This window comes from Pseudorhizobium banfieldiae, assembly GCF_000967425.1.
GTDB classification, from domain to species: domain Bacteria; phylum Pseudomonadota; class Alphaproteobacteria; order Rhizobiales; family Rhizobiaceae; genus Neorhizobium; species Neorhizobium banfieldiae.
The window spans coordinates 3750459-3808129 of sequence record NZ_FO082820.1 but is presented as its reverse complement, the minus strand read 5'-3'; the positions used below and the strand labels follow the sequence as shown (position 1 = coordinate 3808129).

Here is a 57671-nt window from a genome sequence, read left to right as displayed (position 1 = left end):
ACTCGTCATCGGTGCACTCGGTGCAACCCTGCTTTCGGTTCTCTGGCTGGTGCGCCAGAAGGGGAATATGGAGGCGGAAAGCCAGGAGATGCGCAATGCGCTTTCCGACGCGCAGCAGCGCATTTCGAAATACGAAGCCCTGATCGCCGAAAAGAACCGCAGGATCATCATCTGGGACGGCTCGATCGCGCGTCCCGAGGTCCTTGGACAACTGCCGGCCGATACTGGCGCACCGCAAAACGACCGCGAGTTTCTCGCGTTCGGGCGCTGGCTGCGACCCAAATCAGCAGCGGAACTGGAACGAGCTGTCGAATCACTTCGCGGCGACGCCTGCACCTTCGACATGGTGGCGGAAACGATCCGGGACGAAATCCTCGAGGTTCAGGGTCGGGTCTCCGGTGGCAAGGCCTTCGTGCGCTTCACCGCGCTCAATAACCTGCGGGCCGAACTTGCCGAACTGAAGATCGAGCGGGAGCGGCTTCGCGGCTCCATCACCCTCTTCCAATCCCTGCTCGATGCTCTCGAACAGCCGGTATGGCGCCGCGACAGCGACGGCAAGCTCGCCTGGGTCAACCACGCCTATAGCGAAGCCGTCGAAGCCGCGAGCCCGGATCAAGCGGTCGGCGAGGCTCGGGAGTTTCTCGGGACCATCACCCGCGAGAGCATTCGTGCGAACGCCACACCGGCATCGCCCTTCCACGATCGCGTTTCCACCGTCGTTCACGGCAACAGGACGATCTACGAGATCGTCGACGTCGTCGCCACCGGTGGGTCCGCGGGCATGGCGCTCGACGTCTCCGAGGCCGAATCGGTCCGGGAGGAGCTGAAGAGAACGCTTCGCAGCCATGCCGAAACCCTCGACAATCTCGGGACGCCGGTGGCGATCTTCGATCGCGACCGCCGCCTGCAATTCTACAACCAGGCCTTCGTAACGCTCTGGGGGCTCGATCTCGGCTTCCTTGATTCTCGCCCGGACAACAGCGAGCTCCTCGACCGCCTGCGTAGCAGCAACAAGCTTCCGGAACCGCTCAACTGGCGAAGCTGGAAGGAGTCTGCGCTTTCCATCTACCAGGCGCTCGATGCCAAGGATGAGCTCTGGCACCTGCCGAACGGAGAGACATTGCGCGTGGCCGCCACCGCTCATCCGCAGGGCGGCGCCACCTGGGTCTTCGAAAACCTCACCGAACAGGTCAACCTGGAAACGCGCTACAACACGCTTCTGCAGGTCCAGGGGGAGACGATCGATCACCTTTCGGAAGGTGTGGCGGTGTTCGGCCCCGACGGCAGCATCCAGCTTTCCAACCCGGCATTCCGCGCGCTCTGGGGAATCACGGCAGAGCAGGCAAAACCGGGCACGCATATCAGGGCCATCGAGGAAGCCTGCAGCCCCTCCTACGACAAGCCCGACGGCTGGCGCCGTTTTGGCCAGATGCTGACCAGCGGTGACGATGCGCGCCCCTCGCTGCAGGGGACGTTCGAACTCTATTCCGGCCTGATCCTCGACTATGCGGTCACGCCGCTGCCCAATGCCCAGACAATGTTCACCTTCGTCGACATGACCGCAAGCGCCCGCGCCGAGCGTGCGTTGATGGAGAAGAACGAGGCGCTGCGGAAGGCGGACGAGATCAAGAACGATTTCGTCCAGCACGTTTCCTACGAGCTTCGCTCGCCACTCACCAACATCATCGGCTTCACTGATCTGCTGAAGACCCCGGGCGTCGGGGCCCTGAACGAACGCCAGGCGGAGTATGTCGAGCACATCTCGACCTCTTCCTCGCTGCTGCTCACCATCGTCAACGACATCCTCGACCTCGCCACGGTCGACGCCGGCATCATGGAGCTCAACTACACGGAGGTTGGTCTTGACGACCTTTTGGACGACGTGGCGATGCAGATTGCCGACCGTCTGCACGAGAATGCCGTGACGCTGGAGATCACAGCTCCAAGAGGCCTGGGGAGCATCATTGCGGACCAGCAGCGACTGAAGCAGATCCTTCTGAAGCTGCTCACAAATGCCACAAATTTTGCGCCCGAGGGCAGTACCATAACCCTGACCTGCCGGCGGGACGACCAGGACGTCTACTTCTCCGTCTCGGATGATGGTCCCGGTATCCCGACGGAAATGTTGAGCAGCGTCTTCAACCGCTTCTCCTCCAGTCCGCAAGGCGGCAAGCGCAGCGGCGCGGGCCTCGGCCTCTCCATCGTCGAGAGCTTCGTCACCCTCCATCACGGCGATGTGCGTATCGACAGCCGCCCCGGTGGCGGAACAACCGTTACCTGCCGCATCCCGACCGGATCGGCCATGCGTACCATCGCCGCCGCAGAATGAGCGGTAACCCGGCGATCGTCGTCACCCTTGCGGACGAAGCGGCGACAATCCGGCTCGGCGAAGACCTCGCGCTTGCGCTACGGCAAGGGGACTGCCTAGCGCTATCGGGGGATCTCGGAGCCGGCAAGTCGACATTCGCACGCGCCCTGTTGCGTGCCATGGCGGATGAGGACGCCCTCGAGGTTCCCTCGCCCACCTTCACACTGGTGCAGAACTACGAACTGCGCATTCCCGTTGCCCATCTCGACCTCTATCGGCTTGGAGATCCATCCGAGCTGGATGAACTCGGCCTGGACGAAACTCTCGCCACGGGCATCGCGTTGGTCGAATGGCCGGAGATGGCTTGGGATTTTCTCCCTCCGCATCGGCTGACGATGCGGCTGGAGCACAATGGTGCCGGCCGAACCGCTAGCATTTCAGGGCCCGCTCCGGCGCTGGAGCGCATCCGGCGATCGCTGTCCATTCGTGCAATGCTGACCCAGTGGGGGTACCCCGAAGCGAGGCGGCGGTACCTAACCGGCGATGCCTCGGTGCGTGCCTACGAAACTGTTGCGCCAAGTGAGGGCGGTTCGCTCATCCTGATGAACTGGCCTCGCCAGCCCGACGGGCCGCCGGTGCACGACGGGAAGCCCTATCCGAAAGTTGTCCACCTTGCAGAAGACGCGTACCCGTTCGTCGCCATTTCCCGGTACCTCCGCGAGCTCAGCCTCGCTGCGCCGGAGGTCCTGCGGGTCGACTACGACCAGGGAATCCTGCTTATCGAGGACCTCGGGCAGGAAGGCGTCCTTGACGAAAAGGGCCGGCCGATCCCGGATCGCTACCGGGAAAGCGTCGTCTGCCTCGCCTATCTGCACGGCCACCCGCCGCGCCAGGATCTTCCCGTGGATGGCCGCGTCCATCATGTCCCCGACTTCGACCCGATGGCGATGAAGATCGAGGCCCGCCTCCTGCTCGACTGGCACCTTCCCTGGAAGCGCGGCACCGACCCCACCGAGGAGGAAAGGCAGGCCTATCTGGCCGTCTGGGACGATCTGATTGCCGAACTCGCGCCCGCCGAGAGAAACCTGCTGCTGCGCGACTTCCATTCCCCAAACATCATCTGGCGCGCCCACGAATCCGGCGTCCGCCGGGTCGGGATCATCGATTTCCAGGATGCCATGATCGGCCCGACCGCCTATGATCTCGCCTCGATCGTCCAGGATGCGCGGGTCGATGTTTCGCCTGCACTGGCAGAACAGATGATGCGTGACTACTTCGCCTTGCGACGGTCACTCGGCTCGTTCAATGAAGCGGCCTTCCTCAAGGCGTTCGCGATCATGTCGGCGCAACGCAATTGCAAGCTTGCCGGGCTCTGGGTGCGACTGATGAAGCGCGACGGCAAGCCCGGTTACATGCAACATATGCCGCGCACCCTCGCCCACCTCGCGCAAGCCCTAAAGCACGAAGCGCTCGCTCCGCTTCGCCACTGGTGCCTGGAGACCGGAATAGAGCTACCCGAATCATGAGCCCTGCTTTAGAAAGCAGGACATGAAGATCGCCCAGGCCATGGTCCTCGCAGCGGGTCTTGGAACCCGCCTCCGCCCAATCACCGATACCATGCCGAAACCCCTGGTGCCGGTCGCAGGCAAGGCGATGATCGATTACGCGCTGGATGCGCTTGCCGATGCAGGGGTCCGTCGGGCAGTCGTCAACGTCCATCATTTCGCCGACCAGATGGAGGCGCATCTGAAGGTCTATCCGCGGCTGGAGGTGACGATTTCCGACGAACGCGCTGGGTTGATGAATTCGGGCGGCGGGCTCGCCAAAGGCGTCCGCCTGTTGGATCGGGCCCCGCTCTTCGTGATGAATGCGGACCTGTTCTGGGTAGGGGAAAAATCGGGTCAGCCCACGAACCTGGAGCGTCTTGCCACCTTCTTCGACCCTGCCGTGATGGATATGGCACTCCTTTGCGTACCTCTGGAGCGGACCACGGGCCATAACGGAAAGAAGGATTTTGAGCTAGACGAATACGGACGCCTGACGCGCTATCGCGACGGAGCCCAGCCGCTCGTCTATGCCGGAGCCATTGCGATGCACTCTTCCCTTCTGGACGATGCGCCAGACGACGCCTTCAACCTCAATCTCTATTTCGACAAAGCCATTGCCGCGGGCCGGCTCTACGGCCTCGTGCTCGAGGGTCACTGGCTGACGGTCGGGACACCCGACGCACTCGTCGAGGCGGAAGAGGTTCTCTCCCGTCTCCACGCTGAGGCGTGACCATGGAGGGCCGCCGTCACAAGCGGGTTTTCACCATCCCCCCGGGCACGCCGTTCCTGAGGACAGTCGCCGCCGCACTTTGTGACGGTAGATTGCACGAGGGCTTCCATCACGACCCACGGGATCCGCTGTCGCTCGCCAATGTCACCATTTTCGTCCCGACGCGACGCGCGGCACGCGTGCTACGCTCAGAATTTGTGGACCTTCTGGGTGGAGGTTCCGCCATTCTTCCCGTCGTCCGTCCGCTTGGCGAGACGGAGGACGACAGTGGCTATTTCGATCTCGCTGCGCCTGAAGAGATGGACCTGGCAACGCCGATCGGCGGGGTGGCTCGGCTTCTGGAACTCGGTCGGCTGATCCTCGCCTGGCGCAACAGGCTACCGCAGGTGGTCATCGACATCCATTCGGACTCGCCGCTGATTGCGCCGGCGAGTCCGGCGGATGCCATCTGGCTTGCGCGATCGCTGGCCGAACTGATCGATTCCGTCGAAACGGAAGAACGGGACTGGGCGGAACTGGATAATCTCCGGCCTGCCGACCTTGCGATCTGGTGGCAGCTCACCGCGGAGTTTCTTCGCATCGCCAGCGAGTTCTGGCCCGGGCGGCTTGAGGAACTGCGCCGCTCCTCACCCGCCCGCCACCAGGCAGCCCTCCTACGCGGCGAAGCACGGCGGATTGGCGAGCGCCAGCACAAGGGACCGGTGATTGTCGCCGGATCGACGGGCTCAATCCCGGCCGCCGCGGATCTCATTGCCGCAATCGCAGGTCTCCCGGAAGGGGCGGTCGTCCTGCCCGGGCTGGATTGCGCCATGCCCTCCGACCATTGGCAGGCGATCAGTAGCGAAGCCCCGTCGGGACGGATAGAGCCCTCAAGCCGCAGTCATCCGCAATTCGCACTGTCCCGCCTGCTCCTCAAGCTCGGCGTCGATCGTGACGAGGTGACCGTGCTGGAGCCACCATCGGCCGACCTCCATTTTCGCGACCGGACCATTTCGCAAGCGCTTGCTCCGTCGGCTGCAACGGATGAATGGAGCACCTGGCGCAGCGAGACGAGCCCTCAGGATCTTGAGGATGCCTTCAAGGGCGTTGCCCTCATCGAGGCAGCGAACGAGCGGGAAGAGGCCGTGGCGATCGCCATCGCACTGCGTCTCGCACTTGAACAGCCGGGACAGGGGGGGCGCGAGTCACAAGCGGCGCTGATTACGCCCGACCGCGCACTTGCGCGGCGGGTGACGGCGGAGCTTGCGCGCTTCGGAATTACGGCCGACGACACGGCAGGTACGCCCCTTTCCGCGACGCCGCAGGGAACCCTGCTCCAGCTTCTCCTGGAGGCAACGCTGCGACCCGGCGATCCGGTGGCGATAACCTCGCTCCTGAAGCATCCGCTGATGCGCCTCGGGATGGAGCGCGAAACGCTTCGTGAGGCGGCCGAAGCGCTTGAGCTCATCGCCTTGAGGGGCGGTCGGGCGGACCTGGACATCTCGGCGCTTGCACCCCTGCTCGAGGAGCAGCGGGAAGCACAGCGCGAGGATCGCCATCCGCCGGCATGGTGTTCCACCCTCCCCGAGATGGCCTTCGCCGCAGCCCTCAACCTGGCACAGCGACTGGGTGAAGCCGTTGAACCGCTTGCCGGCGCACTGTTTGCGCGTAGGGCTGATGGGCGCGGGTTGACCTCCAAACTGACTCTTTCCGATTGGGCAACCCGCACCGGACGGGCGCTGGAAGCCATCTGCGCCGATGAAGGAGGCGACCTCTCCTCCCTCTGGTCGGGGGAAGCGGGAGAGCGGCTCACCTCCCTTCTCGGCGAGGTGATCGACACCGACGGGCAGATGGAGGCGGACGGGCCGCAATGGATCGATATCATGCAGGCTCTGACGACCGGCGAGGCCGTCAAGCCGCGTTCGCTGAGCCATCCGCGGGTGTTCATCTTCGGCACGCTGGAAGCCCGCCTGCAGACCGTGGACACGATGATCCTCGGGGGAATGAACGAAGGCTCGTGGCCGGGGCAGACCGTCAACAACCCCTTCCTCTCGCGGACAATGAAAACGGAAATGGGACTGGAGCCGCCGGAGCGGCGGATCGGGCAACTGGCGCATGACTTCGTCATGGCCAGCGGAACGCGGCAGCTGATCTATACGCGCTCGCTTCGACAGGGTTCCACGCCAACCGTTGCATCACGGTGGCTGCAGCGACTGCTGGCGCTCGGAGGGGAGGATCTCGCGCGGCAGCTCCGAACGCGTGGCGATCAGTACCGGCGTTGGGCGAGCGAGATCGATGCCGGCGAGAACCAGGCGCCGGCGAAACGTCCCGCGCCGAAACCGCCGGCAGACCTGCAGCCAAGGCGCTATTCCTTCAGCGAAGTCGGACGGTTACGACGAGACCCTTATGCGATCTATGCCCGCCGAATCCTGAGGCTCGATCCGGTCGCACCCTTCAACGCCGATCCCGGCGCAGCCGACCGCGGCACGCTCTATCACGCCATCATCGACCGCTATACAAGGGAAAAGCACGTCGCCGGCACACCGGTCTCGCTGGAGGCGATGCGTCGGATCACTGATGAACTCTTCGACGCCGAACGCCTGCCGCCGCATATCGACCGAGTCTGGCGGCCTCGTTTCGTGGAAGTCGGCCGTGCCTTCCTTGAATGGGAGGCACGCCGGGCGCCCGACATCCGGACGACCGCCACCGAATGCGGCGCCGGCTGGGACATTCCAGGGGTGGACGTCCGGCTGACGGGCATTGCCGACCGGATCGACATCAAGGGGTCTAACCTTGCCAGTATCATCGACTACAAGACGGGATCGAGCCCGACCTGCTCGCAAGCGCGTTCGCTTCTCGACCCGCAACTGGCTCTGGAGGCGGCGGCTCTCCGGGCCGGTGCCTTCAAATCCGTCGGCGCGGTCGACGTCGACGAGCTTCTTTACGTCCGACTGAAGCCGGGCGACCGTTTCAAGCCGGAATGCGTCAACAATGAAGCCAAGAAGGGCGGCAAGTCGGCCATGGACCTTGCCGACGAGTCGATCGAGCAGTTGACGAAGTTCGTGACGCATCTGCGGAGCGGCAGGACGGGATTCGCCTCTCGCCTCGTACCCTTCATGCAGAGCGACTATGGCGGCGATTACGACCATCTCGCTCGTGTCGCCGAATGGTCGACCGCCGATGCCGAGGAGGTCGAGGCCGATGAATGACGTCCTGCCCCAGGGGGACGATCCGCGCGACTGGCTGGACTGGACGGCGACACGACAGTCGCTCGCCTCCGATCCTGCGAGTTCCGCCTGGGTCTCGGCGAATGCCGGATCCGGAAAGACGCATGTGCTGACGCAGCGGGTGATCCGGCTGCTGCTTTCGGGATGCCGCCCGTCCTCCATCCTCTGCCTCACCTATACCAAGGCTGCGGCCTCGGAGATGTCGAACCGCGTCTTCCAGCGGCTGGCCGAATGGGCCGTCCTCGATGACCGCGACCTGAAGCAGCGGATCGCCTCGATCGAGGGTGCGGAGCCGGATGCGTTGAAACTTGCGGAGGCCCGGCGGCTGTTTGCAAGGGCACTTGAGACACCGGGCGGCTTGAAGATCCAGACGATCCATGCCTTCTGCGAGGCGCTCCTCCACCAGTTTCCGCTTGAGGCGAATGTGGCAGGGCATTTCTCCGTCCTGGATGATCGTGCTGCCTCTGCCCTCCTTGCCGAGGCGCGTCGTTCACTGCTGACCGCCACGTCGGCGGAAGACGACCCAGTGCTGGCAGAGGCATTTGCCCATGTGCTTGACCTCGGTGATGAGTTCGGGCTGGAGAACCTACTCGGCGAGATTGTCGCACACCGCACGGCGATCCGGCAGTTTCTCGCCCATGCAGACCGGCAAGGAGGTGTCGATCGCCTCCTGCGGCGCGCCTTCGGCCTGCCAGAAGCCGCAACGGAAGCCTCCGTCGCCGAAAGCTACTGGCCGCTTCCCGGCCTTTCGGGAGGGACATTGGCCACATATCTGCAGCTTGCGGACGAGAAGGGAGGCTCCAAGGTGCAGGAGGTCGCCTACGGTCTGCGCCTCTGCCAAACGGAGAGCGATGTGCATCGGCGCGTCCAGATTCTTGAGGGTCTGTTTCTCACCAGCGTCGGCAAGCCGAAGGCAGACGGTTCGCTGGTGGCGAAGAAGATGCTCGACGCAGCGCCCGCGCTCGCCAGCGCCGTCAATCTCGCCCGCAACTACGTTCTCACCTGCCGCGATCGGCTGCGCGTCATGCGCATGGCAAGGGCAACGGCTGCCGCGCTCGTGCTCGCCGAACGGCTGAATGACGACTACGAGGATCTGAAGAAGCAGCGCAGCCTGCTCGACTTTGAAGACCTTATAGCGCGAACGGCAGATCTTCTGACCCGGGACGGGGTCGGGGCCTGGGTGCACTACAAGCTCGACCAGGGGATCGACCACATCCTCGTGGATGAGGCACAGGACACCAGTCCGGTACAGTGGGAGGTCATCAAATCGCTGGCGGAGGATTTCTATTCCGGCAGCAGTGCCCGGACGACGAGACGGACGATCTTTGCCGTCGGGGACGAGAAACAGTCCATCTATTCCTTCCAGGGCGCAAAGCCGGAACGATTCGCGGCGGAGCGTACCCGCACACGTGCGGATGTGGAGGCGAGCGGGCAGATATTCCACCCAGTGCGGCTGCCGCTGTCCTTCCGCTCCACCGCCGACGTCCTGTCGGCGGTGGATCAGGTCTTCTCGCTTCCCGAAAACGCACGTGGACTGACGTTCGAGGACGAGACTATCGTCCACCGCTCGAACAGGATTGGGCATCCGGGTGCCGTCGACCTGTGGGACGTGGTGGTGCCGGAGGTGGCCGATGCCGGCGAGGACTGGACGGCACCATTCGATGCGACGCCCGACAAGGCGCCATCGGCGATCCTGGCGTCGCGCATCGCCAATTCGATCGGAGAGATGATTGGACGCGAGACCATCATCGAGAAGGGCATCGAGCGACCGATCGAGCCGGGAGACGTGCTCGTGCTGGTGCGCAAGCGCGACGCCTTCGTGAACGCCCTCACCCGGGCCCTCAAGCGGCGCGGCAATATTCCTGTCGCCGGTGCCGACCGACTTCGCCTCACCAGTCACATTGCGGTCCAAGACCTCCTGTCGCTCGGACGTTTCCTGGTGCTGCCCCAGGACGACCTGTCGCTGTCAGCCCTGCTCAAGAGCCCGCTGTTCAACCTGTCGGAAGAAGAAGTTTTCGAAGTGGCAGCACTGCGGCCGGAGGGAAGCGGCGTCTGGCAGCATCTGTGCCGGCTTGCAGACGAGCAGCCGCTGCGGTTCGCAACGGTGAAAGAGAAACTGAAGCAGCTCCTGTCGATGTCACGGCAGATGAGCCCCCACGATCTCTATGCCCGGGTTCTCGGTCAAATGGGGGGGCGTCGCCAGTTCTTGGGGAGACTGGGCACAGAAGCGGGCGATATCCTGGACGAGTTCCTGACTTTCGCCCTCGATCACGAAGGCAAGGGTCTGCCAGGCCTCCAGTCCTTCGTTTCGACGCTGGAGATCGAATCACCGGAGATCAAGCGCGAACAGGACAGCGGCCGTAACGAGGTGCGGATCATGACCGTGCATGCCTCCAAGGGTCTGGAGGCGCCGATCGTCTTCCTAGTGGACAGCGGGTCGAAGGCCTTCATTTCCTCGCATGTGCCGAAACTGCGCCTTCTGCCGCAGGATGGGCTGGAAGTTCCGGCATGGGTGCCGACGAAGGCGCTCGCAAATTCCTTGACGAGTGCCGATGACGAACGGCTGAGGCAGGCGACCGAGGAGGAGTATCGGCGGCTACTCTACGTCGGCATGACGAGAGCTGCAGACCGGCTGATCGTATGCGGATATCGCGGCAAGAATGCCAATCCCGACACCTGGAACAGCATGATCGCAAACGCCCTCTGCGGCCACCCGCAGCATTGCAGCGCCGCTCGCTTTTCCGGTCCGGAGGGGGAATGGGGCGGCTTCCGCTGGCGCCTTCCGGCAGGGGTCTATACCGCCAAGCGTGCGGATGATGCGAAGGAACGCCCGGATCAGGATCAGCCTCTGCCGGCGGCACTCGGCCGCGCCCTTCCGCCACAGGTCTCGCTTCCACGCCCACTCAGCCCGTCCGGCGCCGGCACCATGGTCGAAGACGAGGCGGACGATCTTCTGACGGCATCGCCGCTCTTCGGGGAAAGGACCGCAGATGGCCTGTCTCTCCAGAAAGGTCGGCTAGTGCACCGCATGCTCCAGGTTCTTCCGGATTTCTCGGCCGGCGGGCGGGCCGAGGCGGCAGGGCGCTATGCGGAGCGGGCGGCACGTTTCTGGCCGTCGGCGGAGCGCGAGACCTTGGTTCACTGCGTGCTTTCGGTCCTCGAGCATCCTGATCTCCAGCCTGTGTTTTCCGGCCACAGCCAGGCGGAGGTATCGATCATGGGGACGCTCCGCCTGGGCGGGCAGGACTATGCCATCTCGGGCCGCATCGACCGGATGGCGGTGGATGACGAGGAGGTTACGGTCCTCGACTACAAGACGAACCGGAAGCCGCCGGATCGCGAAGAGGATGTGCCCCTCGTCCATCGGGCACAGCTCGCCCTCTACCGCGAGATCCTGCGGCCGCTCTATCCAAGGCACCGTTTTCGCTGCGTCCTCGCATATACGGAGACGGGCGGCGTGGTGTCGCTGTCGCCGGAGATCCTCGACCGTTCGCTTGCCGAGCTTCGGCCAAAGTGAGATAGCAGTATTGAAAAGAGGCGGCCGCAGCCTCACATTGTGCGCAACACATTCTTCACAAGGAGAGCCCTATGGCGACCGTGAAAGTCGACAACAGCAATTTCCAGGCCGAGGTTCTAGACTCGACCCAACCCGTGGTGGTGGACTTTTGGGCAGAATGGTGCGGCCCGTGCAAGATGATCGGTCCGAGCCTTGAGGAAATCTCCAACGAGATGGCCGGCAAGGTGAAAGTCGCCAAGCTCAACATCGACGAGAACCCGGAGCTTGCCGCGAAATTCGGCGTCCGCTCCATCCCGACTCTCGCCATGTTCAAGGGTGGCGAAGTGGCTGACATCAAGGTCGGCGCCGCCCCAAAGACTGCTCTCTCCGCCTGGATCTCCGGCGCCGCTTGAGGCAGGAAAATCGGTTCAAAATGAAGAAAGCCCGGCCGTCGCGCCGGGCTTTCTTCATTTTGGCGGAGTGCCGTTGTCGGCAAGGACATTGCCGACCAGATAGAGCGAGCCACCGATCAGGATTCGTGGCGGTACTGCCTCCGGCAGCTGGCGGCGCACGATTTCTGCCAATGCCTCGGCTACCGATCCGGCAGGTTCTGCCACCAATCCCGCATCAAAGGCAGATTCAGCGAGCGCCACCGGATCGAGGCCGGCATCGGAGCCGCGGATCGGAACGGTGAAGACGTGCTCGGCAATATCGGCGAAGGCACGGAAATAGCCGACGGGATCCTTGGTGTTGATCATGCCGGTGACGAGATAGAGCGGGCGCGCCCGCCGCTCTTCGAGTCCTGCCATCGCCTCGGCGATGACCTCGCCGGCACCGGGGTTATGGCCACCATCAACCCAGATTTCCGCATCCTTCGGCGCCAGTTCCAGGAGGCGGCCTTCTGTGAGCCTTTGCAGGCGGCCCGGCCACTCGACAGTCGCCATGGCCTTCTCGATCATCGCATCCGTCAGTGCAAAACCAGCTGCCTTTACCGCGCGAATGGCGGCTGCTGCATTGGCGATCTGATGGCGCCCCGGCAACCGCGGCAGCGGCAGGTCGGCGAGACCAAACTCATCCTGGTAGATCAGGCGACCGAACTCTTCATGGGCTGAGAAGTCCTGCCCGTAGACAGCCATGGGACAGGAAAGCCGTTCGGCGCTCTCGACCAGCACGTCCAGCGCCGGGCTGTATTCCTGTTTGCCGATCACGACCGGACAGCCGCGCTTCATGATGCCGGCCTTCTCCGCAGCGATGAGTTCGACCCGATCTCCCAGATAGGGTTGATGATCGAGAGAGATGGGCATGATCACCGAAACCGCCGGTCTCTCGACGACGTTGGTGGCGTCGAAGCGACCGCCGAGACCAACTTCGAGAATGACGGCATCGGCCGGTTGCTCGGAGAAGAGCAGGAAGGTCACCGCGGTCAGAATCTCAAAAACGGTGATGGTCTGGCCGGCATTGGCGGCCGCCACCCGCCGCAGGGCTTCGGCGAACATGTCGTCTTCGACGATTCGCGACCGGCCGCCCTTGACGCCGATTCGATAGCGCTCATGCCAGTTGACGAGGTGCGGAGAGGTGTGGACATGGACGGCAAGACCGACCGCCTCCAGCAGCGCGGAGCAGAAGGCCGTTGCTGAACCCTTGCCGTTCGTTCCAGCGATATGGATCACCGGCGGCAGCTTGCGGTGCGGGCTATCCAGCGCCTCCAGAAGCCGCCTGATCCTGTCCAGCGACAGGTCGAAACCCTTCGGGTGAAGGGCCATCAGCTTCTCGATCTCCTGCTCGGCCGCGCTGACGGCGGGAATATTCATTGCACTCATCCCGCCGATCCAGCGTCTCTATGGACTCAGGCGCTCGCTGCCACGGGGGCAAGCGCCAGGACTTCAGCCGAATCATCGTTGGCTGCGGGCGTCTTCATCAGGATCTTCAGAAGCGTGGCAAGCGTATCCGGCAGATCATGGCGGTTGACGACCATGTCTACCATGCCGTGCTCCAGCAGGTATTCGGCCGTCTGGAAGCCCTCCGGCAGCTTTTCGCGGAGCGTCTGCTCGATGACGCGCTTGCCGGCAAAGCCGATTTCGGCACCCGGCTCGGCAATATGGATGTCGCCGAGCATGGCGTAGGATGCAGTGACGCCACCGGTGGTGGGGTTGGTCAGCACGACTATGTAAGGCAGGCCGGCTTCCTTCAGCATGTCGACCGCGACTGTGGTCCGCGGCAGCTGCATCAGCGACAGGATGCCTTCCTGCATGCGGGCGCCGCCGGAGGCCGGGAAGATCACCAGCGGGCATTTTTCAGCGACTGCACGCTCGCACGCCTTCACAATCGCCTCGCCCGCTGCCATGCCTAGCGAACCGCCGATGAAGTTGAACTCGTGAACCACCGCGACAAGCTTCACGCCGCGCACCTGGCCGAGGCCGGCGAGGATTGTGTCCTCCTGCTCGGTCTTCAGGCGGCTGTCCTTCAGACGGTCGATGTACTTCTTTGAGTCGCGGAACTTCAGCGGATCCTGGGCAACCTTGGGCTGGGGAAGCGATTCGAAGACGCCGCCATCGAAGAGGTCCGTCAGGCGCGCCTTGGCCGGCATCTTCATGTGATAGCCGGAAGCGGGGATAACCCACTTGTTCTCTTCCAGGTCCTTGTGAAAGACCATCTCACCCGTTTCCGGGCACTTGATCCAGAGGTTGTCCGGAACCTCACGGCGGCCAAGCATGGAATTGATCCGCGGCCGGACGTAGTTGGTGATCCAGTTCACGTGGCTTACTCCTGATAAACTGCGCCCTATGTGGGAAACTATTCGGCGGCGACAAGTCGCGCTGACCGCACGCCGGTTGCAAGGCCGCGAACAAAGGTGGTTACCGATTCCACCGTGTCGGCACTCGCCCGGCCATCCTTGTCGAGCGACGTGGCGACCTGGTTGACGATCGCCGTACCGACCACGACGCCATCCGCCGAGGCACCGATCAGCCGCGCATGCTCGGCTGTCTTGACGCCGAATCCGACGCAGACCGGCAGGTCGGTGGACTTCTTGATACGCTGGACGGCACCCGCAATCTTCGACGGATCAGGCAGAGCAGAGCCGGTAATCCCGGTCATCGAGACATAGTAGACGAAGCCGGAGGTGTTGGTCAGCACCTTCGGAAGGCGCCGGTCGTCGGTGGTCGGTGTCGTCAGGCGAATGAAGTTGATGTCCTTCTTGCGCGCCGGGATGCAGAGCTCATCGTCCATTTCCGCCGGAAGGTCCACGACGATAAGACCGTCGATCCCCGCCTCCAGCGCGTCTTCCAGGAAGCGGTCGACGCCGTAGATGTAGATGGGGTTGTAGTAGCCCATGATGACGATCGGCGTCGTATTGTCGTTTTTGCGGAAATCGCGGGCCATCTGCAGCGTTTTCTTCAGAGAATGGCCATTCTTGAGCGCCCGCTGGCCGGCCAGCTGGATCGCCGGGCCATCGGCCATCGGATCGGAGAATGGCGCGCCGAGTTCGATCACGTCGGCCCCGGCCGCCGGCAGCGCCTTCATGATCGCCAGCGACGTATCATAGTCCGGATCTCCGCCCATGAAATAGGTGACGAGCGCCGGGCGGCCCTCGGCCTTCAGGTCAGCGAATTTCTTGTCCATGCGTGCGGTCATGTCAGAGGCCCATTCCGAGAATCTTGCCGACGGTGAAGATGTCCTTGTCGCCCCTGCCGCAGAGGTTCATTACGATGATCTGGTCCTTGTCCATCTTCGGCGCGCGCTTGATGACTTCCGCGAGCGCATGGCTCGGCTCCAGTGCCGGGATAATGCCTTCGGTGCGGGTCAGCATCTGGAAGGCGGCAAGCGCCTCGTCATCCATGATCGGCACGTATTCAACGCGACCCATGTCCTTCAGCCAGGAATGCTCGGGTCCAATGCCCGGATAATCGAGGCCGGCAGAGATGGAGTGGCCTTCCTTGATCTGCCCATCGCCATCCTGCAGCAGATAGGTGCGGTTGCCGTGCAGGACGCCAGGCGAGCCGGCGGTCAGCGAGGCACAGTGCTCCTCGCCATCCAGACCCTTGCCGCCTGCTTCGACACCGACGATCTTGACGGACTCATCATCGAGAAACGGATGGAAGAGACCAATGGCGTTGGAGCCACCACCAACGGCCGCCACCAGCATGTCCGGCAGGCGGCCTTCCGCCGCCATCATTTGTTCGCGGGTTTCCTTGCCGATCACCGACTGGAATTCGCGAACCAGTTCCGGATACGGATGCGGGCCCGCAGCCGTGCCGATCAGGTAATAGGTGTCGTCGACATTGGTGACCCAGTCGCGCAGGGCCTCGTTCATCGCATCCTTCAGCGTGCCGTGGCCGGCCGTCACCGGCCTGACTTCGGCGCCCAGAAGCTTCATGCGAAACACGTTCGGTGCCTGACGCTCGACGTCGGTGGCACCCATGTAGACCACGCAGGGCAGGCCGAATCTGGCGGCGACGGTGGCCGAGGCGACCCCGTGCTGGCCGGCGCCGGTTTCCGCGATGATGCGGGTCTTGCCCATGCGGCGCGCGAGCAGGATCTGGCCGAGGCAGTTGTTGATCTTGTGAGACCCGGTGTGGTTCAATTCGTCGCGCTTGAAGTAGATCTTGGCGCCGCCGAGTTCGGCCGTCAGGCGCTCAGCAAAATAGAGCGGGCTCGGACGACCCGTATAGTGTGTGTTGAGATGCTGGAGCTCTGCCTGGAATTCCGGATCGGTCTTCGCCTTTTCCCATTCGGCTTGCAGGTCGAGGATCAGAGGCATGAGGGTCTCGGCGACGAACCGGCCGCCAAAGATGCCGAAGCGGCCATCCTCATCGGGCCCGGAGCGGAAGGAATTGGGTTTCGGCGTCTGATTCACTCTCTACTCCCTCAGGCTCCGACGGAGCGGGCCTCTGCGATAGCGTCAAAGAAGGCGTCGATCATGACGATGTCCTTGATGCCCGGCGCGCTTTCGACGCCGGAGGACACATCAATTCCGCGGGCCCGGGTGGAGGCGAGCGCAAGACCGACATTGTCTTTGTTCAGGCCCCCGGAAAGCATGTAATCGACGCTTGCGTCAAGCGAGGCCATGATGTTCCAGTCGAATGACACGCCGTTGCCACCGGGCAGTTCTGACCCGGCGGGGGCCTTTGCATCGAACAGGAACCGGTCGGCGACACCGACATAGGGGTCGATGCGCTCGAGGTCGGAGGCTTCGCGAACAGAGAAGGCCTTCATTACAGGTATCCCGTACAGCGCCTTGACCTGAAGGATGCGCTCCGGCGTCTCATGGCCGTGCATTTGGAGGACGTCCGGTTTCAGCAGGTGGACGATGTCGTCCAGCTCCTCGTTGCTTGCATCCACCGTAACCGCGACGATCTTTACCCGGCCGCGCACCGGCTCGGCCAGTTCGGCAGCGATCTCCGGATCGACATGGCGGGGGCTCTTGGGGAAGAAGATAAAACCGATATGGGTCGCACCGCGTGCGAGCGCCCGGTCGACGGCCTCTGACGTCTTCAACCCGCAAATCTTGATGTCCGGCTTCATGCCCTGCGAGTTCGCATGAAATCATGGCGGAGTCGAGATAAAAGCGCTTCTCCGTTGTTCGTCGATGTTCGACGCTCGCGGATCAGCCGAACTCGATCGCGTGGAGTTGCGAGCCGTGGCGCTTCAGCCAGGCCTTGGCCTCGTCCGTGCGCGGGCAGAGACGACGGCAAAGCGCCCAGAACTCCGGCCCATGGTTCATCTGGTCCAGATGGGCGACCTCGTGGGCCGCGAGGTAATCGATGACGAAAGGTGGCGCCATGACGATGCGCCAGGAGAAGCTCAGATTGCCGTCCCATGAACAGGAGCCCCAGCGGGATCGGGTGTCCTTCATGGTGATCGACCTGACCGGCTTCCGCACGCCCTGCGCATGCAGCCGGACCGCTGCTTCGAGATCGCGACGAGCTTCCCTTTTCAGGAAGGTTGCGATGCGCCGGCCGGTATGTTCCTCCATGCCACTGATACGCAGAACCGCCCTCCCCTCACGAAGGACAGCCTCCGTCAGGCCGCGCAGGCTGCCCGTGTGTTCGATATGATGGCGCACGCCGCGCAGCATGATGCCGGAGCCCGGACGAAGATACGGCTCGGACTGCGGAAAGCGAGCGAGCCGGGTGAGGAGCCAGCCCTGATGACGATCAAGGAAATCGTCGATCTCGGACCGACGCAGGCCGACGGGAACTGTCAGGCTGAGCCCACGCGCGCCCGGCTCGATCCGAAGGGTGATACGGGTCGAGCGCGGATGTTCCCGGATTGTGAGCGGCATGGCGCGGCTGCCGACCTCAAGCGTTCGCGTCTCCGGAGCCAAGGGCTTGCGGCGCGGACGGACCGGTTTCTTGAGGAGCGCGAACATAGGTTTTATCTAGCCGATTCGCGGAGACGCAGAGACAGAAAAACCGGCGCCTGACGGCGCCGGTTCGATGTTTCACGTGAATCCTCAGAGATCTACGACGTCGCCCTGGCCGGTGGAGCGGTTCTTGCGCTCGCGCATGAAGCGGTCGAACTCCTCCTGATCCTTGGCACGGCGCAATTCGCGCATATAGCTGTCGAACTCCTCCCGCATCTCGTCGAGCTTGCGGCGCTCTTCCTCGATGCGATCAAGTTCGGCCTTGCGCCAATCGTCGAAGGCAACATTTCCCGTGGAGAAATGCGTGTTGTAGCGCGACTTGGCCCGGCGACAGCCGGCAAACATGCCATCTGCCCTGCGGTTGGCATCGCGCTTGAAGCTCTGGAGCCGTTCGCCGAAGAGGATATAGGCGAGCATGGCAAGGCCGAGCGGCCAGAAGACCACGAAGCCCAGCACCATCAACGCGATGGTAGCCGGCGTCCAATCCGGACGGATCAATGCTGACTGGTTCATCGATGTCATACCCTTCGTTTCCGCGGGCAGCCACATGCCAGCCCGTCGGAATCGATTTGGGGAGTCGGCCTGGCCGCTTCAAGAAGAACCCCGCCGGTTTTCAAGAACCACCTGAATTAGCGGCCGGAATTCATCCTGCCTTGCCACCCTTGATGACGCGCTTCACCGGGTTGGGGCGCTCACCACCACGGGCGTGGCGTGCAGTGAACTCCAGAATACGCGGAGCAATCTCGCGGCGGAAGCGCGAGCCGTTGAAGACGCCGTAGTGGCCGACGTCGGGCTGCATGTAGTGCATCCGCATATGGTCCGGGATGTTCGGCGAGATCGTATGGGCGGCCTGGGTCTGGCCGAGGCCGGAGATGTCGTCGTTTTCCCCTTCCACCGTCAACAGCGCGACATTGCGGATCGCCGTCGTGTCGACGAGGCGGTCGCGATGCATCATCTTGCCTTCAGGCAGGGCGTGCTTGATGAAAACCGTGTCTACCGTCTGCAGATAGAATTCCTCGGTGAGGTCCATGACCGCCAGGTACTCGTCGTAGAAATCGCGGTGTCTCTCTGCCGAGTCACCATCGTTCTTGATCAGATGCTCGTAGAATTCCTTGTGCGCCGTAATATGGCGGTCGAGGTTCATGTACATGAAGCCCGAAAGCTGGAGGAAGCCCGGATAGACCGGGCGCATGAACCCCGCATGCGGCCACGGGACGTTCATGATGACATTGTCGCGGAACCATTCGAGCGGCTTCTCCTGGGCCAGTTGGTTCACCGCCGTCGGGTTCTTGCGCGTATCGATCGGTCCGCCCATGAGAATCATGGAGGCTGGCGCCAGCGGATCCTTGGCCGACTCCATCAGAGCAACCGCAGCCAAGACGGGGACAGATGGCTGGCACACACCGATCACGTGGGTGTTCGGGCCGATGTGATGGACCATCTCGATCAGGTAATCGATGTAGTCATCAAGGTCGAAGCGACCGTCCGTCACCGGCACCACACGCGCATCGATCCAGTCCGTGATGTAGATCTCGGCATTGGGGAGCAGCGTCTCAACCGTGCCGCGCAGCAGCGTCGCGTAGTGGCCCGACATCGGAGCCACGAGAAGGATCTTCTGGTCAGGTGCACGACCGGCCGGAAGGTCCCGGCGGAAATGGATCAGATTGCAGAACGGCTTAGACCAGACAATGTCCTCGGTGACGCGAACAGTAGTCCCATCAATGACAGTGGTCGGCAGACCAAACTCAGGCTTGCCGTAGCGGCGCGTCACCCGCTCGAAAAGCTCGAGGCCGGCCGCCATGCTCCGCCCCATGGCCGTGTAGGAGAGCGGATTGAGCGGGTTGGTGTGGAACAGCCTCATGGCGTCGGCGGCGGCACGGAAAGGTGCGACCGCCGCGTGGTTCATCTCGTAAAACTGGTAGATCATCGATGCGCCGCCTTTCGTGGCTACCGGCACCGGCGGTCGGAGCCGACCGGCTGCTTCGGGAGCAATGGGAGAGGCTACCATGTTTGGATTGCAGTGCAACATCAGGCGGGACCAATCATTAACCAATAAAAATGCCAGGCGCGGAGGCCTGGCATCAAGAATGGCATGAAGCGCCTTAAGGTTCCGTCCGTTCGGCTGGTTAACGATCCGCCACGAAGATCTGGCGCTGCGTACCCAGCCCCTCAATCCCAAGTTCGACGACGTCGCCTGCCTTCAGGTAACGCGGCGGCTTCATGCCCATGCCGACGCCCGGCGGCGTGCCGGTGGAGATGACGTCACCGGGATGCAGCGACATGAACTGGCTGAGATAGGAGACGACGAAGGCCACGCCATAGACCATGGTCTTCGACGAGCCGTTCTGCATAGTCTCGCCGTTCACCTTCAGCCACATGCCGAGGTTCTGCGGGTCAGCGATCTCGTCCCTCGTGACCAGCCATGGGCCGATCGGACCAAAGGTGTCGCAGGACTTGCCCTTGGTCCACTGACCAGCGCGCTCCGTCTGGAAGCCGCGCTCCGATACATCGTGCGAGACGCAGTAGCCGGCCACATACTCCATGGCCTCGGCTTCGCTGACATATTTGGCGGTCTTGCCGATGACGACGCCGAGCTCGACCTCCCAATCCGTCTTCTCCGAGCCGCGGGGAATGATGACATCATCATTGGGGCCGCAGATGGCTGAGGTGGCCTTCATGAAGATGACGGGCTCCGGCGGGACGGCGGCGCCCGTCTCGGCAGCATGGTCAGAGAAATTCAGGCCGATGCAGATGAACTTGCCGGTGCCGGCAACGCAGGCGCCAATGCGGTCAACCTGCAGCTCGGGCAGGTTCTGCAGGTCGAGAGCAGCGATCCTGGCAAGACCCTCCGGCGAGATGGCCGCGCCACCGATGTCGGCGACATGCTGCGACAGGTCCCTGACCTTGCCGCTCGCATCGAGGATTGCCGGCTTTTCCTGGCCCGGCTGACCAACACGCATGAGTTTCACGGATATGCCTCCACTTGTCTGACAACTGCCTTATGGAGGATGGCAGGCTCATTGTCATCCCCCTTGCACGCAGTCTGCGTTGTGTTGTCCGCCGCTCACCCTATGTTTCTGAGACCGTCATTTGCAGCGGAGCCGGCGCCCATGACCCAAAGCAACAACCGACAGTCGGAACATCCGGTGGATGCCTTCTTTCTCGACCGCTGGTCACCACGCGCCTTCACCGGCGAAGCGATGAGCCGGGAGGACCTGCTGACCATTCTGGATGCAGGTCACTGGGCGCCCTCTTCCGGCAACAATCAACCCTGGCGCTTCATCTATGCCTTGCGGGAGACAGCCAGCTGGCCTGTACTCCTGGATATCCTGTCACCGGGAAACCAGCGCTGGGCGCAGAACGCTTCGGCATTGGTCATCTTCGTCTCGCGCACCTACCGGATTTCCAAGGATGGCGAGCGAAAGCCGGCATACACCCATGCGTTCGATACCGGTTCCGCGTGGTTCTCGATCGCGTGCCAATCAATGAAGCTCGGCTACCACGCCCATGGGATGGAAGGCATGGACCGCGAGAAGGCAGTGCGGGTTCTGGGCATACCCGATGGCTATCGGGTGGAGGCTGCCTGCGCGATCGGGCGGCTCGCTGCGAAGGAGACGCTTCCAGACGACCTGCGTGAGCGGGAGGTCCAGAGCGAGCGCAAGCCGCTCTCGGAAGTGGCGTTCGAAGGACGCTTCGTCGGGGAAGACTAGTTTCACGTGAATCAGCGCAAGCGGCGATTCACGTGAAACAGCATCTTCTCAGATATCGAGGTTTGCAACGCTCAGCGCGTTGTCTTGAATGAACTCGCGGCGTGGCTCCACCTCGTCACCCATCAGGCGCGAGAAAAGCCCGTCGGCATCGGTTGCGTCGCTGACCTTGACCTGCAGCAGGGAGCGGACATTCGGGTCCAGCGTGGTTTCCCAGAGCTGCTCGGCGTTCATTTCGCCCAGCCCCTTGTAGCGTTGCATCGAGATGCCCTTGCGACCGGCGGCGAAGATCGCTTCGAGCAGCGCCAGCGCGCCCGACATCTCGGTCTCTTCCTCCTTGCGACGGAGGACCGGGGGCGTCGCGTAGATCTCGTTGAGGCGGGGTGTCATCTGGTCGATGTGACGGGCATCCGCCGAGCCGATCAGCGCCACATCCAGCACCGCAACTTCCTTGACGCCACGCACCATGCGTTCGAAACGAAGGCCACCCTCATCCGTGACATGGCCGCTCCAGCCACGCTCGGTCTCGTCGGCGATGACATCCAGGCGACGTGCAACCTCATCCGCGGTTTGTTGTGCGCGTTCAGGATTGTCCGTCAGATCGGGGTTCAGCGCGCCGGCGATGGCGGCCTGCTCGACCACCGCGCGATTGTAGCGCGAATGCAACCCGTCGAGGAGGTTGCGCAGTCGCATGGCGTCATGGATCACTTCCCGCAGGTCCTGGCCGGTGCGGACCTCACCAGACGCGAGCCTGAGGCTCGTATCCTCAAGGCCGCTACTGATCAGGTATTCCTCGAATGCCTTCTGGTCCTTGAGATACTGTACCGACTTGCCGCGGGTCACTTTGTAGAGCGGCGGCTGGGCAATATAGACGTGGCCACGCTCGATCAGGTCCGGCATCTGACGGAAGAAGAAGGTGAGTAGCAGCGTACGGATATGGGCGCCGTCTACGTCGGCGTCGGTCATGATGATGATCTTGTGGTAGCGCAGCTTCTCGGCGTTGAACTCGTCCTTGCCGATCGAGGTACCCAGCGCGGTGATCAGCGTGCCGATCTCCTGGCTGGAGAGCATCTTGTCGAAGCGAGCGCGCTCGACATTGAGGATCTTGCCGCGGAGCGGGAGGATCGCCTGGGTTTCACGCGAGCGGCCCTGCTTGGCGGAGCCACCGGCGGAGTCGCCCTCGACGAGGAAAAGTTCAGATTTGGCAGGATCCTTTTCCGAGCAGTCGGCAAGCTTGCCGGGAAGCGAGGCGATGTCGAGCGCGCCCTTGCGACGCGTCAGTTCGCGAGCCTTGCGCGCAGCCTCGCGGGCGACGGCCGCCTCCACCACCTTGCCCACAAGGACCTTGGCTTCCGTCGGATGCTCTTCGAACCAGGTGCCGAGTGCTTCGTTTACGAGGCTCTCAACCACCGGCCGGACTTCGGACGAGACAAGTTTGTCCTTGGTCTGGGACGAGAACTTGGGATCGGGAACCTTGACGGATACGACCGCCGTCAGGCCCTCGCGGCAATCTTCGCCGGTCAGCGAAACCTTTTCCTTCTTGGTGATGCCGGATGTGTCGGCATAGGAGGTAACCTGCCTCGTCAGGGCTCCGCGGAAGCCGGCCATGTGCGTGCCGCCATCACGCTGGGGAATGTTGTTGGTGAAGCAGAGGACATTTTCGTGGTAGCTGTCATTCCACCAGAGAGCCACCTCCACACTGATACCGTCCTTCTCGCCGCGGATGGCCACCGGTTTGTCGACGAGAGGTTTCTTCGAGCGATCCAGGTAACGAACAAAGGCTTCGAGACCACCGTCATAGACAAGCTCCTCTTCGCGAACATCGGGCTTCCGCCGATCCGTTAGCCGGATTCTGACGCCGGAGTTCAGGAAGGCAAGCTCCCTAAGCCGATGTTCGAGCGTATTGTAGTCATACTCGGTCATTGTGAAGGTTTCGGGGCTGGCGAGGAAGGTCACCTCCGTGCCGGACCGACCCTCATAATCTCCCACGACCTTCAGCGGCGCGTCCGCCACGCCATGTGTGAAGGAGATTTCGTGCACCTTGCCGCTCCGACGAATGCGAAGCTTGAGCCAGACGGACAGCGCGTTGACCACCGAGACGCCTACGCCGTGGAGACCGCCGGAGACCTTGTAGGAGTTCTGGTCGAACTTTCCGCCGGCATGCAACTGCGTCATGATGACTTCAGCGGCGGAGACCCCCTCACCCGTATGGATGTCGGTTGGAATGCCGCGTCCATTGTCGGTGACCGTAACGGAACCGTCGGCATTGAGCGTGACGGTTACCAGATCGGCGTGCCCCGCCAGTGCCTCGTCGATCGCATTGTCCACTACCTCATAGACCATGTGATGGAGCCCGGAACCGTCGTCCGTGTCGCCGATATACATGCCAGGCCGCTTGCGTACTGCATCCAGCCCCTTCAGGACCTTGATGGAGTCTGCGCCATATTCTGCACTCGCGCCGGTTTCGTTCACGGGTGTGTCGGTCATCAAAGATCTTTCCAATTGTCCTTAAGCGGGCAGGACGCTGCGAATCACCCGCGCATCCACCCCCAGATATAGGAAGTTTGGGACGGATTCTAAAGCTCATGCCATGCCGGAAAAGCCTGAAATCAGGGGATTCCGCAACAATCAACCCTTGGGCGGAGACTGGTCCAGCAGTTTGTCCATGGCCTCTATCACATCCGACGGCAGTGCGCGAATCTCGCGTGCCAGGCGATTGGCAAAAGCGGTGTAGCGCGGCGGAAGGCCTGCGGTATCCAGCACAGCCTTCGGATGCGAGGCTTCTGCCGTCATGAAGAGTTCGTCGGCTTCGTCCCAGATGATGTTGAAGTAGCCGGCAATCCGCTGCAGAAGATCGAAACTAGGCTTGCCCTTCCGGCCATGCTCGAGCGCCGAGAGATAGGCAGGCGAGACCCCGATCGCAGCGGCAAGGTCCCTTTGGGTCACGCCCCTGCGCCGGCGCAGTTCGCGAAGGGCCTGTGCGAAGGGTGTCATGGATGGCGTCTCGGGCGGCTGAGCCGGACGTAGAGCGCGCCCTCTCCACCATGGTGACGGGCCGCCCACTCGTAGGAGGAGATGAGGAAGCGAAACTCGGGCTTGGAAAACCAGAGGGGCACCGCACGTCGTAGCGCCCCTTCGCTGCCGAGGGAACTGCCCTTGCCGGTGATCACCAGCACATGACGCATGCCGCGATCATGGGCGCGATAGAGGAAATCGAGGAGGAGATCATGCGCCTCGTCCTGAAACAGCCCATGGAGATCGATCCGGGCTTCGATAGGCAACCGCCCTTTCGCCAGCTTCCGATGGACAGGCTTTTCCAGTGGTTGATGGCTCGGCGGCGGCCGTCGAGCGTCCGCCGGCCGATGGTCGATTGCCGGGGCATCCGCGGGAGATTTCGTCGGCAGCGGCTGCGCCAGCGCTGCCTCCTCCGCCGCCAGCATGGCGGCGATTTCCTCCGCGAACTCACGAGCATCCGCCTGTCCACCGGGCAAGGCGCGCGTTGACTTCGCCACCTTCCCCCAAAGTATCCGCTCTTCCGGACTGAGCCTTCGACCGCTACTCATCCAGCCATCCTCGCCGATGCGGAGCGCGGGACGAGAATATAGAAGTCCGCCTCGTTTCGCACGGTTCCAGCCAGTTCTCCTGCAGCGGCGCCGGAACCTGTGAAGATGTCACCTCGCGCCGGTCCGACAATGGCGCTGCCGGTATCGAGCGCCAGCATGGTCCGGGCGAAGGCCTGGCCACCGTCGAGATGGGTCAGTGACGGCGCGTGGATGAAGAATGGGTATCCGAAGGTGTGAATGAGCCGGTCGACGGCAAGCGAGCGACCAGGAAGGAGGGGCACCTTCGCAGCTGCGATCGGACCGAGCCGGTCATCCGAAACATCCGCCTCCCTGAAGAAGATGTAGGAGCGGTTGTGCCAGAGGACCTCGTCCGTCAGATCCGGATTTGCTTCCAGCCACGCGCGGATGGTCTGCATAGAGACCGTTGCCGCATCGATTTCACCACGCTCGATCAGCAGCTTGCCGATGGCACTGAAGGGATGGCCTGCCTTCGCCGCATAGGTTATCCGCTTGATGCTGCCATCCCGGAACTTCAAGCGTGCAGCACCCTGAACATGGGCGAAGAAGACATCGACCTTGGAGCGGCCCCACGCGATTTCCAATCCCTGTCCGCTCAGGCAGCCTTGGTCGATTGCACGCCTGTCGGGATACTCCGCAATCCCTGCGGGAGCGGACCGACCGAACCGGTACGAAGCGTCCATGCCCGCCGGCCGGTTGGCGGCATCGAGATCGATCAAATCCGCTGGGCGACGGTAAAACGGAAACGCCCACTCGCCTGACGGGGTGTCCGAAACCTCAACCTCAGGCTCGTAGAAGGCGGTGACGAAACCCTGCGAGCCGTCGTCGCGGCAGATCCTGAACGGTTCGAAATGCTGCTCGAAGAATTGCCGAGCGGACCCGGCGTCAAGAAGATCGGCACGGAGAGCCGCTTCATAGGCAGGCAGGATGTCGTCGCATGACAGCCCCAGGTCTCCTGTTCGGTAGGACTTGCCCGAGCGGATGTGGGTCAGGCAGTTGCGGATCCCCTCCAGCAGCAGACCGGGATGATCCTCGCTCCACCGGGGTAGATCAGAGAAAGCGACCCGCCGAAGCGAAAAACCCGACGAGCCCTCGTTCATTGCTCGGATTCGGTCGCGACGAGCTTCCAGTTCGGATCCCGGGAGCGGACGTCGCGAGCAAAGGTCCAGATGTCTATGACTTCCGCGACAGCTTCCTGGTCACCATCAATGACTGCACCGCTCTTGTCATAGGTTGCGGAGATCAACTGGCTGACGATGCGAACCGTCACCTGCTCCTCATTCCCCCGCACGCTCGCCTGGGTGATGTCGGCCTTGTCGATGCCGACAAAGGTCGACTTGACCACTTCGCCGCGCGACTCACGGTCGGAGATGGCGGCGTCGAAGCCTTCGTAAACCTCCTTGGAGAGGAGGTTCTTGAGGCTCTTTCGATCCCCGTCAGCGAAGGCCATGACGATCATTTCGTAGGCCATACGGGCGCCGTTGAGAAACTCGCGTGGCTGGAAGGATGGGTCAGCTTTCAACAGTTGACGCAGACCGTCATTGGCCGAGGTACCGGGTTTGGCGACCGCATCGATCTCTGCGAAACGGTCCTCGTCGGAGACCTCCCGGCGCGGCAGTGTCACGACCTTGCCGTCATCGCTCGCGGGTGCCTTGCCGGCCTCACGCGCACTGAAAGGATCAAAGGGCGGCTTCTCGTTCCCCGTCCGCCGGCCCAACACACTCCGCAATTGCAGAAATATGAGGACTGCAGCGACGAGGAAAAACAGAGTTATGAAGTCGTTGGAGCCCATCTTGTCCCGCAATGCCGTTTAAATTCTTGTTGCAAGTTCTCATATAGTCCGCAAGGCCGGATCATTCAAATAGCGAAGGCGCGAGCGGACGCCGCGCAGATCGAGCGTAGATGCCAACACCCTTCATCAGCATTCTCATCCTCCTGTTGCCGCTCGCGGAAATTGCGGGCTTCGTCGTCGTAGGCCAAATGGTTGGTGTCTGGGGCACGCTCGGCCTCGTCCTGCTATCCTGCCTCGCGGGGCTGATTCTCCTGCGTCTTCAGGGTCTGCAGATGCTTAGGAGACTTACGGAGGAAGGCCGCGACGGACGGGTTCCCGGGAATGCGATCGTGCAAGGCGCGATGATCGTCGTTGCTGCGGTCCTGCTGCTTATCCCCGGCTTCATAACCGACATCATCGGGATCGCCCTCTTCATTCCGGCGGTCCGGCGCTTGCTCTGGTCATTTATCGGCCGCCGTTTTGTGGTGGTTGACTCGGAATCCTACACCCAGCGGCGTACCTATACCCGTCGAAGGGATCCCCCGCAGGGTGAACGGGTGGTCGACCTTGACGAAGAAGATTTCCACCGCGAACCGAACCCTGGATCGCCTTGGTCCGATCGCCGGCTGGGCGAGGATTAGCCTCTGGCACGGCTCCCGGGGCCAGGGTTGTAAGCCACCGGTCTAAGTGCTAGACGCCAGCAACCGTTCAAATATCCGAGGGAAACCCATGGCAACCGAAAACGAACAGGGTACTCAGAGCCCGTCGCTCAACATTCTGGCCCAGTACACCAAAGACCTTTCCTTCGAAAACCCCGGTGCACCGCGCTCGCTTCAGTCGCGCGACAACGCTCCCGCCATCAACATCAATGTCAACGTCAACGCCAACCCGCTTTCCGAGACGGATTTTGACGTAGTGCTTTCACTGAATGTCGAAGCCAAGGACGGCGACAAGGTGGTGTTCGCGGCCGAACTGGTCTACGGCGGTGTCTTCCGCGTTGCCGGCTTCCCGCAGGAACACATGCTGCCGGTTCTCTTCATCGAGTGCCCGCGCCTGCTTTTCCCCTTCGCGCGCCAGATTGTCGCCGACGTGACCCGCAATGGCGGCTTTCCACCGCTGATGATCGATCCAATCGATTTCGCCCAGATGTTCGCCCAGCGGATGGCCGCAGAACGCGCGAAGTCGCAGGTCCAGCCGCTCAATAGCTGATAGCGTTGCAAAAGCCGTAATTCAGGAAGCCCGGATCGCCATGTCCGGGCTTTCTGCTTCATAGCGCGCCCAGACTGCCTTTGCGCCAAGCGAACCAACCAGGGCACGGTGCGCCGCAAGCTCGGCCGCACTCACGCGCGACGGCAGCGGCCGGGGACGACCAGAGATCCCGACCACATGCTCCTCGATCTCGATGATCGTCGCCGAGGTTTCGATGCCGACGAGGCCGAGCGCCGCCTGCCGGCCCCCCGTCATCTCGATATAGACTTCCGCGAGCAGTTCGGAGTCGAGTAGCGCGCCGTGCTTGGTGCGGTGAGCGTTGTCGATTCCGTATCGACGGCATAGCGCATCCAGCGAGTTGGGCCCCATCGGATGCTTGCGGCGTGCGAGTGCAAGCGTGTCGACAACATGCTCCATGGACACCGGCGGAAGCTTCAAACGTTCAAACTCGGCGTTGATGAAGCCCATGTCGAAGTTCGCGTTGTGGGCAATCCACTTCGCGCCTTCGAAGAATTCGAGGATCTGTTCCGCCACCTCGGCGAAACTCGGCTTGTCCTTCAGGAATTCATCGGTGATCCCATGGACCGCCAGCGCGTCCGGGTGAACCTTGCGATCACCGGGGTTGATGTAGAGATGCAACGACCGTCCGGTCGGGAAATTGTTGATGAGTTCGATCCCGCCGATCTCGATGATACGGTCGAGCTTGGTTTCCAGACCGGTCGTTTCCGTATCGAAGATGATTTCACGCACTGGCTGTCTCGCTTCTCTTTCCGGATCGCAGGGCTGCGATGACTTCGTCGACGCGCTGCCGGGCTGCTTCCAATCCCCTTCCGGTATCAATGAGGAAATCCGCTCGACGGCGCTTTTCCTGATCCGGGATCTGCCGGGACAGAATCATGTTCAATTTCTCCTCGGTCATGCCGGGCCGCGCAAGAACCCGCGCCCTTTGTATCTGTGGATCACAGGTCACGACCACGACGACATCCACTCGATCCTCACCCCCGACCTCGAAGAGCAAGGGGATGTCGAGCACCACCATCTCGGCGCCCGCTACTCGATTGGCTTCCACGAACTCGCCTTCCCGCCTGCGAACAAGAGGATGGACGATCGCCTCCAGACGACGGAACTTAGCCGGATTCTCCGCGAGTTGCCGAGCAAGCTCCTGCCTGTCGACCATACCGTTTCTGATACTCCCCGGAAAGGCGTCGCCGATCGGCGCGAGGGCCTCGGACCGGTAGAGATCATGAACTACAGCGTCGGCGTCGTTGACCGGGACTCCCGCTTCCGCAAACATCCTCGCCGTGGTCGACTTTCCCATTCCGATGGAGCCCGTCAAGCCGACGACGATCATGGCTGCCTTTCCATGTCGGCGATAACCAGTGAACGCAAGGTCTCGTCGACCTGAGGCCTGATCCCGAACCACCGTTCAAAGCCAGGCACAGCCTGATGAAGCAGCATTCCCAGTCCGTCCACCGTTGCTAGGCCCTGGGCTTCAGCCTGCTTCAGGATCGGTGTCTGTAGCGGAACGTAGACGATGTCGGTGACGAGCGCCCCAATTGACATGGTCGAAAAGTCGATCTCGGGGACGTCTTGCCCGTCCATGCCGAGGGACGTCGTGTTGACGAAGAGACCCGCGCCTTGAATAACTTCCGGAAGCGCCGCCATAGAATGGGCATGGATGGTCGGTCCAAACCGATCCGCGAGTTCGGCAGCCCGCGAGAGCGTGCGGTTGACGACGTTGATTTCGGAGATGCCGCGATCACGAAATGCTCGAATGACAGCTCGGCTGGCGCCGCCTGCACCAAGAACGACCGCCCTTGAGACCTTGTCCCATCCTGGATGGCGCTCGTCGAGATTCGCAGCAAAACCGTGGACATCGGTATTGGTGGCACAGAGCCGCCCGTCCTCCCTCCAGAGCGTATTCGCGGCTCCCAGTTCCTCGGCGACGGTATCGCAGCGATCCGCCAGCGCGCTGGCTGCCTCCTTGTGAGGGATCGTGACGTTTCCGCCAGCATAGATCGAAGCGCCAGATTTCAGATCCGCAACGAAAGCCGGAAAGTCTGCTGGTTTCACAGGCTCCAGCCGATAGTCGCCCTCAATGCCGAAGGTCTTCAGCCAGTGCCGATGGATAAGCGGCGAGCGGGAATGCTTGACGGGCCAGCCGGCGACGAAAGCCATGATTCCTGTTTCACGTGAATCAGCCATTGATGGCTCCGAGTTCTCGCAGCTTGGCGAGGAGGGGCAGCATCGGAAGCCCCAGGATGGTGAAGTAGTCACCCTCGATTGCGGAGAAGAGATGAATACCCTCCCCCTCGAGTTGGTATGCCCCGACACTCGACAGGAGCTTCTCGCCGCACCGCTCGACGTAACGTTCGATGAATGCTTCGCTCAGGGGGCGGACCGTCATGTCTGCGCTAGAGACGTGCTCCCAGAGCACCACTCCGTCCTGAACCAACGCAATACCGCTGTTCAGCCTATGGGTCTTTCCCGCAAGGGTGGCGATGTGGCTGCGGGCTTCGTCAAGGTCGGCGGGTTTATGGAAAACGCGCTCTCCCAGCGACATGGTCTGGTCGCTGCCCAGGACCAGCATCCCCGGGAAATGGCGGCTAACATCGAGCGCCTTCGCCTTTGCAAGCTCCACAGCGACATGTTCCGGGGTAGGATGTATCTCCTGCAGACGCTCTTGAATGGCTCGCTCATCAATGGTTGCCGCGTGAGCATCGAATGCAAGCCCGGCATTTTGCAGCAGCATGCGGCGAAAGGGGCTGGCCGAGGCGAGAATGAGAGACGTCATGGAAGAGGGGTCCGGGTATCGTTCGTTTCGCTTACCTGAGGCGGGGTCGCAACGCAACGATAGCCGCCGCTGTCTCTTCTATCGATCGCCGGGTGACGTCGATCAACGGCCATCCGTGGCGGGCGCAAAGGCTACGGGCATATTTCAGCTCCTCCTGGATATTGGCCCGATCCGTGTAGTCCCTACGATCAAAGCCCTGCGTCACACCGAGCTCGCGGTTCTCACGCACCTGAGCAATGCGGTCGGACGTCGCGATGAGGCCGACGATCAGTGGTCGCGTTGCCTTAAGCAAGCTGTCCGGAAGCTCCATGCCGAGGACGACAGGCAGGTTCGCTGTCTTGATGCCGCGATTAGCGAGATAGATACTTGTGGGCGTCTTGGAGGTCCGGCTTATGCCGATCAGCACCACGTCTGCCTGATCATAATCCTCCGGCAACTGGCCATCATCGTGATCCATGGTGAAGTTCAACGCTTCCATCCGGGCGAAATAATCGGCGTCGAGTGCATGTTGAGCCCCGACCCGCCGACGGGAGGGGGAACCGAGATAGGTCTGGAATGTCGTCATCACCGGTTCGAGCAGATTGACACACGGGGTGCCGAGATCGCGGCAGCGGAGGTCGAGCAGGCGGGCGAGTTCCTCGTCCACGATCGTATAGAGAACGATGCCGGGTTCGCGGTCGATCGATTCCAATACGGAGGCGAGCTGTCGCCGGCTTCTGATAAGCGGGTAGATGTGCTCGATGGCCGCATAGGCCTGAAATTGCGCGGAGACCGCCCTGCCCGCCGACATCAGAGTCTCCCCCGTCGAGTCAGAAATCAGGTGCAGATGGAAGTAGTTTTTGCGGTTCTCCACGCTGTTCTGGTCCCTCTGTTGATAAACCGGGAGAGCGGGTGGGGTTCAGCCAGGCGGAGCCCGAGGCGCGGGGTAACCTCCGCTTTATCCACACCTCGATGGCGTACGAAGAACGTCCGCGGCTGTATGTGGGCAATATGGACAAGCGTTGGTTCGATGAAGAAAGTCAACAGGTTTTCCACAGGCAAGGTTGTTCTGTGAGATTGGCATCATCCTGATTTCATATCACGAATCCGTTTATCCACGCCCGGGCGTCTAATGTGGACGAGTCTCTTCCCGTCGTTCATGGTCGGCGGCGGATCGTCGCGGCAATGGTGGATGACGTTTAATCCTTGATACCCACCGACTCTAAGAAATAGAAACCCTATAAAGATCTTTATCTATTTTAGGAGAAACACGTGCCCGGCCCATCCCGGAAGATTGTCGACGTGCTGGAAGGCAAAACGGTCACGCCTCCTCCCATCTGGCTTATGAGGCAGGCAGGCCGTTACCTCCCCGAGTACCGGGAAACGAGAGCGAAGGCGGGAAGCTTCCTGGATCTCTGTTATTCTCCGGACTATGCGGTCGAGGTAACCTTGCAGCCGATCCGCAGATACGGTTTCGACGCGGCAATCCTGTTTTCCGACATCCTTGTCATTCCGGATGTCTTGAAACGTAATGTCCGCTTCGTGCAGGGCGAGGGGCCGCAGATGGACCCAATCGATGTCGCAGGCATTGAGAAGCTGGATGCGGAGGGTGTGCTCTCGCATCTTGCCCCTGTGCTTGAAACCGTCCGCCGCCTTCGCCGCGAGCTTCCGGAGGAGACGACGCTTCTGGGTTTTTGTGGTGCGCCATGGACGGTGGCGACCTACATGATCGCGGGTCATGGGACGCCGGACCAGGCGCCGGCGCGGCTATTCGCCTACCGCAATCCGGACCTGTTTCTGCGGCTTCTGGATTTTCTTGCCGATGTTTCGGCGGAGTACCTGATCGCGCAGATCGATGCCGGTGCGGATGCGGTGCAGATCTTCGACTCGTGGGCGGGAGTTCTCGGTGAGCGTGAGTTTAAAGCCTATGCAGTTCGGCCGGTGGCGCGCATGATCCGGACCGTGAGAGCAGCGCGTCCTGGGGCTAGGATCATTGCCTTCGCCAAAGGCGCGGGCATGAACTTGAGGTCTTATCGTCAGGATACCGATGCGAATGCCATTGGTCTTGACTGGAGCGTTCCCCTCTCCTTTGCCGTGGAGTTGCAGAAGGATGGTCCCATACAGGGAAATCTAGATCCTATGCGGGTTGTCGCGGGGGGGCAGGCCCTTGAGGAGGGTATCGATGCTATCCTGCAGGCACTCGGAAATGGACCGCTGATTTTCAATCTCGGCCACGGCATTACGCCGGAGGCGGATCCCGCGCATGTGAGCGATCTGGTCCGTCGGGTCCGCGGATACATGCCATGATGGATGTGGATCGGCAAACGAGTGAAGCTGCCGGACGGAGAGCGTCACGGAAAGCCTTTGTCGCGATCGGCGTCTTCGTCGCGCTGATCGCAGTCCTTTATGTTCTTCAGCCGGACAGTTTCGGGCTTTGGATGAAGGCCCTGCACATCATTGCGGTGATCTCGTGGATGGCAGGCCTGTTCTACCTTCCGCGGCTGTTCATCTACCATACGGACGCCGAAGTGGGTTCCGTCCAGTCGGAAACCTTCAAGGTGATGGAGCGTCGCCTGCTGAAGGTGATCATGAACCCGGCGATGATGATCACCTGGCTGCTGGGCCTCTACCTCGCCTGGGAGAGCTTTGCCTTCCAGGGAGGTTGGCTGCACGCCAAGATCGCGCTGGTGGTTCTCCTGACGGTGGTGCACGTCATGTTCAGCCGCGCAGTGCGTGCCTTCGCCGCCGACGGGCCACGTCGGACTGCTCGTTACTGGCGAATGATGAACGAGGCGCCTACCCTGTTGATGATCGCGATCGTCATCCTGGTCGTGGTCAAGCCCTTCTGATTGCGGTTTCTGCCGCTACCTGTACGTTTCCCCTTGCGAGGGCCGGCATGACTCGCTATTTTCCTGCCATCTCATCTCGTGGCATGCTTGTAATCCCACTCCTCCCCGGAAACCTCCGCGGCGAGATTTTCACCGGCACGCCCTTTTCCCTCATCGCCTCTAACGTGGTCCCTTCATGGCTGAAATGAAGCTTCAAGAACTCAAGAGCAAGTCGCCAACCGACCTGCTGACCTTTGCCGAATCGCTCGAGGTCGAGAACGCCAGCACGATGCGCAAGCAGGAGCTTATGTTCGCGATCCTGAAGGTTCTGGCCAGCCAGGATGTTGAAATCATCGGCGAAGGCGTGGTGGAAGTCCTGCAGGATGGCTTTGGCTTCCTTCGCTCCGCGAACGCTAACTATCTTCCTGGCCCGGATGACATCTACATTTCACCCTCCCAGATCCGCCGGTTTTCGCTGAAGACGGGCGATACTGTCGAAGGGCCGATCCGGGGCCCGAAGGAAGGCGAGCGGTATTTCGCGCTTCTGAAGGTCAACACGATCAATTTCGATGATCCGGAGAAGATCCGTCACAAGGTCCACTTCGACAACCTGACACCGCTCTATCCCAATGAGCGGTTCAAGATGGAACTCGATGTCCCGACGTCAAAGGATCTGTCAGCGCGTGTGATCGATCTCGTGGCACCGCTCGGCAAGGGTCAGCGCGGCTTGATCGTTGCCCCGCCGCGAACAGGTAAGACGGTGCTGTTGCAGAACATCGCGCATTCCATCACCGCCAACCATCCGGAATGCTATCTGATCGTCCTCCTCATCGACGAGCGTCCGGAAGAAGTGACGGACATGCAGAGATCGGTCCGGGGCGAGGTTGTCTCCTCCACCTTCGATGAGCCGGCTGTGCGCCACGTTCAGGTTGCCGAAATGGTAATCGAGAAGGCAAAGCGCCTTGTGGAACACGGTCGCGACGTCGTCATCCTGCTGGATTCGATCACCCGTCTCGGCCGCGCCTACAACACCGTGGTACCGTCATCCGGCAAGGTGTTGACCGGTGGTGTCGACGCCAACGCGCTGCAGCGCCCGAAGCGTTTCTTTGGTGCCGCTCGCAACATTGAGGAAGGTGGATCGCTGACGATCATCGCGACGGCGCTGATCGACACCGGCAGCCGCATGGATGAAGTCATCTTCGAAGAGTTCAAGGGAACCGGCAACTCCGAAATCGTCCTGGACCGCAAGGTTGCCGACAAGCGCATCTTCCCTGCCATGGACATTCTCAAGTCCGGTACACGCAAGGAAGATCTCCTCGTGCCGCGCCAGGATCTGCAGAAGATCTTCGTGCTTCGCCGTATCCTTGCGCCTATGGGCACGACCGATGCGATCGAGTTCCTTATCGACAAGCTGAAGCAGACGAAGAACAACGGCGATTTCTTCGACTCGATGAACACTTAATCATTAGCCGGATTCACGCTACAAAAGCGCTCGGCCCGGCCGGGCGCTTTTGGCTTTCCGGTCGAGGCAGCAAGGATGAGTGGCACGACAGATACGATCTTCGCGCTTTCCAGCGGTAGCTTGCCGGCGGGTGTCGCTGTCCTGCGTATCAGTGGCCCGGCGGCATTCCCTGCATTGATGCGACTGACAGGAGGGAGGCAACCTCCCCCACGCAAGGCGGCACTCCGGAGGATACTGGATCGGGAAGAGCAACTGATCGACGAAGCGCTCGTCTTGACCTTTCCAGCACCGCATTCCTTCACCGGCGAGGACGTCGTCGAACTCCAACTGCATGGAAGCAGAGCGGTGGTAAACGCTGTCTACTCGCAACTTGCGGCGTTACCCGGCTTCAGGTTGGCGGAAGCGGGTGAGTTTTCGCGCAGGGCCTTCGAGAACGGCCGTTTAGACCTGGTGGAGGCGGAAGGCCTGGCGGAGCTGATCGCGACAGAGACTGAGATGCAACGTCGCCTAGCAGTGGAACAGAGCTTCGGTCGGCAGTCTCATTTGTATGAGGACTGGGCCCGCAGGCTGACCCATGCACGAGCCATGATCGAAGCAGAACTCGATTTCGCCGACGAAGACGATGTGCCCGGTTCCGTTGGAGAACGCGTCACGGCGGACATCGCCGCAGTTCGCACCGAATTGGAGAAGCATCTGGAATCGGCAAAAGGGGGGGAGATCATTCGTGATGGTTTCAAGGTCGCGATCGTCGGGCCGCCGAATTCGGGAAAATCGAGCCTGCTGAACTACCTGGCGCAGCGAGACGTGGCGATCGTCACCGATTTGGCGGGAACTACCCGCGATGTGTTGCACGTTGATCTTGATCTCGAGGGATATCTGGTGCGCGTGTTTGATACGGCGGGTATCCGCGAATCCTCAGACGTAATCGAGCAAGAGGGGATCCGCCGAGCCCGGCAGTTGATCGACACGGCAGATCTCGTTCTGTACCTGGAGGAAATTGGTTCGGAGCCTTTGCAGGCTCCTCTATCACCGCATGCGCTCCGTGTCGGGACAAAGCTCGACATTCACCGGCGGGCGCCTAGCTATGATATATACCTGTCGACCGTGACGGGTGAAGGAGTAGGCTCACTTCGCAAGGCTATCGTTAGCCGGATTCAGTCCGCTTGGGACGGCTCGGTTGCACCGATGCGCGGCCGTCAGGTGGCGTTGCTGCAAGATACTTCCCTTCATCTCCGATCAGCGCTAGACGAAACCGAGCTGGAGCTGCGGGCAGAGCATCTGCGGGGAGCAGCGACCGCTTTGGGACGAATTACGGGCCAGGTGGACGTGGAGCAGCTACTCAACGTCATATTTTCACAGTTTTGTATCGGCAAGTAACGTGATTCACGTGAAACACTCACCGCAGGTGGACCATGAACAAGCGATATGACGTGATTGTAATTGGCGGAGGCCACGCCGGTTGCGAGGCGGCCAGCGCCGCAGCACGGACGGGAGCGCGGACGGCGCTTGTGACCCATCGCCGAGACACTATCGGCGTGATGTCCTGCAATCCCGCTATTGGCGGCCTCGGCAAAGGCCATCTGGTTCGGGAAGTGGATGCGCTGGATGGCCTGATGGGTCGCGTCGCAGACGCAGCCGGTATCCAGTTTCGCATGCTGAATCGGCGCAAGGGCCCGGCTGTTCGTGGGCCGCGTACCCAGGCTGATCGGAGGCTATATCGTGAAGGAATGCAGCGCGAGATTTTCAATCATGTCAATCTTGATGTGGTCGAAGGCGATGTTTTCGATCTGGACGTCACGGAAGGGAAAGTTGCGGGCGTGATCCTCTCGGATGGTCGACGGTACGCATGTGTGGCGGCCGTTCTGACAACCGGCACCTTCCTGCGCGGCCTTATCCATATCGGATCTGAACGCTTTCCGGCGGGGCGAATGGGCGAAGGACCGTCAGTGGGGCTATCCGCAACCCTCGAACAACTCGGCTTACGCCTTGGGCGACTTAAGACCGGCACGCCGGCCCGGCTTGATGGAACCACAATCGACTGGGATGGTATCGGGCGCCAGGAAGCAGATAAAGATCCGGTCCCGTTCTCGTTCCTCACGGAGGCCATAACGACGCCACAGATTGCCTGCGGTATCACCCGGACGACCAGCGTCACTCATCGGATTATCGAAGAGAACATTCACCGATCCGCTATGTACTCTGGCCAGATCGAAGGCGTTGGCCCACGTTACTGCCCCTCAATTGAAGACAAAATCGTCCGCTTCGGCGAACGAGACGGTCATCAGATTTTCCTGGAGCCAGAGGGTCTCGATGATGATACCGTTTACCCTAACGGCATTTCCACCTCCCTGCCCGCTGACGTACAGGAAGCGTTCATCCATAGCATACCGGGGCTCGAACACGCTCGGATCCTGCAGCCGGGCTACGCCATTGAATACGACCACGTCGACCCTCGAGAACTCTCTTCATCTCTGCAACTCCGCAAGATGCCCGGCCTTTTCCTTGCCGGGCAGATCAACGGAACCACAGGATATGAGGAAGCCGCCGCGCAGGGGCTTGTAGCGGGCCTCAATGCCGCTCGTCTTGCAGGTGATCAAGATACGTATACCTTCAGCCGTTCCAGCTCCTATATCGGCGTCATGATCGACGATCTGACCAGCCGAGGGGTTACCGAGCCCTATAGGATGTTCACCTCGCGCGCCGAATACCGGCTGTCGCTCCGAGCAGATAATGCTGATGAGCGGCTCACGCCGGTAGGCGTTGAGCTCGGGCTGGTTTCGACAGTAAGAAGGGAACGGTTTGAGAGGTACGAGAACGACCTTGAGGATTGGCGGGGTCAGCTGACGAGTGTTTCGGTAACGCCAAACGAGGCGGAACGATTCGGCATTAGTCTTAACCGGGATGGACAACGCCGCACGGCCATAGACCTTCTTGCGTATCCTGATATCGATCCGGAGAAGATCCGCGCGATTTGGCCGGAACTCCGCGCGATGTCGGAACGCACCGCAGCTGCTCTCAAGATCGAAGCCGGTTATGCAGTTTATCTCGAGAGGCAGGAGAGCGACGTTCTGGCTCTTCGGCGTGACGAGGGGGTGTCCATACCACCGGACTTTGACTACCAAGTACTGTCTGGTCTCTCCAATGAGTTAAAGACGAAGCTTTCGAGCCTGAGACCAGCGAATCTGGCCCATGCTTCTCGAATTGAGGGAATGACTCCAGCCGCATCCGCCCTGCTCCTCGCCAATCTTCGTAGGCAGGAGAGAGAGCATAAGGAACGCGTATCGTAATGTTGTTGAACGGCAGGCCTGTTTCACGTGAAACGCATCAGCGGCTAGAGCATTTCGCAGAGCTTTTCCAAAAATGGGCGAAGCGCATCAACCTCGTTGCACCATCGACCCTGGAGGAAGTCTGGAGCCGTCACATCGAGGACAGTGCTCAGGTGTTTCAGATCCACCCGCAGCCAGCTGAATGGATCGATCTCGGCTCCGGCGGTGGTTTCCCTGGCATCGTGACGGCCATATTGCTTGCTGAGGCAAATGATGGCTTCGTGCATCTGGTTGAAAGCAATCAGAAGAAGGCAGCGTTCCTACGGGTGGCGCTGATGGAGTGCGGGGCGAGGGGCTCTGTATACCCCGGCCGGATCGAAGAGGCTCAAACGAAGATTGCCCATTGCGACATGATTTCCGCACGAGCATTGGCCGAGCTCAACCTGCTGTTTCGCTACTCCTCCCCCTGGATGGTCGGAAAATCCTGCCGTGCCCTTCTCCACAAAGGCCGGGATTACCAGCGCGAGGTAGAGAAAGCGCGTAGCGACTGGGACTTTGATCTGGTAATACATACCAGCGCCGTCGAGAACGACTCAGTGATCCTCGAAATCAGCGGACTCCGGCCAAAGGTTTGATCTAGCCTCGTCAGGTGCGGCATGACTAACGGCAATCGTATCATCACAATCGCCAACCAAAAGGGTGGGGTGGGCAAGACCACGACTGCCATCAACCTCGCCACGGCGCTTGCAGCCATAGGCGAAACCGTCTTGATCATCGACCTGGACCCACAGGGGAATGCAAGTACCGGCCTTGGAATCGATCGAAGAGATCGGGAATTGTCATCCTACGACCTTCTGATGGGTACTCATTCCGTCGAACAGACCGTCCTGCCGACGGCTGTGCCCAACCTTTCTATCGTGCCCTCAACCATGGATCTCCTCGGGCTTGAGATGGAGATATCGCAAGAAGCTGATCGGGTGTTCAGGCTCAAGCGGTCGCTCTCGGCCGCGATGCCTTATACATATATCATCGTCGATTGCCCCCCGTCGTTCAACCTGCTGACCATGAACGCCATGGCCGCAGCGCAATCCGTCCTTGTGCCGCTGCAGTGCGAGTTCTTTGCGCTCGAGGGCTTGAGCCAGCTACTCGAGACGGTGAATCAGGTTCGTCAGACGGTTAATCCCGCGCTCGACATCCAGGGCATCGTGCTCACCATGTTCGACTCCCGGAACAATCTGGCGCAGCAGGTGGTGAACGATGTGCGCACCTATCTCGGGGACAAGGTCTACCATACGCTGATCCCGCGCAATGTCCGTGTTTCCGAAGCTCCCAGCTACGGAAAACCCGCGATCCTCTATGATCTGAAATGCGCCGGCAGTCAGGCGTATCTGCAGCTGGCGTCGGAAGTGATTCAGCGTGAGCGTCGGCGAAAAGCGGCGTAACGAAAGGACCAAGTATGAGTGATGATCTTTCGAAGCGTCGCCTTGGCAGGGGTCTTGCTGCACTGATCGGTCAGATGGATCAGCCGCTGCCAGTCGACGCCGCCCCAAAGGAGATCAGTGCCGACCGGATGGTCCCGATAGAACATGTCAGCCGAAATCCGCGAAATCCGCGGCGCCAGTTCGATGAGGCGGAGCTCCAGGATCTCGCCAGTTCGGTCAGCCAGCATGGGATCGTTCAGCCCGTGGTCGTCCGGCCGGTCGGCGACCGATATGAGATTATCGCTGGAGAGCGGCGTTGGCGCGCTGCACAGCTCGCTGGGCTTCACGAGATTCCCGTCATTGTCAGGGACGTCGATGACCGGACGGCCTTGGAGATCGCGATCGTCGAGAACGTCCAGCGTGCCGACCTCAATCCTCTGGAAGAGGCGTTAGGTTACGATCAACTGATCGCGGAATACGGCTATACCCAGAATGACCTCGGCGGGATCATCGGCAAAAGCCGCAGCCATGTGGCCAACAGCCTCAGGCTCCTGAAGCTCCCAGAGCCTGTCCGTGACATGCTCGCCTCCGGCGAATTGTCTGCCGGCCATGCTAGGGCCCTTGTCACGACATCCAATCCGGTTTCCCTAGCTCGTACGATCGTCGCAAAGGGAATGTCGGTTCGGGATGCGGAGCGGCTGGCCCAGAACGACATCAAGGCACAGTCTGAGCCCAATCAATCCAAGGTAGAGAAAAAGGACTCCGATACACTTGCACTGGAGCGGACGTTGTCGGACTCGCTTGGTCTGGATGTCAGGATCAACCACAAGGGCGGGCCTGGCCAGATCCGCATCAATTATCGGACGCTCGATCAACTGGAAGAGATCTGCCGACTCTTGGAACGGCGCTGATCATCTCTGCTGACGAGCAGATTGCAGCGCAACCGCCATAAGCGTTTGAAACGCGATGCTCTGCTCCAAGCTTTGCCTTTGGCGAGATTGCAGGATCGCAGACTGGAGGCGGTGTCCCTCTCGAGACAGCGCTTCCGTGCGCCAGCGTCCGAGCGCCCTTTCGATCAGCGGCTTGCGCTTGAAGTGGATGTGCCGCCCGAGCGTCATCATGACCTGAGATGCCTGGACTTTCTTGTCGTCCATTTCGGTGCGCATGAGTTCCATCATCTGGAACTGCTTGAGACAGGATTGCAGGACGAGAAATACCGGTGTCCGCGAGGTTTCGATCTTCTGCAGCGCATGGCGGAGCGCTACCAGGTCACCTGTAAGGACCGCGTCGACCGCCTCATCCGGTGAAACGCCACTCGCATCACCGATGATCGCAGTTACGTCCTCCTCCTCGACCATGACCTTGCCGCGGCAGTAGAGCGCGAGTTTCCGGACCTCGTTACGCGACGCCACGCGGTCGCCGCCCAGCAAATCGAGCAGCTGATGCCGTGCTGCAGGCGAGATCGACAGGCCATCCTCCGCGAGCAACGTATCGATGAGGGCGTTCAGCGCCTTGACGTCGTCGGGGTAGCAGGGTGTTATCGCGATCGTCTTTGCAGGCTCTGCAATCTTCCGCAAGCCGCTGCCCTTCTTGAGGTCGGCTGCCTCGATAATCAGGGCATTGGCGGGGGGACTCCCCTCAGCAAGAACAGCGAGAGCATCGACCACCGCCTTCTCGTTGGCGGCATTTCGAAGCCAGACGAGCTTTTTGTCGCCGAAGAGACCAAGGGAGTTTACTTCGTCAAGCAGGCGGCCCGGATCGCTTTGCAGGTCCGACACGTCAAGCTTTAGCGTCGCGAAGGGATCCTCCTGAGCGATGCCAGTTTTGCGGGCGAGCAGGGCAGCACGCTCGGATACAAGGCCGCGATCCGGGCCGTAGATGACGAACACACGATAGAGTTCATGCGCCTTTTCGGCGAAATGATCGAACTCGTGTGACTTTATTTCTGCCATGTCACCTGCGGTGGTGGCTGGTTTGCCAAGGCAATGGCGAGATCGGCGCGGATGAACTCGGCCACCTCTCGTGCTGCCCGGTTTTCCGCATCCCGAACAGAGCGGAGTTCCGCAAACTCCTGGCGCGAGACGTCCAGCAGCGCAGTGGCCGTCCTGCTGCCTCTCTTGAGGATCTCTCCATCAGAAACGCGGGACAAGGTGTAGGATCCTGCCACGATGACACGCCCTGGCTGAAGCTGGCCCGCGTCTTCATCGTCTAGGATATCACTGTAGCTCGACGAAACACTCAGCTCTACCTGATACGAGGGGTTGGCTGCTTCCCCACTGCCTCTAGATGTGAGGAAGACGAGATGGTTTCGAACAACCTGCCCTACCCGCGTTCCAGCGTCGGAGAAGCCGACACCTGCAAGCGCGGCGCCGCTGCCGGACGCTTCACCATAGAGCGGACGCACCTGACATGCGGCCAACCCGGCCACAAGGATGATGCCCGAAACGACGGCGCCGATCAGGCGAAGGGTGCGGAGGGTGTCAGACGACAATGTTTACGATCCTTTGTGGAACGACAATGATCTTCTTCGGCTGCCGGCCATCCAGGGCGGAGCGCACGGCACCTAACTGCAGAACCGCTGCCTGGACGGCATCTTGGTCTGCGTCACGGACGATTGTCAATTCGGCCCGCTTCTTGCCGTTGATCTGCACCGGAAGCATGATCTCGTTCTCGACCACCAGTGCATCATCATAGCGTGGCCATGCAGCCTGCGCTAGCATTCGTCCGTTGCCGAGCGCTGCCCAGCACTCCTCCGCCAAGTGTGGTGTCATTGGCGCGACAATCTGAACAAGAATCTCTGCGGCGTCCCGAACGGCGGCGAGGAACAAGGCGTCACCGTCGCCAGCGGCGACCCGCGCCAGGGGTGCCGCGAGCGCGTTCACAAGTTCGTAGATCCGCGCAACGGCCTTGTTGAAGGAGAGCTTGTCATAATCATCCTGGACCGCCTTCAGCGTCCTGTGGGCAATTTGGGAAACGGCCAGTGCCTCGCCTTCGCGTGCCGGTGCCGGCGCCACTCCTTTAAGATTGTCGGCCGCTTCCGAGATCAGACGCCAAAGACGCTGAGTAAAGCGGTGTGCGCCCTCCACGCCGGCTTCCGACCAGATGACGTCGCGGTCCGGCGGTGAATCGGAGAGTACGAAAAAGCGGGCGGTGTCGGCCCCGTAGGACGCGATGATGTCGTCCGGATCGACCACGTTCTTCTTCGACTTCGACATCTTCTCGATCGAGCCAATCGCGATTTCCTCGCCGGTTGCGAGCAATGTTGCACGGCGCCTCCCGTCAGTTTCCTCGATACGGATATCGGCGGGCGCAACCCATTCCCCCGATGGCCCGCTGCCGCGGCGGTAAGTCTCATGGACGACCATGCCCTGAGTGAAGAGACCCTTGAATGGCTCCTTCACTTCGACATGGCCTGTTTCCTTCATCGCGCGGGTAAAGAACCGCGAGTAGAGAAGATGGAGGATGGCGTGCTCGATGCCACCGATATACTGGTCCACCGGCAGCCAATGGTTAGCCGCCTTCGGATCCGTCGGCTCATCCTGCCAAGGTGCCGTGAAGCGGGTGAAGTACCAGCTGGAATCGACGAAGGTGTCCATCGTGTCGGTCTCACGACGGGCGTCACCGCCGCATTGCGAGCAGGCGACGTGACGCCATGTCGCATGTCGGTCCAGCGGATTGCCGGGTTGGTCGAAGGTCACGTCGTCGGGAAGCCGGACCGGCAGGTCCATCTTTGGTACCGGGACGACACCACATACCTCGCAATGGATCACGGGGATCGGGCAGCCCCAGTAACGCTGGCGCGAGATGCCCCAGTCCCGCAGGCGGAAGTTCACCTTGCGCTCGCCTTGGGGCTTGTTGCCAAGCATCGTCTCCGACAACCGTCTGGCGACCGTCTCGAACGCTTCTTCGGTTGAGAGGCCGTCGAGGAAGCGCGAGTTGATCATCACGCCATCGCCATCGTAGGCAGTGTCACCGATCGCGAAATTCCCTGCGTCGTCGCCTGCCGGCATAACGACCGGCACTACGGGGAGATCGTACTTGCGTGCAAAATCCAAGTCGCGCTGGTCGCCCGACGGGCAGCCGAAGATCGCGCCGGTACCATAGTCCATCAACACGAAGTTGGCGATGTAGACCGGTAGCTCCCAGCTTGGATCGAGCGGATGCCTGACCCGGATGCCAGTGTCCATACCCTTCTTTTCGGCCGTTTCCAGCGCTGCCAGCGAAGTACCCTGCCTGCGGCACTCGTCGGCGAAGGCTTCGATAGCCGGATTCGCGGCTGCTGCTTCCCTTGCCAGCGGATGATCTGCCGCGATCGCCAGGAAGGAGGCGCCGAAGAGGGTGTCGGGACGGGTCGTATAGACCGTCACCTCGGACTGGCCTGCCGGTGCGGTTTCGGCCACAAGCTCCCAACGGATCGTCATCCCCTCCGACCGGCCGATCCAGTTCTTCTGCATCAGACGGACCTTTTCGGGCCACTGATCGAGCGTATCGAGGGCGTCCAGCAGATCCTGGCTGAAGTTGGTGATCTTGAAGAACCACTGCACCAGCTCACGCTGCTCCACCAGAGCGCCGGATCGCCAGCCGCGTCCGTCGATAACCTGTTCGTTGGCAAGCACGGTGTGGTCAACGGGATCCCAGTTGACCTTGGAGAGCTTACGGTAGACGAGCCCCTTTTCCATCATGTCGAGGAAAAGATGCTGCTGCCGGTGGTAGTAGTCGACGTCGCACGTGGCGAACTCCCGCGACCAGTCGAGCGACAGGCCCATCGCCTTCAGCTGGGCCTTCATTGAAGCGATATTCTGATAGGTCCACTCCTTGGGGTGAACCTTGTTGTCACGCGCGGCGTTCTCGGCCGGCATGCCGAAGGCATCCCAGCCCATTGGGTGGAGGACGTTATAGCCCCTCGCCCGCTTGTAGCGCGCCACAACATCGCCCATGGCATAGTTGCGGACGTGGCCCATGTGAATGCGGCCAGAGGGATAGGGGAACATCTCGAGGACGTAATATTTCTCGCGCGGGTCGGCGTTGTCGGTCTCGAAGACCTTGGCCTCGCTCCAGATCTTCTGCCAGCGCGGCTCGGCGTCGCGCGGATTATAACGTTCACTCGCCATTTCTATGATATTCCGGGGTAAATGCAGACTGGGATTGGTCAGACCTTCATCATGAAACCCTGCAAGCGTCAAGTTTTCCGGGCATCTCGCCGGGTAAAGTTTGGCGCCGAGCACAAGCGCGGCTTGGCAGGCGGATAGGGGCCAGTTAAGCGGTGTGCGACCTTTGATAGCGAGCGCGAGGGAAACGAGATGACGTCAGAGGAACGGCTGCAGGATGTGCTGGCACGGATCACGGACGCAGAGCGAAGGGCCAAACGGCAGCCGCAGTCAGTGACGCTGGTGGCCGTGTCGAAAACCTTTGATGCGGAGGCGATCCGTCCGGTCATCGCGTCCGGTCAGCGGGTGTTCGGGGAGAATCGCGTTCAGGAAGCCCAAGGCAAATGGCCGGCACTGAAGGAGGAGTTCAAGGACATCAAACTTCACCTGATCGGTCCGCTGCAATCCAACAAGGCCGCCGATGCCGTGGCACTCTTCGATGTGATCGAGACGGTCGACCGCGAGAAAATCGCGCGGGCGCTTGCCGATGAAATGCAGAAGCAGGACCGCCAACCCCGTCTCTATGTGCAGGTCAATACCGGGCTGGAGCCGCAGAAGGCTGGTATCGCGCCAAGGGAGACAGTGGCATTCGTGGACTTCTGCCGGGGCGACCTTGAGCTTTCGATCGAAGGTCTGATGTGCATACCTCCCGCGGACGAAAACCCCGGGCCGCACTTTGCACTTCTGGCCAAGCTTGCTGATCAGTGCGGCTTGCAGAAGCTCTCGATGGGAATGTCGGGAGACTTCGAGACGGCGATCGAGTTCGGTGCTACCAGCGTTCGGGTGGGGTCGGCCATTTTTGGCAATCGTTAAGGCCCCCTTAGAGCTTTAGTCTGGCTTTCCGTGGCCGTCTGCATCATCCTAAACTGGTTCCAAATGCTGCGCTGGGACCACGGGAGGAGCAGATGCAGAGCACATACTTCGACATCTATCGGGAGTGGCAGACGGCTCCGGAGGAGTTCTGGCGCCGTCAGGCGGAGACGCTTCATTGGTTCAAGCCGATCGAAAAGGTCTTCGACAAGGACCAGGGCGTTTATGGACGCTGGTTCGTCGGCGGTGAGACGAACACTTGCTACAACTGCATAGATCGGCACGTGAGCAAGGGACGCGGCGACCAGACGGCGCTGATCTACGACAGCGCGATGAACGGCGACAAGAGGAAGTACAGCTTCGACGAGATGCTCGTCGAGGTCCAGGCTATCGCCGCCGTGTTGCGCAATCACGGCGTGGGCAAAGGCGACCGGGTCGTCATCTACATGCCCATGGTTCCCGAAGCTGTCTTCTCAATGCTGGCCTGTGCGCGCCTCGGGGCGGTCCATTCCGTGGTATTCGGCGGATTTGCCGCGCACGAGCTTGCCGCCAGGATCGACGACTGCGGTGCCAAGGTAGTGATCAGCGCCAGTTGCGGACTGGAGCCCGGCCGGGTGGTCGCCTACAAGCCCCTGCTCGATCACGCGCTCGGTATCGCGAAGGTCAAGCCGGATTTCTGCCTTGTCCTGCAGCGGGACGAACTGCATGCGGCGCTGCGCTATGAGCATGGCGACGTCGATTTCCGCCAGGCGGTCGAGATCGAGAAGGTCAACGGCACGGTGGTCGATTGCGAGCCGGTAACTGCCACCGATCCCTTGTATGTGCTCTACACGTCTGGAACCACGGGTCAGCCCAAGGGAGTGATCCGTGACAATGGCGGGCACATGGTGGCGCTCAACTGGACGATGAAGAACCTCTACGGGGTCGAAGCTGGCGAGGTGTTCTGGGCCGCCTCCGACATCGGCTGGGTCGTCGGGCACTCCTACATCGTCTATGGCCCGCTTCTTGCCGGAAACACGACCGTCCTGTTCGAGGGAAAGCCGGTCGGAACTCCCGATGCCGGAACCTATTGGCGGATTGTATCTGAGTATGACGTGAAGGTCCTTTTCACGGCCCCCACGGCGTTCCGCGCCATCCGCCGGGATGATCCGGAGGGAAAGCTTGTCGAAACATACGACCTGTCCGGCTTGCGTGCCCTCTTCCTCGCAGGCGAGCGGGCCGATCCGGAGACGCTGAAATGGGCAGAGCAGGTGCTGCAGGTTCCCGTGATCGACCACTGGTGGCAGACAGAAACGGGCTGGCCCATGGTTGGCAACCCGGTGGGCCTGGGGCTGTTGCCGTTCAAGCCAGGTTCGCCGACGCACCCCATGCCAGGATATCTGATCGAAGTGCTGGATGATGCGGGCCATCCTGTTCCGACCAACACGCTCGGCAATATCGTCGTGAAGCTGCCCTTGCCGCCCGGTTGCCTCGTCAGCTTCTGGAATGCGGACGAGCGTTTCCGTCAGGGATGCCTCGAGGAGTTCCCGGGCTACTACAAGACGGCGGATGCCGGCATGCTTGATGACGATGGCTACCTCTTCGTGATGGCGAGGACGGACGACATCATCAACTGCGCCGGCCATCGGCTTTCCACGGGTGCGATGGAGGAGGTCTGCGCCATGCATCCGGATGTCGCGGAGTGTGCCGTGGTCGGCGTCGCGGATTCCCTCAAGGGGCAGATCCCCTGCGGCTTCCTCGTCCTCAAGAACAACGTAACCCGCGATGAGAAGCTGATCGAGAAGGAGGTCGTCGACCTTGTCCGCAACGAGATCGGGCCAGTCGCCGCCTTCCGTACCGTGATGGTCGTGAAACGACTGCCGAAGACACGGTCGGGCAAGATCCTGCGTGGAACGATGCAGAAGATCGCCGATGGGATGCCGTGGAAGATGCCTGCCACCATCGATGACCCGGTGATCCTCGACGAGATCATCGAGATCCTCAAATCCAAGGGATATGCCAAGGGCGCCGCCGACACGGCAGCCTGACCACGACCTGGCAATTTGCAGAAGGGCCCCCACTAAAGCGGGGGCCTTTCGCATTTCAGCATGTGTGCACCTTAAGCTCCGCACCAGCCAGTTAACATATTGTTAACCATGCCTACGCTACACCGATCTAACCATTTCTTTACGTAGATGACCAAAGTGCTAACAGACGCTCGCTCGATCCGAATCAAGGGCCGCTCCTTTCTTGCGGTCGTCCTGTCGCCCGACCTGCCGCTCGACGAGTGGCTGACGCGGCTCGACGACCTCGCCTCGCGTTCCGCCGGGTTTTTCCTCGGGCGCCCCGTGGTCCTGGACGTCACGGATCTCGATGTCGATCGTGGGCAGTTGAAGGAACTGCTTGCCGCATTCGCCGAACGCAATGTCAGCATCATGGGGATCGAGGGCGCGCGTCCCTCGCTGCTCGGTCCGGGCATGCCGCCAGGTCTCAAGGGCGGCCGTCCCGTTTCCGAGGACAGCATGGCGAGGGAGCCCGCCGTCGAGCTACCCGCCGCTAGTGCCGCCCCGGAAGTCGCCCGGGACGTTCGTCCCGCGCTACAGTCGATAATCGTCCGGGAACCGATCCGGTCCGGGCAATCCGTCATCTTTCCGGAAGGCGATGTCACGGTGATCGGATCCGTCGCCTCCGGCGCGGAGGTGATCGCAGGTGGTTCCGTTCATATCTACGGCGCTCTTCGCGGCCGGGTCATGGCAGGATCGGTCGGCAATTCCTCGGCGCGCATCTTCTGCCGCAAGCTCGATGCAGAACTGCTTGCGATCGATGGCATCTACCAGGTTGCCGAGAACATGGCAGCCAACCTGAAGGGCCAGCCCGTCCAGCTCTGGCTCGAAAACGATACAATAATGGCTGAGAAACTCGCCTGAGCCAAAAGGCCGGAACACAGGAGAAGACCATGGGGAAAGTCATTGTAGTGACATCAGGCAAGGGCGGGGTCGGCAAGACGACATCGTCCGCGGCGCTCGGCGCAGCCCTGGCCCAGAAGGGCGAGAAAGTGGTTGTCGTCGATTTCGACGTCGGACTTCGCAATCTCGACCTGGTGATGGGTGCGGAACGTCGCGTCGTCTACGATATCGTCAACGTGATACAGGGGGATGCCAAGCTTCCGCAGGCACTCATCCGCGACAAGCGGCTGGAGACCTTGTTCCTGCTGCCTGCATCGCAGACTCGTGACAAGGACGCATTGACGCCGGAGGGCGTCGAAACTGTCATCAATGAACTGAAGCGCGTCTTCGACTGGGTGATCTGCGACAGCCCTGCTGGCATCGAGCGCGGTGCGACCCTTGCTATGCGCCATGCCGACATAGCCGTGGTGGTTACCAATCCGGAAGTCTCGTCTGTTCGCGATTCCGACAGAATCATCGGGCTTCTGGACGCCAAGACGTTGAAGGCCGAGCGGGGAGAGCGGATGGAGAAACACCTTCTCCTGACACGCTATGATCCTCTCCGCGCCGAGCGCGGCGACATGCTCAAGGTGGATGACGTCCTGGAAATCCTTTCTATCCCGCTGATCGGCATCATTCCGGAGAGCATGGACGTTCTTCGCGCTTCGAATATCGGGGCCCCGGTGACCCTGGCCGATGCTCGCAGCGCCCCGGCTCAGGCCTATTTCGATGCCGCCCGTCGGCTTTGCGGGGAGGCGCTTCCAATCACCGTTCCGGGTGAGAAGCGGGGCCTCTTCGGCAAGATCTTTGGAAGGAAGGCGGCATGAGCATCTTCGATCTGTTCCGCAAGCAGCGTTCTGCGCCGATGGCGCGGGAGAGGTTGCAGGTACTTCTCGCCCATGAGCGTGCGTCCACGAGTTCCGACCTTGTTGCCGTGCTCCGCGAGGAGATACTTGCAGTTATTGCCAAGCACGTCGATCTCGATTCGGACCGGGTGAAGATCAAGGTTGACCGGGAAGAGACATTCTCGATGCTCGAGATCGATGTCGAAATTCCTCTGGATGCTTCATTGAAGGCGGCCTGATCTATCCACGATGCAAAGAAAAAGCCCGCTGATCCGGCGGGCTTTTAGCATCATCTGAACTTTGAATTGCCGAAGGATCAGTACTGATCGTCTTCTTCTTCGTCGCGCGGTGCGGACTTGAGCGAGCTCAGCTTGGCGAAGACCGCGTCGGCGTCGATCTCCTTCTCCTCCTCGCGCTCCGTGCGGTAGTCGAAGCCGAGGTTCTCGGTCTCAGTCGCCGACTGGAGCGTTGCTCCCAGTTCCTCGGCGGTCGGAAGCGGGCGACCCTTCGAGGCCCTCTCGACCTCGAGGTCCAGGTCGATCTGGCTGCAGAGACCGAGAGTGACCGGGTCCATCGGCGTCAGGTTGGCCGAGTTCCAATGGGTGCGGTCCCGGATCTGCTCAATCGTCGACTTCGTCGTGCCGACGAGACGCGAGATCTGTGCGTCCTTCAGTTCCGGGTGGTTGCGCACGAGCCAGAGGATGGCGTTCGGACGATCCTGGCGCTTCGAAACCGGCGTATAGCGCGGGCCGCGGCGTTTCGCTTCGGGAACCCGGACCTTCGGCTCCTGCAGCTTCAGCTTGTAGTTGACGTCGCCTTCGCCGCGCTTGATCTCATCGCGTGAGAGCTGCCCGGTCGCGATCGGGTCAAGACCCTTGATGCCCTGTGCCGCCTCGCCGTCGGCGATCGCCTTGACCTCGAGCGGGTGCAGTTTGCAGAACTGCGCGATCTGGTCGAAGGAAAGCGCCGTATTGTCGACCAGCCAGACAGCCGTCGCCTTCGGCATGAGCAATTGTTGAGCCATGGATATAGTTCCTCTGTCCGTCCGCGCCGGGGTCGCGGGCCGTGGGTATCAACCACAATTTCCGGAAATTCGATGCGTCTATAACCGGAAAGCGGTCGAATTGCAAATATCGCGCAGCATGAACCGTTTGTCTAATTGATGGGTCTGTTTCAACTGGTATGAAGGGAACATGATCCGGATTAGCTGATCCGGCTTTCGCGACGCAATGGGGAGGAGACCATGTCCGAGAAGGTGTATCCTGTGTCACGCGCCACCAAGAGCATGGCGCTGATCGACAAGGACAAATACGAGAAGTGGTACGAGGAGAGCGTCGAGGATCCGGACAAGTTCTGGGGCAAGCACGGAAAGCGCATCGACTGGTTCAAGCCCTACACGAAGGTCAAGAATACTTCCTTCAAGGGCAAGGTTTCGATCAAGTGGTTCGAGGACGGGCTGACGAACGTCTCCTACAACTGCATCGACCGCCACCTGAAGACCCATGGCGAACGCACGGCGCTGATCTGGGAAGGCGACAACCCCTATATCGACAAGAAGATCACCTACAACCAGCTCTACGACCAGGTCTGCCGGTTGGCGAATGTCCTGAAGAAGCACGGCGTCAAGAAGGGCGATCGCGTCACGATCTACATGCCGATGATCCCGGAAGCGGCCTATGCCATGCTGGCCTGCGCCCGTATCGGCGCCGTCCATTCCGTCGTGTTCGGCGGCTTCTCACCGGAGGCCCTGGCCGGCCGTATCGTCGACTGCCAGTCCTGCTTCGTGATCACCTGTGACGAGGGCGTGCGCGGCGGAAAGCCGGTGCCGCTGAAGGAAAATACCGACAAGGCCATCCACATCGCTGCGCGCCAGTATGCGACGGTGAAGAATGTCTTGGTCGTGCGCCGCACCGGCGGCAAGATCGAATGGGCCCCCGGCCGCGATCTCTGGTACCATCAGGAAATCGCCAGCGTGAAGGGCCATTGCGAACCCGTAAAGATGAAGGCGGAGGATCCGCTCTTCATCCTCTATACCTCCGGCTCAACGGGCAAGCCGAAGGGCGTTCTGCATACGACAGGCGGCTACCTCGTCTATGCGGCAATGACGCACGAGTACGTCTTCGACTACCACGACGGCGACGTCTACTGGTGCACGGCCGATGTCGGGTGGGTTACCGGCCACTCCTACATCGTCTACGGCCCATTGGCGAACTGCGCGACCTCGCTGATGTTCGAAGGTGTGCCCAACTTCCCCGACCAGGGACGCTTCTGGGAAGTGATCGACAAGCACAACGTGAACATTTTCTATACGGCTCCGACGGCGATCCGCTCGCTGATGGGGGCCGGCGACGAGTACGTGAAACGCTCCTCCCGTTCGAGCCTCAGGTTGCTCGGAACGGTGGGCGAGCCGATCAACCCGGAAGCCTGGGAGTGGTACTACCGCGTGGTTGGCGATAGCCGATGCCCGGTGATCGATACGTGGTGGCAGACAGAAACCGGTGGGCACATGATCACCCCTCTGCCGGGCGCCACGGCGCTGAAGCCGGGTTCCGCCACGGTGCCCTTCTTCGGGATCAAGCCCCAACTCGTCGACAATGAAGGAAACGTCCTTGAAGGACCGGCGGATGGCAACCTCTGCATCGCCGACTCCTGGCCGGGCCAGATGCGAACGGTCTATGGTGACCACGAGCGCTTCATCCAGACCTATTTCTCGACCTACAAGGGCAAGTACTTCACCGGTGACGGCTGCCGTCGCGACGAGGATGGCTACTACTGGATCACCGGCCGCGTCGACGACGTGCTCAACGTGTCGGGCCACCGGCTGGGCACGGCGGAAGTCGAGTCCGCCCTTGTCTCCCATGACTATGTGTCGGAGGCGGCGGTCGTCGGATACCCCCACAACGTCAAGGGCCAGGGCATCTACTGCTACGTGACGCTGATGTCGGGTCATGAGGGGGACGATGCGCTCCGCCAGGAACTCATCAAGCATGTCCGAAGCGAAATCGGCCCTATCGCCACGCCGGACAAGATCCAGTTCGCGCCGGGCCTGCCGAAGACGCGCTCGGGCAAGATCATGCGCCGCATCCTGCGCAAGATCGCCGAGGACGATTTCAGTGCGCTTGGCGATATCTCGACGCTGGCCGATCCGGGCGTGGTCGACGACTTGATCGAGAACCGCCAGAACAAGGCGCCTTGAGGCCTTGAGGGAGGAGGCCCGCCGCATAAGCGGTGGCGGGCCTTTCTCCTAAACCGGTGTCTGCTGGTGAAATACGATGCGCCAGCTATCGTCTTCAAGACAATACACCGAGCTGCAATAGGCGTGGTAGGCTGGGCTTTGTTCACGTTCTGCGCGGGCCTCTTAGGCAAGAAACGCCATCCCAGACCGCACTTGCCTCGCTGTCCGCTGCTTCATCTCAACGCTCTTCCAGCGCGGTACCCCATCCAGGCTTGCCAGTACCCGCTCGGCGGAAAGAATGCCGGTCGGCGATGGAAACACCATGACGCAGTCGGGATGAAGCCGTTGCCGGTAGGTCTCGGGACCGTCCAGCCACAGGCTTTCTTCGATCGTCCAGAGATTGTCGACTCCTCTCCGCTTCTGCCTTCCAAGGCCTGGCAGGTGCTACGGCATCGCGCAGGGGCTGACTGCTTTCCGGCCGCCATCGTAGCCCTCCGCGAGTCCTGCGAGGACAAGCTGATCCGCTACGTTGCCTCCTCCGGGCACTGTTACGTCAGCCACGACACGACCGAAGTACTTGTCGCCGGAGATCCGGCTCAGCTGAAGCAAGGCTGCATGCTCCGTCAACGACTCCAGAGCCCGTCTGGCCGCCTCCCCCGCTTGTCGTTCGCTCGGGCAGGAGGAACGAAGCTCCGGCGTATCGATGCCGCGGATGCGGACATAGACCTCGACCTTCTGCTGCGGCCAAGGCCTTGCCTCGACAAGCAGCGTATCCCCGTCGATGACGCGGAGAACCTCAGCCTCCACAGGACCTGCTATCTCGCTACCGGCCGCATCAGCAGACGACGCGAACAAGATCAGGACGATGACGAGAAGCAGGGAGCGCATGAAAGGAATAAATTCCTTATCAATGCTGAAGTCAATAGGATTATCTGCCTCTAGAAATCGATCGCGCGGCCGTTGATCTCCCAATCGCCGAAACGAGCTGGATCGGCGCCGCCGCGACCGCCGATCTCGGTGGGTATATCCTGCTGCCTTTCGCCCTGCCGGCGCTGCTCCGCCTCCTCCAGCGCCCGCCTCGCGGCCGGGGAAAGCGGTTTCCTGGCTGCCATATCTTCCGGCGTTCTGTTGCTGTTGTCGTTATCCGAGTGCTGCATCATTCGCTCCGCCTGTGCGGAATATTGAAAAGAAAAGGGTGATAGACCACATCATAGGGCGTTCAACCCCGGCAATAAAGCCGTTTGGAGACCGACCATGAACATGATTCGCACCGCCATGCTTCTTGCCTTCATGACGGCCCTGTTCATGGGGGTCGGATTTCTGATCGGAGGCCGAGGCGGGATGATGATCGCCTTTCTGCTCGCGGCGGGCATGAACCTGTTCTCCTACTGGAATTCGGACAAGATGGTGCTCTCGGCCTATCGGGCCCAGCCGGTGGACGAACGTAACGCTCCGGAGCTTTTCAAGATGATCCGGCAGCTTTCCGCCAATGCGGGGCTGCCCATGCCCAAGGTCTATGTCTACGATAGTCCGCAGCCGAATGCCTTCGCCACGGGCCGCAATCCGCAGAATGCAGCGGTTGCCGCTTCCACGGGTCTGCTGCAACGCCTGACGCCGGAGGAAGTGGCGGGTGTTATGGCGCATGAACTCGCCCATATCCAAAATCGCGACACGCTGACGATGACGGTCACCGCGACGCTTGCCGGCGCCATCTCCATGCTGGGTAACTTCGCGTTCTTCTTCGGCGGCAATCGCGACAACAACAACCCGCTGGGATTCATCGGTGTGCTGGTTGCCATGATCGTTGCGCCCCTTGCGGCGATGCTGGTGCAGATGGCGATCAGCCGGACCCGGGAATATTCCGCCGACCGGCGTGGTGCGGAAATCTGCGGTAATCCGCTGTGGCTCGCCTCGGCGCTTGGCAAGATTGCCGGCGCCGCTCAGGCGGTTCACAATGACGACGCCGAGCGCAACCCTGCCACCGCGCACATGTTCATCATCAATCCGTTGTCGGGCGAGCGGATGGACAATCTCTTCTCCACCCACCCCAATACCGCAAACCGTATTTCGGCGCTTCAGCAGATGGCGGGCGAGTTCGCTAACGGGTCGACGACCGTGCCCGGTGCTGCTAGACCGACGCGCACCGCGCGCTCCGTCCCCGAAACCGGGTGGGGTCGCGGTTCATCCGAACCGCGCAAGGGGCCCTGGAGTTGAGCCAAGGAAGAAAGAACGGAAAGCGGCCGCAGCAATCCGCGACCGACGAAACGAAACATCCGGGAGGCGCACCCAAGGCAGGCCTTGAGGCGCGAATGACGGCAGCCAAGCTGCTTGCGGCCGTGATCGACAGAAGAATTTCCCTGGATGGAATTCTTGACCCTGTTCACGGAAACCCGGCGTACAAGCAGCTGAGCGAGCCCGACCGGGCGCTCGTCCGGGCCATTCTCGTGACCGCTCTCCGCCACCTGCCCCGCCTCGAGGCGGCACTGGCTGCCATGCTGGATACTCCGCTGCCGGAAGGGGCGCGTGCCCTCCATCATGTTCTGATCGTCGCTGCCGCACAGATCCTGCACCTCGATGTGCCCGAACATGCGGCGGTGGATGTTGCCGTCGAGCAGGCCAATCGTGACCCCCGCAATCGCCGCTTCGCAAAACTGGTCAACGCCGTCCTCCGGCGGCTGGTGCGCGAAAAGCAGGAGGTTCTCGATGCCACCCGCTCCGTTTCGCCAGTTCCTGGCTGGTTTCTGGAACGGTTGACCGCGACTTACGGCGCTGATGCGGCACGCTCCATCGCGGAGGCTCAGCTCACGCCGCCTGCAATCGATCTGACCGTCAAATCCGGGGCGGCTAATTGGGCTGAACGGCTGAACGGCAGACTGCTTCCGACCGGCAGTGTTCGTCTTCCTTCCTTCGAGGGTGCAGTCTCCTCCCTCCCGGAATTCGAGGAGGGCGAATGGTGGGTGCAGGACGCAGCCGCCAGCATTCCGGCACGTCTGTTCGGCGATGTCAGGGGCAGGCATATCGCCGATCTCTGCGCGGCGCCCGGAGGCAAGACCGCGCAACTTGTGGCGGCCGGCGCACACGTGGTGGCGGTCGAACAGTCCGCCAACCGCATTGCGCGCCTGAAGGAGAACCTGGCCAGGCTGAAACTGCAGGCGGATCTGGTACAAGGTGACTTGTTTGCGTTCAACCCGGCGGAGCCGCTCGACGGGGTTCTCCTCGACGCACCCTGCTCCTCGACGGGAACGACGCGACGCCACCCCGATGTGTTGTGGACCAAGGGACCGGCCGATATCGCCAAGCTTGCAGCACTCCAGGCGAAGATGCTGCGCCATGCCGTCTCGCTGGTGAAGCCCGGCGGCCTGATCGTGTTCTCAAACTGCTCGCTCGATCCGCTCGAAGGAGAGCAGGTTGTCGCCGAGCTTCTTGCGCAGGATCCCGGACTGGAACGGGTTCCAGTCTCGCCGTCCGATTGGCCGGGGCTGGAAGATGCCGTTTCTCCACTGGGTGAATTCAGGACCACGCCTGCCATGCTGCCCGCGAGCGACGGCATGACGGGTGGGCTCGATGGCTTCTTCGCGAGCGTGCTGCGCCGTCGGTAAGATTTTCTTTACCATCCCAGCAGATTGTATTCGAATTAACTAAAGGGCGATCCGTCTGCACCGGCGGGCGACTGCACCTGCGGAGTGTTCCAGATTGATCATGCAACTCGCGGATCGTCGACGGCTTGTGGCCTTCGGCTTGCGGGAAATCGGCCGCCGGTTCTACCGGCGCACAGCCGGTTTGCGGCTTGCATTGACCTCGTCCGCTTCCGGCGTGCCCGACCGGCTGATCGTTGCACCGACCGATCTTCGTGCCATCGACCCCTTCGTGGCAGAGGAGATCGCCCAGGGCCGCTTCCCGCTTGCCGGTACGTCCTTCGATACCGAAGGCTACTCGCCGTTTGAGGTGGAAGCGCCGACGGAGGCGCTAGCCGAACGGCTGCACTCCTTTGCCTGGCTCCGTCACATCCGGGCGGACCGCAGCGCAGAGGCCTGTGCCCGCGCCCGGGCGATCACCTCAAGCTGGATGAACAATCGCGGGCGCAGGGCGCGAGGTCTGGCCTGGCGACCGCATGTCGCAGCGGAGCGGGTGATCGCCTGGCTCTCACACTCCACCATCGTCCTGCAGGGCGCCGAGGCTGGCTTCTACCGCCGCTTCATGAGAAGCCTCACCTACCAGGTGCGATACCTGCGCCGGATTGTACGCGGCCTGCCGATGGACGAAACGCGTCTCCGCATCCGGATCGCCCTTGCCATGGCCTCCGTCGCGATGCCGACCCGCAACGCGTTCATTCGTCGCGAAGGCAGCCGTCTTGACCGTGAACTCGAGCGCCAGATCCTGCCGGACGGAGGGCATGTCTCTCGCAATCCGCGCATCCTTCTCGACCTGCTGCTTGACCTTCTGCCGCTACGCCAGACCTATATCAATCTTGGGCACGACGTGCCGGCCAAGCTGATCCCGACCATCGACCGCATGTATCCGGCGCTGCGATTCTTCCGTCACCAGGACGGAGACCTGGCGCTCTTCAACGGTGCCACCTCCACCCCGGCAAGCGAGTTGATGTCCGTCCTGCGTTACGACGAAACAGCTGGCCAGCCGTTCAAGTCGCTCCCTCACATGCAATACCACCGGCTATCGGCCGAGGGGGCTACGGTCATTGTCGATACCGGCAAGCCACGTTCGGCCGAGCTTTCGCGGCGAAGCCATGCTGGATGCCTGGCATTCGAGATGTCGTCCGGGCGCCATCGCTTCATCGTCAACTGCGGCGCACCCAAATTTGCCTCCGGGGATTTCCGAGGGCTGGCCCGTTCGACGGCGGCCCACTCGACGATCACGATCAACGAGACCTCCTCGAGCCGCCTTCTGCGGTCACACCTCTGCCGTTCGTCGATCCTCGCGGGGGTGAACGAGGTGGATGTCGAACGATGGGATGACCAGCACGGCGGCGATTGGGTCCGTGCGGTCCATGACGGATATCTGAAGCCGTTCGGCTACTGCCACGAACGATCGATCGGAATGAGCGGCAAGGGCAACAAGATCAAGGGCCATGAGAGATTGTTCG

General features: G+C 61.5%; 51 protein-coding genes (2 of these 51 cut by a window edge). 26 read left to right on the top strand and 25 right to left on the bottom strand.

The genetic code is table 11. The annotated features are described in order from the left end of the window. From NT26_RS18390 to trxA, 6 genes are all read left to right on the top strand, one after another. A protein-coding gene (locus NT26_RS18390) for a PAS domain-containing sensor histidine kinase (protein WP_052640863.1) crosses the window boundary here: on the top strand, nt 1-2329 show its 3' portion. Its footprint begins 116 nt before the window's first position; 2329 of the gene's 2445 nt are visible here — the last part of the coding sequence; the start codon falls outside the window, past its left edge; its stop codon occupies nt 2327-2329. Beyond that, on the top strand, nt 2326-3834 hold the full coding sequence (tsaE, locus tag NT26_RS18385) for a tRNA (adenosine(37)-N6)-threonylcarbamoyltransferase complex ATPase subunit type 1 TsaE (RefSeq protein WP_052640861.1): 1509 nt from the start codon (nt 2326-2328) through the stop codon (nt 3832-3834). The genes NT26_RS18390 and tsaE overlap by 4 nt, the downstream gene beginning before the upstream one ends. 22 nt (nt 3835-3856) lie before the next feature. Next, nucleotides 3857-4585 (top strand): nucleotidyltransferase family protein, encoded by a 729-nt coding sequence (locus tag NT26_RS18380; RefSeq protein WP_052640859.1) that lies wholly within the window; start codon nt 3857-3859, stop codon nt 4583-4585. 2 nt (nt 4586-4587) lie between these two features. After that, entirely contained in the window at nt 4588-7773 is a 3186-nt protein-coding gene (gene addB / locus NT26_RS18375) for a double-strand break repair protein AddB (RefSeq protein ID WP_052640857.1), read from the top strand. Beyond that, entirely contained in the window at nt 7766-11308 is a 3543-nt protein-coding gene (addA, locus tag NT26_RS18370) for a double-strand break repair helicase AddA (RefSeq protein WP_052640855.1), read from the top strand. Before addB ends, addA begins: the two co-directional genes overlap by 8 nt. A gap of 71 nt (nt 11309-11379) precedes the next feature. Beyond that, the gene (gene trxA, locus NT26_RS18365; protein WP_052640853.1) at nt 11380-11700 is read left to right on the top strand and encodes a thioredoxin; all 321 of its coding nucleotides are present in this window, start codon (nt 11380-11382) and stop codon (nt 11698-11700) included. Nucleotides 11701-11754: 54 nt separating this feature from the next. Here trxA and NT26_RS18360 read toward each other — a convergent pair whose 3' ends face one another. The 9 genes from NT26_RS18360 to NT26_RS18320 all read right to left on the bottom strand — a co-directional run bounded on the left by NT26_RS18360 (nt 11755) and on the right by NT26_RS18320 (nt 20620). Continuing rightward, on the bottom strand, nt 11755-13107 hold the full coding sequence (locus tag NT26_RS18360; protein ID WP_244467641.1) for a bifunctional folylpolyglutamate synthase/dihydrofolate synthase: 1353 nt from the start codon (nt 13105-13107) through the stop codon (nt 11755-11757). A 26-nt stretch (nt 13108-13133) separates the two neighbouring features. Further along, complete coding sequence (accD, locus tag NT26_RS18355; protein WP_052640851.1) at nt 13134-14042, bottom strand: acetyl-CoA carboxylase, carboxyltransferase subunit beta; 909 nt, start codon at nt 14040-14042, stop codon at nt 13134-13136. Nucleotides 14043-14080: 38 nt separating this feature from the next. Further along, nucleotides 14081-14920, bottom strand: a complete 840-nt coding sequence (gene trpA / locus NT26_RS18350) for a tryptophan synthase subunit alpha (RefSeq protein ID WP_052640849.1) — start codon at nt 14918-14920, stop codon at nt 14081-14083. Between the two features lies 1 nt (nt 14921). Continuing rightward, complete coding sequence (trpB, locus tag NT26_RS18345; RefSeq protein ID WP_052640847.1) at nt 14922-16142, bottom strand: tryptophan synthase subunit beta; 1221 nt, start codon at nt 16140-16142, stop codon at nt 14922-14924. Nucleotides 16143-16153: 11 nt separating this feature from the next. Next, complete coding sequence (locus tag NT26_RS18340) at nt 16154-16810, bottom strand: phosphoribosylanthranilate isomerase (RefSeq protein WP_052640845.1); 657 nt, start codon at nt 16808-16810, stop codon at nt 16154-16156. 82 nt (nt 16811-16892) lie between these two features. After that, nucleotides 16893-17657, bottom strand: coding sequence for a M48 family metallopeptidase (locus NT26_RS18335; RefSeq protein WP_052640843.1), 765 nt, complete (start codon nt 17655-17657; stop codon nt 16893-16895). An 84-nt stretch (nt 17658-17741) separates the two neighbouring features. Beyond that, nucleotides 17742-18164 (bottom strand): DUF2852 domain-containing protein, encoded by a 423-nt coding sequence (locus tag NT26_RS18330; RefSeq protein WP_052642359.1) that lies wholly within the window; start codon nt 18162-18164, stop codon nt 17742-17744. A 130-nt stretch (nt 18165-18294) separates the two neighbouring features. Continuing rightward, a complete protein-coding gene (locus tag NT26_RS18325) occupies nt 18295-19578 on the bottom strand; it encodes a polyhydroxyalkanoate depolymerase (RefSeq protein ID WP_052640841.1) in 1284 nt (427 codons plus the stop codon). Nucleotides 19579-19777: 199 nt separating this feature from the next. Next, nucleotides 19778-20620, bottom strand: coding sequence for a fumarylacetoacetate hydrolase family protein (locus NT26_RS18320; protein WP_052640839.1), 843 nt, complete (start codon nt 20618-20620; stop codon nt 19778-19780). Between the two features lie 141 nt (nt 20621-20761). Here NT26_RS18320 and NT26_RS18315 point away from each other — a divergent pair, with 141 nt between their 5' ends. Further along, a complete protein-coding gene (locus NT26_RS18315; RefSeq protein WP_052640837.1) occupies nt 20762-21361 on the top strand; it encodes a nitroreductase family protein in 600 nt (199 codons plus the stop codon). 48 nt (nt 21362-21409) lie between these two features. Here the strand turns inward: NT26_RS18315 and gyrB are convergent, their stop codons facing one another. The 5 genes from gyrB to NT26_RS18290 form a co-directional block, all read right to left on the bottom strand. Then, entirely contained in the window at nt 21410-23845 is a 2436-nt protein-coding gene (gyrB, locus tag NT26_RS18310) for a DNA topoisomerase (ATP-hydrolyzing) subunit B (RefSeq protein ID WP_052640835.1), read from the bottom strand. A 141-nt stretch (nt 23846-23986) separates the two neighbouring features. Next, entirely contained in the window at nt 23987-24352 is a 366-nt protein-coding gene (locus NT26_RS18305) for a helix-turn-helix domain-containing protein (protein WP_052640833.1), read from the bottom strand. Continuing rightward, nucleotides 24349-24921 (bottom strand): Smr/MutS family protein, encoded by a 573-nt coding sequence (locus NT26_RS18300; protein WP_052640831.1) that lies wholly within the window; start codon nt 24919-24921, stop codon nt 24349-24351. Before NT26_RS18300 ends, NT26_RS18305 begins: the two co-directional genes overlap by 4 nt. Then, a complete protein-coding gene (mltA, locus tag NT26_RS18295) occupies nt 24918-26039 on the bottom strand; it encodes a murein transglycosylase A (protein WP_052640829.1) in 1122 nt (373 codons plus the stop codon). Before mltA ends, NT26_RS18300 begins: the two co-directional genes overlap by 4 nt. Then, nucleotides 26036-26731 (bottom strand): Tim44/TimA family putative adaptor protein, encoded by a 696-nt coding sequence (locus NT26_RS18290; RefSeq protein WP_052642357.1) that lies wholly within the window; start codon nt 26729-26731, stop codon nt 26036-26038. The genes mltA and NT26_RS18290 overlap by 4 nt, the downstream gene beginning before the upstream one ends. Before the next feature lie 110 nt (nt 26732-26841). On the opposite strand from NT26_RS18290, the gene NT26_RS18285 reads away from it, so the two are divergent. Both NT26_RS18285 and secB read left to right on the top strand, forming a co-directional pair. After that, nucleotides 26842-27351 (top strand): FxsA family protein, encoded by a 510-nt coding sequence (locus tag NT26_RS18285; RefSeq protein WP_052640826.1) that lies wholly within the window; start codon nt 26842-26844, stop codon nt 27349-27351. 88 nt (nt 27352-27439) lie between these two features. Then, nucleotides 27440-27919, top strand: a complete 480-nt coding sequence (gene secB, locus NT26_RS18280; RefSeq protein ID WP_052640824.1) for a protein-export chaperone SecB — start codon at nt 27440-27442, stop codon at nt 27917-27919. A 21-nt stretch (nt 27920-27940) separates the two neighbouring features. On the opposite strand, the gene dnaQ is transcribed toward secB, so the two are convergent. Genes dnaQ through NT26_RS18255 form a run of 5 tightly spaced genes read right to left on the bottom strand, consistent with a single transcriptional unit; the run spans nt 27941 to nt 31566 of the window. After that, nucleotides 27941-28669 carry a DNA polymerase III subunit epsilon gene (dnaQ, locus tag NT26_RS18275; RefSeq protein WP_052640822.1) on the bottom strand — a complete coding sequence of 243 codons (729 nt, stop codon included), beginning with the start codon at nt 28667-28669 and terminating at the stop codon, nt 27941-27943. Continuing rightward, the gene (gene coaE / locus NT26_RS18270; protein ID WP_052640820.1) at nt 28662-29270 is read right to left on the bottom strand and encodes a dephospho-CoA kinase; all 609 of its coding nucleotides are present in this window, start codon (nt 29268-29270) and stop codon (nt 28662-28664) included. Before coaE ends, dnaQ begins: the two co-directional genes overlap by 8 nt. Continuing rightward, a complete protein-coding gene (locus NT26_RS18265) occupies nt 29267-30124 on the bottom strand; it encodes a shikimate dehydrogenase (protein ID WP_052640818.1) in 858 nt (285 codons plus the stop codon). Before NT26_RS18265 ends, coaE begins: the two co-directional genes overlap by 4 nt. Continuing rightward, the gene (locus NT26_RS18260) at nt 30117-30713 is read right to left on the bottom strand and encodes a Maf-like protein (RefSeq protein WP_052640816.1); all 597 of its coding nucleotides are present in this window, start codon (nt 30711-30713) and stop codon (nt 30117-30119) included. Before NT26_RS18260 ends, NT26_RS18265 begins: the two co-directional genes overlap by 8 nt. 31 nt (nt 30714-30744) lie before the next feature. Beyond that, complete coding sequence (locus tag NT26_RS18255) at nt 30745-31566, bottom strand: pyruvate, water dikinase regulatory protein (RefSeq protein WP_052640814.1); 822 nt, start codon at nt 31564-31566, stop codon at nt 30745-30747. 398 nt (nt 31567-31964) lie between these two features. Here NT26_RS18255 and hemE point away from each other — a divergent pair, with 398 nt between their 5' ends. The 8 genes from hemE to NT26_RS18215 all read left to right on the top strand — a co-directional run bounded on the left by hemE (nt 31965) and on the right by NT26_RS18215 (nt 40580). Beyond that, a complete protein-coding gene (gene hemE / locus NT26_RS18250) occupies nt 31965-32999 on the top strand; it encodes a uroporphyrinogen decarboxylase (protein ID WP_052640812.1) in 1035 nt (344 codons plus the stop codon). After that, a complete protein-coding gene (gene hemJ, locus NT26_RS18245; protein WP_052642355.1) occupies nt 32999-33541 on the top strand; it encodes a protoporphyrinogen oxidase HemJ in 543 nt (180 codons plus the stop codon). The genes hemE and hemJ overlap by 1 nt, the downstream gene beginning before the upstream one ends. Before the next feature lie 175 nt (nt 33542-33716). After that, the gene (rho, locus tag NT26_RS18240; protein ID WP_139346276.1) at nt 33717-34982 is read left to right on the top strand and encodes a transcription termination factor Rho; all 1266 of its coding nucleotides are present in this window, start codon (nt 33717-33719) and stop codon (nt 34980-34982) included. Nucleotides 34983-35057: 75 nt separating this feature from the next. After that, a complete protein-coding gene (gene mnmE / locus NT26_RS18235; protein WP_052640807.1) occupies nt 35058-36359 on the top strand; it encodes a tRNA uridine-5-carboxymethylaminomethyl(34) synthesis GTPase MnmE in 1302 nt (433 codons plus the stop codon). A 35-nt stretch (nt 36360-36394) separates the two neighbouring features. Then, nucleotides 36395-38269 (top strand): tRNA uridine-5-carboxymethylaminomethyl(34) synthesis enzyme MnmG, encoded by a 1875-nt coding sequence (gene mnmG / locus NT26_RS18230; RefSeq protein WP_052640805.1) that lies wholly within the window; start codon nt 36395-36397, stop codon nt 38267-38269. Further along, nucleotides 38269-38883, top strand: a complete 615-nt coding sequence (gene rsmG, locus NT26_RS18225) for a 16S rRNA (guanine(527)-N(7))-methyltransferase RsmG (RefSeq protein ID WP_052640803.1) — start codon at nt 38269-38271, stop codon at nt 38881-38883. Before mnmG ends, rsmG begins: the two co-directional genes overlap by 1 nt. A 21-nt stretch (nt 38884-38904) precedes the next feature. Continuing rightward, nucleotides 38905-39690 carry a ParA family protein gene (locus tag NT26_RS18220; RefSeq protein ID WP_052640801.1) on the top strand — a complete coding sequence of 262 codons (786 nt, stop codon included), beginning with the start codon at nt 38905-38907 and terminating at the stop codon, nt 39688-39690. A gap of 14 nt (nt 39691-39704) precedes the next feature. Further along, nucleotides 39705-40580, top strand: a complete 876-nt coding sequence (locus NT26_RS18215) for a ParB/RepB/Spo0J family partition protein (protein ID WP_052640799.1) — start codon at nt 39705-39707, stop codon at nt 40578-40580. Here the strand turns inward: NT26_RS18215 and holA are convergent, their stop codons facing one another. The 3 genes from holA to leuS are packed head-to-tail and all read right to left on the bottom strand — an operon-like array spanning nt 40581 to nt 44780. Then, the gene (gene holA / locus NT26_RS18210; protein WP_052640797.1) at nt 40581-41621 is read right to left on the bottom strand and encodes a DNA polymerase III subunit delta; all 1041 of its coding nucleotides are present in this window, start codon (nt 41619-41621) and stop codon (nt 40581-40583) included. Then, the gene (locus NT26_RS18205) at nt 41609-42160 is read right to left on the bottom strand and encodes a hypothetical protein (protein ID WP_052640794.1); all 552 of its coding nucleotides are present in this window, start codon (nt 42158-42160) and stop codon (nt 41609-41611) included. Before NT26_RS18205 ends, holA begins: the two co-directional genes overlap by 13 nt. Continuing rightward, nucleotides 42150-44780, bottom strand: coding sequence for a leucine--tRNA ligase (gene leuS, locus NT26_RS18200; RefSeq protein ID WP_052640792.1), 2631 nt, complete (start codon nt 44778-44780; stop codon nt 42150-42152). Before leuS ends, NT26_RS18205 begins: the two co-directional genes overlap by 11 nt. Nucleotides 44781-44969: 189 nt before the next feature. Here leuS and NT26_RS18195 point away from each other — a divergent pair, with 189 nt between their 5' ends. From NT26_RS18195 to minE, 5 genes are all read left to right on the top strand, one after another. Then, nucleotides 44970-45629 carry a YggS family pyridoxal phosphate-dependent enzyme gene (locus tag NT26_RS18195; RefSeq protein WP_052640790.1) on the top strand — a complete coding sequence of 220 codons (660 nt, stop codon included), beginning with the start codon at nt 44970-44972 and terminating at the stop codon, nt 45627-45629. 92 nt (nt 45630-45721) lie between these two features. After that, nucleotides 45722-47653 (top strand): propionyl-CoA synthetase, encoded by a 1932-nt coding sequence (locus tag NT26_RS18190; RefSeq protein ID WP_052640787.1) that lies wholly within the window; start codon nt 45722-45724, stop codon nt 47651-47653. A 147-nt stretch (nt 47654-47800) separates the two neighbouring features. After that, nucleotides 47801-48532 (top strand): septum site-determining protein MinC, encoded by a 732-nt coding sequence (minC, locus tag NT26_RS18185; RefSeq protein ID WP_052640785.1) that lies wholly within the window; start codon nt 47801-47803, stop codon nt 48530-48532. Between the two features lie 29 nt (nt 48533-48561). Continuing rightward, nucleotides 48562-49377: a septum site-determining protein MinD gene (minD, locus tag NT26_RS18180; protein ID WP_052640783.1), complete on the top strand. Its 816-nt coding sequence runs from the start codon at nt 48562-48564 to the stop codon at nt 49375-49377. Further along, complete coding sequence (gene minE / locus NT26_RS18175; protein WP_052640781.1) at nt 49374-49634, top strand: cell division topological specificity factor MinE; 261 nt, start codon at nt 49374-49376, stop codon at nt 49632-49634. The genes minD and minE overlap by 4 nt, the downstream gene beginning before the upstream one ends. 77 nt (nt 49635-49711) lie before the next feature. Here minE and NT26_RS18170 read toward each other — a convergent pair whose 3' ends face one another. Then, nucleotides 49712-50419, bottom strand: a complete 708-nt coding sequence (locus tag NT26_RS18170) for a DUF1013 domain-containing protein (protein WP_052640779.1) — start codon at nt 50417-50419, stop codon at nt 49712-49714. A gap of 219 nt (nt 50420-50638) precedes the next feature. Between NT26_RS18170 and acs the strand changes: the two genes are divergently transcribed. Then, nucleotides 50639-52591, top strand: a complete 1953-nt coding sequence (gene acs / locus NT26_RS18165) for an acetate--CoA ligase (protein WP_052640777.1) — start codon at nt 50639-50641, stop codon at nt 52589-52591. 423 nt (nt 52592-53014) lie between these two features. On the opposite strand, the gene NT26_RS18160 is transcribed toward acs, so the two are convergent. Together NT26_RS18160 and NT26_RS18155 are read right to left on the bottom strand one after the other, a co-directional pair. Then, nucleotides 53015-53458, bottom strand: a complete 444-nt coding sequence (locus tag NT26_RS18160) for a thermonuclease family protein (RefSeq protein ID WP_052640775.1) — start codon at nt 53456-53458, stop codon at nt 53015-53017. Between the two features lie 50 nt (nt 53459-53508). Further along, nucleotides 53509-53727, bottom strand: coding sequence for a DUF1674 domain-containing protein (locus NT26_RS18155; RefSeq protein WP_052642353.1), 219 nt, complete (start codon nt 53725-53727; stop codon nt 53509-53511). A 97-nt stretch (nt 53728-53824) separates the two neighbouring features. Here NT26_RS18155 and htpX point away from each other — a divergent pair, with 97 nt between their 5' ends. The 3 genes from htpX to NT26_RS18140 form a co-directional block, all read left to right on the top strand. After that, nucleotides 53825-54784: a zinc metalloprotease HtpX gene (htpX, locus tag NT26_RS18150; protein ID WP_052640773.1), complete on the top strand. Its 960-nt coding sequence runs from the start codon at nt 53825-53827 to the stop codon at nt 54782-54784. Further along, a complete protein-coding gene (locus NT26_RS18145) occupies nt 54781-56169 on the top strand; it encodes an RsmB/NOP family class I SAM-dependent RNA methyltransferase (protein ID WP_052642351.1) in 1389 nt (462 codons plus the stop codon). The genes htpX and NT26_RS18145 overlap by 4 nt, the downstream gene beginning before the upstream one ends. A gap of 100 nt (nt 56170-56269) precedes the next feature. Beyond that, nucleotides 56270-57671 carry the 5' portion of a heparinase II/III family protein gene (locus NT26_RS18140; protein WP_052642349.1) on the top strand. It continues 281 nt past the right edge of the window, so 1402 of the gene's 1683 nt are visible here — the first part of the coding sequence; the start codon lies at nt 56270-56272; the stop codon falls past the right edge of the window.

Bases quoted from the DNA above. Each gene is read 5' to 3' on its own strand.
- tsaE (WP_052640861.1), top strand. From the start codon at position 2,326: ATGAGCGGTAACCCGGCGATCGTCGTCACCCTTGCGGACGAAGCGGCG.
- NT26_RS18380 (WP_052640859.1), top strand. From the start codon at position 3,857: ATGAAGATCGCCCAGGCCATGGTCCTCGCAGCGGGTCTTGGAACCCGC.
- addB (WP_052640857.1), top strand. From the start codon at position 4,588: ATGGAGGGCCGCCGTCACAAGCGGGTTTTCACCATCCCCCCGGGCACG.
- addA (WP_052640855.1), top strand. From the start codon at position 7,766: ATGAATGACGTCCTGCCCCAGGGGGACGATCCGCGCGACTGGCTGGAC.
- trxA (WP_052640853.1), top strand. From the start codon at position 11,380: ATGGCGACCGTGAAAGTCGACAACAGCAATTTCCAGGCCGAGGTTCTA.
- NT26_RS18360 (WP_244467641.1), bottom strand. From the start codon at position 13,107: ATGAGTGCAATGAATATTCCCGCCGTCAGCGCGGCCGAGCAGGAGATC.
- trpA (WP_052640849.1), bottom strand. From the start codon at position 14,920: ATGACCGCACGCATGGACAAGAAATTCGCTGACCTGAAGGCCGAGGGC.
- NT26_RS18340 (WP_052640845.1), bottom strand. From the start codon at position 16,810: ATGAAGCCGGACATCAAGATTTGCGGGTTGAAGACGTCAGAGGCCGTC.
- NT26_RS18335 (WP_052640843.1), bottom strand. From the start codon at position 17,657: ATGTTCGCGCTCCTCAAGAAACCGGTCCGTCCGCGCCGCAAGCCCTTG.
- NT26_RS18330 (WP_052642359.1), bottom strand. From the start codon at position 18,164: ATGAACCAGTCAGCATTGATCCGTCCGGATTGGACGCCGGCTACCATC.
- NT26_RS18325 (WP_052640841.1), bottom strand. From the start codon at position 19,578: ATGATCTACCAGTTTTACGAGATGAACCACGCGGCGGTCGCACCTTTC.
- NT26_RS18315 (WP_052640837.1), top strand. From the start codon at position 20,762: ATGACCCAAAGCAACAACCGACAGTCGGAACATCCGGTGGATGCCTTC.
- gyrB (WP_052640835.1), bottom strand. From the start codon at position 23,845: ATGACCGACACACCCGTGAACGAAACCGGCGCGAGTGCAGAATATGGC.
- NT26_RS18305 (WP_052640833.1), bottom strand. From the start codon at position 24,352: ATGACACCCTTCGCACAGGCCCTTCGCGAACTGCGCCGGCGCAGGGGC.
- NT26_RS18300 (WP_052640831.1), bottom strand. From the start codon at position 24,921: ATGAGTAGCGGTCGAAGGCTCAGTCCGGAAGAGCGGATACTTTGGGGG.
- mltA (WP_052640829.1), bottom strand. From the start codon at position 26,039: ATGAACGAGGGCTCGTCGGGTTTTTCGCTTCGGCGGGTCGCTTTCTCT.
- NT26_RS18290 (WP_052642357.1), bottom strand. From the start codon at position 26,731: ATGGGCTCCAACGACTTCATAACTCTGTTTTTCCTCGTCGCTGCAGTC.
- NT26_RS18285 (WP_052640826.1), top strand. From the start codon at position 26,842: ATGCCAACACCCTTCATCAGCATTCTCATCCTCCTGTTGCCGCTCGCG.
- secB (WP_052640824.1), top strand. From the start codon at position 27,440: ATGGCAACCGAAAACGAACAGGGTACTCAGAGCCCGTCGCTCAACATT.
- coaE (WP_052640820.1), bottom strand. From the start codon at position 29,270: ATGATCGTCGTCGGCTTGACGGGCTCCATCGGAATGGGAAAGTCGACC.
- NT26_RS18265 (WP_052640818.1), bottom strand. From the start codon at position 30,124: ATGGCTGATTCACGTGAAACAGGAATCATGGCTTTCGTCGCCGGCTGG.
- NT26_RS18260 (WP_052640816.1), bottom strand. From the start codon at position 30,713: ATGACGTCTCTCATTCTCGCCTCGGCCAGCCCCTTTCGCCGCATGCTG.
- hemJ (WP_052642355.1), top strand. From the start codon at position 32,999: ATGGATGTGGATCGGCAAACGAGTGAAGCTGCCGGACGGAGAGCGTCA.
- rho (WP_139346276.1), top strand. From the start codon at position 33,717: ATGGCTGAAATGAAGCTTCAAGAACTCAAGAGCAAGTCGCCAACCGAC.
- mnmE (WP_052640807.1), top strand. From the start codon at position 35,058: ATGAGTGGCACGACAGATACGATCTTCGCGCTTTCCAGCGGTAGCTTG.
- mnmG (WP_052640805.1), top strand. From the start codon at position 36,395: ATGAACAAGCGATATGACGTGATTGTAATTGGCGGAGGCCACGCCGGT.
- rsmG (WP_052640803.1), top strand. From the start codon at position 38,269: ATGTTGTTGAACGGCAGGCCTGTTTCACGTGAAACGCATCAGCGGCTA.
- NT26_RS18220 (WP_052640801.1), top strand. From the start codon at position 38,905: ATGACTAACGGCAATCGTATCATCACAATCGCCAACCAAAAGGGTGGG.
- NT26_RS18215 (WP_052640799.1), top strand. From the start codon at position 39,705: ATGAGTGATGATCTTTCGAAGCGTCGCCTTGGCAGGGGTCTTGCTGCA.
- holA (WP_052640797.1), bottom strand. From the start codon at position 41,621: ATGGCAGAAATAAAGTCACACGAGTTCGATCATTTCGCCGAAAAGGCG.
- leuS (WP_052640792.1), bottom strand. From the start codon at position 44,780: ATGGCGAGTGAACGTTATAATCCGCGCGACGCCGAGCCGCGCTGGCAG.
- NT26_RS18195 (WP_052640790.1), top strand. From the start codon at position 44,970: ATGACGTCAGAGGAACGGCTGCAGGATGTGCTGGCACGGATCACGGAC.
- NT26_RS18190 (WP_052640787.1), top strand. From the start codon at position 45,722: ATGCAGAGCACATACTTCGACATCTATCGGGAGTGGCAGACGGCTCCG.
- minC (WP_052640785.1), top strand. From the start codon at position 47,801: ATGACCAAAGTGCTAACAGACGCTCGCTCGATCCGAATCAAGGGCCGC.
- minD (WP_052640783.1), top strand. From the start codon at position 48,562: ATGGGGAAAGTCATTGTAGTGACATCAGGCAAGGGCGGGGTCGGCAAG.
- minE (WP_052640781.1), top strand. From the start codon at position 49,374: ATGAGCATCTTCGATCTGTTCCGCAAGCAGCGTTCTGCGCCGATGGCG.
- NT26_RS18170 (WP_052640779.1), bottom strand. From the start codon at position 50,419: ATGGCTCAACAATTGCTCATGCCGAAGGCGACGGCTGTCTGGCTGGTC.
- acs (WP_052640777.1), top strand. From the start codon at position 50,639: ATGTCCGAGAAGGTGTATCCTGTGTCACGCGCCACCAAGAGCATGGCG.
- NT26_RS18160 (WP_052640775.1), bottom strand. From the start codon at position 53,458: ATGCGCTCCCTGCTTCTCGTCATCGTCCTGATCTTGTTCGCGTCGTCT.
- NT26_RS18155 (WP_052642353.1), bottom strand. From the start codon at position 53,727: ATGCAGCACTCGGATAACGACAACAGCAACAGAACGCCGGAAGATATG.
- htpX (WP_052640773.1), top strand. From the start codon at position 53,825: ATGAACATGATTCGCACCGCCATGCTTCTTGCCTTCATGACGGCCCTG.